General features: G+C 67.6%; 51 protein-coding genes, 9 tRNA genes and 1 other RNA gene (1 of these 61 only partly in view). 33 read left to right on the top strand and 28 right to left on the bottom strand.

All coding sequences use genetic code 11. The annotated features are described in order from the left end of the window. Positions 1-350, bottom strand: partial view of a DNA polymerase III subunit gamma/tau gene (dnaX, locus tag ACFOM9_RS07610; protein ID WP_386708487.1) — the 5' portion only. It extends 1,426 nt beyond the left edge of the window; only the first 350 of its 1,776 coding nucleotides appear in the window; it begins with the start codon at positions 348-350; its stop codon lies beyond the left edge, outside the window. Between the two features lie 161 nt (positions 351-511). On the opposite strand from dnaX, the gene ACFOM9_RS07615 reads away from it, so the two are divergent. Both ACFOM9_RS07615 and ffs read left to right on the top strand, forming a co-directional pair. Then, positions 512-604: transfer RNA gene (locus ACFOM9_RS07615), tRNA-Ser, on the top strand. Positions 605-843: 239 nt separating this feature from the next. Further along, positions 844-940: signal recognition particle sRNA small type (ffs, locus tag ACFOM9_RS07620), an RNA gene on the top strand. Between the two features lie 686 nt (positions 941-1,626). Here ffs and ACFOM9_RS07625 read toward each other — a convergent pair. The 6 genes from ACFOM9_RS07625 to ACFOM9_RS07650 form a co-directional block, all read right to left on the bottom strand. Continuing rightward, on the bottom strand, positions 1,627-2,052 hold the full coding sequence (locus tag ACFOM9_RS07625; protein WP_386708490.1) for a molybdenum cofactor biosynthesis protein MoaE: 426 nt from the start codon (positions 2,050-2,052) through the stop codon (positions 1,627-1,629). Next, positions 2,049-2,291 (bottom strand): MoaD/ThiS family protein, encoded by a 243-nt coding sequence (locus tag ACFOM9_RS07630; RefSeq protein WP_386708493.1) that lies wholly within the window; start codon positions 2,289-2,291, stop codon positions 2,049-2,051. Before ACFOM9_RS07630 ends, ACFOM9_RS07625 begins: the two co-directional genes overlap by 4 nt. Further along, a complete protein-coding gene (gene moaC, locus ACFOM9_RS07635; RefSeq protein ID WP_386708496.1) occupies positions 2,291-2,785 on the bottom strand; it encodes a cyclic pyranopterin monophosphate synthase MoaC in 495 nt (164 codons plus the stop codon). Before moaC ends, ACFOM9_RS07630 begins: the two co-directional genes overlap by 1 nt. 256 nt (positions 2,786-3,041) lie before the next feature. Beyond that, positions 3,042-4,064, bottom strand: a complete 1,023-nt coding sequence (gene moaA, locus ACFOM9_RS07640; RefSeq protein ID WP_386708500.1) for a GTP 3',8-cyclase MoaA — start codon at positions 4,062-4,064, stop codon at positions 3,042-3,044. Beyond that, positions 4,061-4,819 (bottom strand): MBL fold metallo-hydrolase, encoded by a 759-nt coding sequence (locus ACFOM9_RS07645; RefSeq protein ID WP_386708503.1) that lies wholly within the window; start codon positions 4,817-4,819, stop codon positions 4,061-4,063. Before ACFOM9_RS07645 ends, moaA begins: the two co-directional genes overlap by 4 nt. 25 nt (positions 4,820-4,844) lie before the next feature. After that, positions 4,845-5,603 carry a 3-deoxy-D-manno-octulosonic acid kinase gene (locus tag ACFOM9_RS07650; RefSeq protein ID WP_386708506.1) on the bottom strand — a complete coding sequence of 253 codons (759 nt, stop codon included), beginning with the start codon at positions 5,601-5,603 and terminating at the stop codon, positions 4,845-4,847. Between the two features lie 20 nt (positions 5,604-5,623). Between ACFOM9_RS07650 and ACFOM9_RS07655 the strand changes: the two genes are divergently transcribed. Then, positions 5,624-6,697 (top strand): glycosyltransferase family 9 protein, encoded by a 1,074-nt coding sequence (locus tag ACFOM9_RS07655; RefSeq protein ID WP_386708509.1) that lies wholly within the window; start codon positions 5,624-5,626, stop codon positions 6,695-6,697. A gap of 241 nt (positions 6,698-6,938) precedes the next feature. Beyond that, positions 6,939-7,289, top strand: a complete 351-nt coding sequence (locus ACFOM9_RS07660) for a hypothetical protein (protein WP_386708512.1) — start codon at positions 6,939-6,941, stop codon at positions 7,287-7,289. Positions 7,290-7,395: 106 nt separating this feature from the next. Here ACFOM9_RS07660 and ACFOM9_RS07665 read toward each other — a convergent pair whose 3' ends face one another. After that, complete coding sequence (locus ACFOM9_RS07665) at positions 7,396-7,803, bottom strand: DUF6165 family protein (protein ID WP_386708515.1); 408 nt, start codon at positions 7,801-7,803, stop codon at positions 7,396-7,398. Positions 7,804-7,918: 115 nt separating this feature from the next. On the opposite strand from ACFOM9_RS07665, the gene ACFOM9_RS07670 reads away from it, so the two are divergent. Continuing rightward, positions 7,919-8,009, top strand: a tRNA-Ser gene (locus tag ACFOM9_RS07670). A 341-nt stretch (positions 8,010-8,350) separates the two neighbouring features. Next, on the top strand, positions 8,351-9,055 hold the full coding sequence (locus tag ACFOM9_RS07675; RefSeq protein ID WP_386708518.1) for a PP2C family protein-serine/threonine phosphatase: 705 nt from the start codon (positions 8,351-8,353) through the stop codon (positions 9,053-9,055). Between the two features lie 168 nt (positions 9,056-9,223). On the opposite strand, the gene dnaQ is transcribed toward ACFOM9_RS07675, so the two are convergent. Genes dnaQ through ACFOM9_RS07690 form a run of 3 tightly spaced genes read right to left on the bottom strand, consistent with a single transcriptional unit; the run spans position 9,224 to position 11,085 of the window. Then, a complete protein-coding gene (gene dnaQ / locus ACFOM9_RS07680) occupies positions 9,224-9,922 on the bottom strand; it encodes a DNA polymerase III subunit epsilon (RefSeq protein ID WP_386708521.1) in 699 nt (232 codons plus the stop codon). A 57-nt stretch (positions 9,923-9,979) separates the two neighbouring features. Next, positions 9,980-10,435 (bottom strand): ribonuclease HI, encoded by a 456-nt coding sequence (rnhA, locus tag ACFOM9_RS07685; protein WP_386708524.1) that lies wholly within the window; start codon positions 10,433-10,435, stop codon positions 9,980-9,982. Next, complete coding sequence (locus ACFOM9_RS07690) at positions 10,432-11,085, bottom strand: methyltransferase domain-containing protein (protein ID WP_386708527.1); 654 nt, start codon at positions 11,083-11,085, stop codon at positions 10,432-10,434. Before ACFOM9_RS07690 ends, rnhA begins: the two co-directional genes overlap by 4 nt. A 35-nt stretch (positions 11,086-11,120) precedes the next feature. Between ACFOM9_RS07690 and gloB the strand changes: the two genes are divergently transcribed. From gloB to ACFOM9_RS07705, 3 genes are read left to right on the top strand one after another with little or no spacing between them, the layout of a single operon-like run. After that, the gene (gloB, locus tag ACFOM9_RS07695; RefSeq protein ID WP_386708530.1) at positions 11,121-11,882 is read left to right on the top strand and encodes a hydroxyacylglutathione hydrolase; all 762 of its coding nucleotides are present in this window, start codon (positions 11,121-11,123) and stop codon (positions 11,880-11,882) included. After that, the gene (locus ACFOM9_RS07700) at positions 11,879-13,159 is read left to right on the top strand and encodes a lytic transglycosylase domain-containing protein (protein ID WP_386708533.1); all 1,281 of its coding nucleotides are present in this window, start codon (positions 11,879-11,881) and stop codon (positions 13,157-13,159) included. The genes gloB and ACFOM9_RS07700 overlap by 4 nt, the downstream gene beginning before the upstream one ends. A gap of 27 nt (positions 13,160-13,186) precedes the next feature. Continuing rightward, on the top strand, positions 13,187-13,975 hold the full coding sequence (locus ACFOM9_RS07705) for an enoyl-ACP reductase FabI (protein ID WP_386708536.1): 789 nt from the start codon (positions 13,187-13,189) through the stop codon (positions 13,973-13,975). Positions 13,976-14,062: 87 nt separating this feature from the next. Here the strand turns inward: ACFOM9_RS07705 and ACFOM9_RS07710 are convergent, their stop codons facing one another. The 8 genes from ACFOM9_RS07710 to tig form a co-directional block, all read right to left on the bottom strand. Next, positions 14,063-16,042: a SurA N-terminal domain-containing protein gene (locus tag ACFOM9_RS07710; RefSeq protein ID WP_386708539.1), complete on the bottom strand. Its 1,980-nt coding sequence runs from the start codon at positions 16,040-16,042 to the stop codon at positions 14,063-14,065. Between the two features lie 116 nt (positions 16,043-16,158). Next, positions 16,159-16,235: transfer RNA gene (locus ACFOM9_RS07715), tRNA-Asp, on the bottom strand. A gap of 30 nt (positions 16,236-16,265) precedes the next feature. After that, a tRNA-Val gene (locus ACFOM9_RS07720) sits at positions 16,266-16,340 on the bottom strand. Positions 16,341-16,384: 44 nt separating this feature from the next. Then, entirely contained in the window at positions 16,385-16,657 is a 273-nt protein-coding gene (locus tag ACFOM9_RS07725; protein ID WP_386708542.1) for an HU family DNA-binding protein, read from the bottom strand. Positions 16,658-16,876: 219 nt separating this feature from the next. Next, complete coding sequence (lon, locus tag ACFOM9_RS07730; protein ID WP_386708545.1) at positions 16,877-19,342, bottom strand: endopeptidase La; 2,466 nt, start codon at positions 19,340-19,342, stop codon at positions 16,877-16,879. A gap of 171 nt (positions 19,343-19,513) precedes the next feature. Continuing rightward, entirely contained in the window at positions 19,514-20,800 is a 1,287-nt protein-coding gene (gene clpX / locus ACFOM9_RS07735) for an ATP-dependent Clp protease ATP-binding subunit ClpX (protein ID WP_386708548.1), read from the bottom strand. 101 nt (positions 20,801-20,901) lie between these two features. Next, on the bottom strand, positions 20,902-21,528 hold the full coding sequence (gene clpP / locus ACFOM9_RS07740; protein WP_386708551.1) for an ATP-dependent Clp endopeptidase proteolytic subunit ClpP: 627 nt from the start codon (positions 21,526-21,528) through the stop codon (positions 20,902-20,904). A 72-nt stretch (positions 21,529-21,600) separates the two neighbouring features. Continuing rightward, positions 21,601-22,917, bottom strand: coding sequence for a trigger factor (gene tig / locus ACFOM9_RS07745; RefSeq protein WP_386708554.1), 1,317 nt, complete (start codon positions 22,915-22,917; stop codon positions 21,601-21,603). Positions 22,918-23,153: 236 nt separating this feature from the next. On the opposite strand from tig, the gene ACFOM9_RS07750 reads away from it, so the two are divergent. From ACFOM9_RS07750 to ACFOM9_RS07775, 6 genes are all read left to right on the top strand, one after another. After that, positions 23,154-23,230 (top strand) — tRNA-Pro (locus ACFOM9_RS07750). Between the two features lie 40 nt (positions 23,231-23,270). Further along, a tRNA-Arg gene (locus ACFOM9_RS07755) sits at positions 23,271-23,347 on the top strand. Between the two features lie 71 nt (positions 23,348-23,418). Beyond that, positions 23,419-23,495: transfer RNA gene (locus ACFOM9_RS07760), tRNA-His, on the top strand. Positions 23,496-23,605: 110 nt separating this feature from the next. Beyond that, positions 23,606-23,681, top strand: a tRNA-Lys gene (locus tag ACFOM9_RS07765). 104 nt (positions 23,682-23,785) lie between these two features. Then, positions 23,786-23,870, top strand: a tRNA-Leu gene (locus ACFOM9_RS07770). A gap of 150 nt (positions 23,871-24,020) precedes the next feature. After that, positions 24,021-24,776 carry a Bax inhibitor-1/YccA family protein gene (locus tag ACFOM9_RS07775; RefSeq protein WP_386708557.1) on the top strand — a complete coding sequence of 252 codons (756 nt, stop codon included), beginning with the start codon at positions 24,021-24,023 and terminating at the stop codon, positions 24,774-24,776. Between the two features lie 184 nt (positions 24,777-24,960). Here ACFOM9_RS07775 and ACFOM9_RS07780 read toward each other — a convergent pair whose 3' ends face one another. The 4 genes from ACFOM9_RS07780 to grxC all read right to left on the bottom strand — a co-directional run bounded on the left by ACFOM9_RS07780 (position 24,961) and on the right by grxC (position 28,503). Beyond that, complete coding sequence (locus tag ACFOM9_RS07780) at positions 24,961-26,286, bottom strand: Na+/H+ antiporter NhaC family protein (RefSeq protein ID WP_386708560.1); 1,326 nt, start codon at positions 26,284-26,286, stop codon at positions 24,961-24,963. 311 nt (positions 26,287-26,597) lie between these two features. After that, positions 26,598-27,611 (bottom strand): isocitrate dehydrogenase, encoded by a 1,014-nt coding sequence (locus tag ACFOM9_RS07785; RefSeq protein ID WP_386708563.1) that lies wholly within the window; start codon positions 27,609-27,611, stop codon positions 26,598-26,600. Positions 27,612-27,757: 146 nt separating this feature from the next. Next, a complete protein-coding gene (locus tag ACFOM9_RS07790; RefSeq protein ID WP_386708566.1) occupies positions 27,758-28,147 on the bottom strand; it encodes a carboxymuconolactone decarboxylase family protein in 390 nt (129 codons plus the stop codon). Between the two features lie 77 nt (positions 28,148-28,224). Next, the gene (grxC, locus tag ACFOM9_RS07795) at positions 28,225-28,503 is read right to left on the bottom strand and encodes a glutaredoxin 3 (RefSeq protein ID WP_386708569.1); all 279 of its coding nucleotides are present in this window, start codon (positions 28,501-28,503) and stop codon (positions 28,225-28,227) included. A gap of 182 nt (positions 28,504-28,685) precedes the next feature. Here grxC and ACFOM9_RS07800 point away from each other — a divergent pair, with 182 nt between their 5' ends. The 7 genes from ACFOM9_RS07800 (at position 28,686) to ACFOM9_RS07830 (ending at position 38,192) form a co-directional block, all read left to right on the top strand. Next, complete coding sequence (locus ACFOM9_RS07800; protein ID WP_386708572.1) at positions 28,686-30,266, top strand: M48 family metalloprotease; 1,581 nt, start codon at positions 28,686-28,688, stop codon at positions 30,264-30,266. 106 nt (positions 30,267-30,372) lie between these two features. Beyond that, on the top strand, positions 30,373-31,062 hold the full coding sequence (gene phoB, locus ACFOM9_RS07805; protein WP_386708575.1) for a phosphate regulon transcriptional regulator PhoB: 690 nt from the start codon (positions 30,373-30,375) through the stop codon (positions 31,060-31,062). Positions 31,063-31,235: 173 nt separating this feature from the next. Then, entirely contained in the window at positions 31,236-32,594 is a 1,359-nt protein-coding gene (gene phoR, locus ACFOM9_RS07810) for a phosphate regulon sensor histidine kinase PhoR (protein ID WP_386708578.1), read from the top strand. Beyond that, complete coding sequence (gene ppk1 / locus ACFOM9_RS07815; protein ID WP_386708581.1) at positions 32,591-34,684, top strand: polyphosphate kinase 1; 2,094 nt, start codon at positions 32,591-32,593, stop codon at positions 34,682-34,684. Before phoR ends, ppk1 begins: the two co-directional genes overlap by 4 nt. Continuing rightward, positions 34,681-36,231: an exopolyphosphatase gene (ppx, locus tag ACFOM9_RS07820; RefSeq protein WP_386708584.1), complete on the top strand. Its 1,551-nt coding sequence runs from the start codon at positions 34,681-34,683 to the stop codon at positions 36,229-36,231. Before ppk1 ends, ppx begins: the two co-directional genes overlap by 4 nt. Positions 36,232-36,517: 286 nt before the next feature. Continuing rightward, entirely contained in the window at positions 36,518-37,663 is a 1,146-nt protein-coding gene (locus ACFOM9_RS07825; RefSeq protein WP_386708648.1) for a glycosyltransferase family 4 protein, read from the top strand. Then, complete coding sequence (locus ACFOM9_RS07830; protein ID WP_386708587.1) at positions 37,641-38,192, top strand: phosphatase PAP2 family protein; 552 nt, start codon at positions 37,641-37,643, stop codon at positions 38,190-38,192. The genes ACFOM9_RS07825 and ACFOM9_RS07830 overlap by 23 nt, the downstream gene beginning before the upstream one ends. Before the next feature lie 277 nt (positions 38,193-38,469). Here the strand turns inward: ACFOM9_RS07830 and creD are convergent, their stop codons facing one another. The 4 genes from creD to ACFOM9_RS07850 form a co-directional block, all read right to left on the bottom strand. Then, complete coding sequence (gene creD, locus ACFOM9_RS07835) at positions 38,470-39,804, bottom strand: cell envelope integrity protein CreD (protein WP_386708590.1); 1,335 nt, start codon at positions 39,802-39,804, stop codon at positions 38,470-38,472. Between the two features lie 267 nt (positions 39,805-40,071). Continuing rightward, the gene (creC, locus tag ACFOM9_RS07840) at positions 40,072-41,511 is read right to left on the bottom strand and encodes a two-component system sensor histidine kinase CreC (RefSeq protein ID WP_386708593.1); all 1,440 of its coding nucleotides are present in this window, start codon (positions 41,509-41,511) and stop codon (positions 40,072-40,074) included. Positions 41,512-41,538: 27 nt separating this feature from the next. Further along, a complete protein-coding gene (gene creB, locus ACFOM9_RS07845) occupies positions 41,539-42,225 on the bottom strand; it encodes a two-component system response regulator CreB (RefSeq protein ID WP_386708596.1) in 687 nt (228 codons plus the stop codon). A 104-nt stretch (positions 42,226-42,329) separates the two neighbouring features. Continuing rightward, entirely contained in the window at positions 42,330-42,803 is a 474-nt protein-coding gene (locus ACFOM9_RS07850) for a hypothetical protein (RefSeq protein ID WP_386708599.1), read from the bottom strand. A 129-nt stretch (positions 42,804-42,932) separates the two neighbouring features. Here ACFOM9_RS07850 and ACFOM9_RS07855 point away from each other — a divergent pair, with 129 nt between their 5' ends. The 8 genes from ACFOM9_RS07855 to ACFOM9_RS07890 all read left to right on the top strand — a co-directional run bounded on the left by ACFOM9_RS07855 (position 42,933) and on the right by ACFOM9_RS07890 (position 48,555). Beyond that, entirely contained in the window at positions 42,933-43,880 is a 948-nt protein-coding gene (locus ACFOM9_RS07855; RefSeq protein ID WP_386708602.1) for a hypothetical protein, read from the top strand. Between the two features lie 205 nt (positions 43,881-44,085). After that, the gene (locus tag ACFOM9_RS07860; protein ID WP_386708604.1) at positions 44,086-44,967 is read left to right on the top strand and encodes an SPFH domain-containing protein; all 882 of its coding nucleotides are present in this window, start codon (positions 44,086-44,088) and stop codon (positions 44,965-44,967) included. Between the two features lie 7 nt (positions 44,968-44,974). Continuing rightward, positions 44,975-45,307 (top strand): hypothetical protein, encoded by a 333-nt coding sequence (locus tag ACFOM9_RS07865; protein WP_386708607.1) that lies wholly within the window; start codon positions 44,975-44,977, stop codon positions 45,305-45,307. Beyond that, positions 45,304-45,498: an Arc family DNA binding domain-containing protein gene (locus ACFOM9_RS07870; protein WP_386708610.1), complete on the top strand. Its 195-nt coding sequence runs from the start codon at positions 45,304-45,306 to the stop codon at positions 45,496-45,498. The genes ACFOM9_RS07865 and ACFOM9_RS07870 overlap by 4 nt, the downstream gene beginning before the upstream one ends. Continuing rightward, positions 45,495-45,674, top strand: coding sequence for a DUF4177 domain-containing protein (locus tag ACFOM9_RS07875; RefSeq protein WP_386708613.1), 180 nt, complete (start codon positions 45,495-45,497; stop codon positions 45,672-45,674). Before ACFOM9_RS07870 ends, ACFOM9_RS07875 begins: the two co-directional genes overlap by 4 nt. Before the next feature lies 1 nt (position 45,675). Further along, positions 45,676-47,013, top strand: coding sequence for an alpha/beta hydrolase (locus ACFOM9_RS07880; protein WP_386708616.1), 1,338 nt, complete (start codon positions 45,676-45,678; stop codon positions 47,011-47,013). 120 nt (positions 47,014-47,133) lie between these two features. After that, positions 47,134-47,721, top strand: a complete 588-nt coding sequence (locus ACFOM9_RS07885; protein WP_386708619.1) for a hypothetical protein — start codon at positions 47,134-47,136, stop codon at positions 47,719-47,721. Positions 47,722-47,730: 9 nt separating this feature from the next. Then, positions 47,731-48,555 (top strand): M15 family metallopeptidase, encoded by an 825-nt coding sequence (locus ACFOM9_RS07890; protein WP_386708622.1) that lies wholly within the window; start codon positions 47,731-47,733, stop codon positions 48,553-48,555. Here the strand turns inward: ACFOM9_RS07890 and ACFOM9_RS07895 are convergent. After that, positions 48,552-49,550: an integron integrase gene (locus ACFOM9_RS07895; protein ID WP_386708651.1), complete on the bottom strand. Its 999-nt coding sequence runs from the start codon at positions 49,548-49,550 to the stop codon at positions 48,552-48,554. The two genes, ACFOM9_RS07890 and ACFOM9_RS07895, sit on opposite strands and share 4 nt — an antisense overlap. A gap of 1,776 nt (positions 49,551-51,326) precedes the next feature. Between ACFOM9_RS07895 and ACFOM9_RS07900 the strand changes: the two genes are divergently transcribed. The 3 genes from ACFOM9_RS07900 to ACFOM9_RS07910 all read left to right on the top strand — a co-directional run bounded on the left by ACFOM9_RS07900 (position 51,327) and on the right by ACFOM9_RS07910 (position 54,163). Beyond that, positions 51,327-51,641, top strand: a complete 315-nt coding sequence (locus tag ACFOM9_RS07900) for a DUF5076 domain-containing protein (protein WP_386708624.1) — start codon at positions 51,327-51,329, stop codon at positions 51,639-51,641. Between the two features lie 111 nt (positions 51,642-51,752). Further along, a complete protein-coding gene (locus ACFOM9_RS07905) occupies positions 51,753-52,064 on the top strand; it encodes a DUF5076 domain-containing protein (protein ID WP_386708627.1) in 312 nt (103 codons plus the stop codon). Between the two features lie 1,469 nt (positions 52,065-53,533). Then, complete coding sequence (locus ACFOM9_RS07910; RefSeq protein ID WP_386708630.1) at positions 53,534-54,163, top strand: CPBP family intramembrane glutamic endopeptidase; 630 nt, start codon at positions 53,534-53,536, stop codon at positions 54,161-54,163. Positions 54,164-55,431: the final 1,268 nt, after the last annotated feature.

Consider the following 55,431-nt stretch of genomic DNA (forward strand, 5'->3'; position numbering starts at 1 on the left):
CGCGACGGCATGTACTGCGCGTTCTCGATCAGCTCGCGGACGTTGTCGACGCCGGTATTGGAGGCCGCGTCGATCTCCAGCAAGTCGATGTAGCGCCCGGCATCGATCGCCTGGCAGGTCTCGCACTCGCCGCAGGGATCGGCTCCCGTGCCGCGCTCGCAGTTCAGGCTCTTGGCGAAGATGCGCGCGATGGTGGTCTTGCCCACGCCGCGCGTGCCGGTGAACAGGTAGGCGTGGTGCACGCGGCCCGAATCGAGCGCGTTGGACAGCGCGCGGACCACGTGCTCCTGCCCGACCAGTTCGGCGAAACGCTTGGGGCGCCACTTGCGGGCGAGGACGAGGTAGGACATGGCGCCATTCTGCCGCGCCCCGGCGAACCTTGCCTACCCTGATGTCGACGCGCCGCGGCGCGCCCGGAGATGTGGCGACGGGTCTTTGTTGTGATACCCGCGGGTCAAGGCTAGAATCTGCGCCCCTGAGCGTGGCCGGAATGCCGTCTTCAGGTTCCAGCGGAGAGGTGTCCGAGTGGTTGAAGGAGCACGCCTGGAAAGTGTGTAAGCGTCTAAACCGCGCTTCGGGGGTTCGAATCCCCCTCTCTCCGCCACATCCGTCAAGCGCCCCGCAAGGGGCGTTTTGCGTATGTGGCGGGGAGAGGGGATCTGGTGCGAATCCCTGCGGGTTCGACAAATCGGCAGGACTGCCGATTTGCACGGCGAAGCCGCCCGAAGGGCGAGGCACATGGATGCGGCGAGTGCATCCCCCGGCCGGACATCAGCGCTCGCGATGCTGGTAGAATCCCGCGCTCGCTCACGCAGTTCCCGCGCGCAGCCATCTATGGTGGCCCCGTCGGCCCCTCGCGACGCTAGATCGAAAACCCCGCCAGGGCCGGAAGGCAGCAACGGTATCGATCGACGCGGGCGCCGAGGTCAGCCGGCGGGGCCATCGCCTTTTTCTTCTCTGGAACTCCTGCGCTGACAGGCGGCTGTTCATTTTCGCAAGCCGTGGCGACGGCATTTGTCCGCATCGCACCGGACACATTCGTCCGGCGCGGCAGCAACGGTATCGATCGACGCGGGCGCCGAGGTCAGCCGGCGGGGTCATCGCCTTTTTCTTCTCTGGAACTCCTGGGCGGACAGGCGGCTGTTCATTTTCGCAAGCCGAGGCGACGGCATTTGTCCGCATCGCACCGGACACATTCGTCCGGCGCGGCAACAACGGTATCGATCGACGCGGGCGCCGAGGTCAGCCGGCGGGGTCATCGCCCTTTCAATGCTTCGCATTGAAGTCCCAGGATTTGCTGCGCAAACCTTGGGGACCGGCATGTGCTTCCGATCCCTGCCCCTTACCGAGGGGCTCTTCTTCGATCGACCTCCGGGCAGTCGCACAGTCGGCGGGTCCCAGCCATTTTCCGACCACTAGGCGTTCACACGAAAACCCGTCGGGTCCGCGCAGCGCGGGATTACACCCTCGAGGGCTCTCGATCTGGCGAACTCCCTCGCGACATCCCGGTCAGGGGCGTTCGGGGGTGCAGCCTCGACGTGGAAGATTCCAAGCCATGCATGCCATGACCGTAGCCGCTGGAAGCGACGTTGACGTTGACGTTGGCGTCGTGGGTGTAGCCCCGACCTACGGGTGCCGCCAGTCCTCGTCGCCCTCGGCGTAGCGCTCGCGCTTCCAGATCGGGACGCGCGCCTTGACCTCGTCGATGACGTAGCGACAGGCGGCGAAGGCGGCGTCGCGATGGGCGGCGGTGACACCCACCCAGACGGCAAGGTCACCGATCGCGAGGTCGCCGGTGCGATGCACGCAGCGCGCATCGAGGATGTCGAACCGTTCGATCGCCTCGGCAAGCACGCGTTCGCCTTCGGTTTCGGCCAGTGCCACGTAGGCTTCGTAATGCAGGCCATCCACCGATCGACCGTCATTGTGGTTGCGCACGCGGCCCTCGAACGCCGCGAACGCGCCCGCCCGGGCATCGCCCAGGGCGTCGCGCAACGGTGCGATCTCGAAGGCTTCGGGCGACAGCGAAAAGCGCGGCATGCCGGTGTTCATCCGCCGCTCACCGGCGGAATGAAGGCGACCTCGCTGCCCTCCGACAGCGCGTCGTCCCATGCAGCGAAAGCGCCTCCCACCGCGACGCGCATCCGCTCGGCCGGCAACGCGAACCCGTGGCGCTCGCGCAGTTCGCCGTACAGCGCGCGCAGATTGGCTGCGCCGGAATCGACTGGTTCGCCGGCCACGCCCGCCGCGTCGCGCAGGCTGGCGAAGTACAGCACGGTGACCCGCGTCATCAGCCGGTCCTGCCGAAATCATGTCGGCCACCGCGCTTGCCCAGCAGCTTCGCCGGGCCGATCACGATCGCGTGCGACAGCGCCTTGCACATGTCGTAGACGGTGAGCGCGGCGACCGTGGCGCCGGTCAGCGCCTCCATCTCCACGCCGGTGCGGTGGGCGGTCTTCACCGAGCATTCGATGCGCAGCTCGCGTTCGCCGTGCCAGTCGATGCCGATGCGCACGCCGTCGATCGGCAGCGGGTGGCAGAACGGGATCAGATCAAAGGTGCGCTTGACCGCCAGGGTACCGGCGATGATCGCGGTTTCGACGATGCCGCCCTTGGCGCTCCTGAGCCCCTGCGCGCGCAGCTGCGCGGCGACGGCGGGGGGGAATTTCACCCGGCATTCGGCGACGGCCTCGCGCGCGGTGACGGCCTTGTCCGAGACGTCGACCATCGCGGGGCGACCGCTGTCGTCGAGGTGGCTGAGTTTGCGTGCGGGTTTCAGTGGCATGGTCACGGAAGGCAAAGATCGGGCATGGCGATTGTAAGTCGTTGTCCAGGGTGCCCACGTTGGTGCCAGCAGTGCAGCCGCGGGCTTGCATGACAACCCGTGCGTCGACTTCCGAAGCATTCGCGATCACCGGATGCCGGATCCGCGGCTCCAAACGCTCGCGGCTGAAGCCGCTCCCACAAAAAGCTTGGCTCGCCATGCCGATGCTGGACACTGTTTCAGGGCGCCTTTCACGGCGCGGCAGCCAGGTCGGCAGCTATCCGCCGATCAGGAACATCTCCACATGCCGCCGCGACGCGCTGGCGCGTCCGCGCAGCTCGCTGTAGCGGTCACTGCGCTGCGTCCACAGGCCGGCCACGTGGTCGGCCAGCGCAGCATCGCCGTCTCGCAGCCAAGGCCGCAGGTCGGCACCTTCGGCCGCGAACAGACAGGTGTACAGACGCCCGTCGGCGGAGACGCGGGCGCGGTGGCAGTCGCCGCAGAACGGCGCGCTGATCGAACCGACGAAGCCGACTTCGCCGGCGCCGTCGTCGAAACCGTAGCGCGACGCGACTTCGCCGCGGTAGTTCGCGTCGAGCGCATGCAGCGGCCAGCGGGCATGGATGCGGTCCCGCAGCTGCGCCGACGGCACGACGCGTGCGGCATCCCAGCCGTTGCAGGTGCCCACGTCCATGTATTCGATGAAGCGCACGATGTGGCCGCTGCCTCGGAAGCGCTCGACCAAAAGCAGCACCTGGTCGTCGTTGACGCCACGCTGCACGACGCAGTTGAACTTGATGCGCTCGAAGCCGGCGTCCTGGGCGGCGGCGATGCCCGCCAGCACGACAGACAGCTCGCCGCGGTCGCCTGAGAGCCGGCGGAACAGCGCCGGATCGAGTGCGTCGAGGCTGATCGTGATCCGCCGCAGCCCGGCCTCGCGCAGCGCGCGCGCCCGCCTGGCCAGCAGCGCCCCGTTAGTGGTCAGGGCCAGGTCGTCGATGCCGTCGATGGCAGCCAGCCGCGCCACCAGTTCCGGCAGGCGCTTGCGCAGCAGCGGCTCGCCGCCGGTCAGGCGCAGCTTGTGCACGCCCAGCCGCGCGAAACCACGCACCAGCGTCTCGACCTCGTCGAACGACAGGCGTGATGCCGCGTCCATGCCGTGATCTTCGGGGACGCGATCGGCGGGCATGCAGTAGCCGCAGCGGAAGTTGCAGGCTTCGATCACCGACAGGCGCAGGTCGCGCAGCGGCCGGCCGAGGCGGTCGAGCGGCAGCGCGGGCGCGTCCAGCACGGCATTCATGCCGGCTGTTCCCGCTCGGCCGTGGGCACGGCCAGCGCGACCACTTCGCCCGGGGTTGCCACACGGTGCCCGCGCCCGGCCAGCGCCTGGCCGTCGGCGACGCCGGCGTAGTGGTAGAAGAGGCAGCGTTCGAGCAGTTCGTGGGGATACTCGCGCTCGAGGTCGTCGATACCGCTGTGCGAAGGATTGCCGTGCAGCGCGCAGTCGTGCGCGACCAGTTCGCCGGCGTCGGCGTGCCTGGCCAGCATTTCCGGGATCGGACGGGTGTCCCCGCTCCACACCAGGCTGCCGCGCAGGCGCAGGCCGTAAGCGGTCTCGGGCCAGTGGTGGCGCACCGGGAAGACCTCCAGCCGCACGCCGTGATGCCAGAACGCATCGCCGACCGGCACCAGCTGGAACGCATCCCAGAAATTGGCGCCGCCTTCGGCCAGCACGTTCGGGTAATCACCCACGCGCCGGTGCAGCAGCGGCACCACCGTCGCGGGCACGTAGAGCCGGGTCTTGCCGCGGCGCGCCGAATCGAAATAGTCGGCCACGAACAGCCGCTCGAAGCCGGCGACATGGTCCAGGTGCACGTGGGTCACGAACAGCGCGCGCGGCGCTTCGCCGTAGTGTTCGAGATACGCGGTGAGGCCCTCGGCGCCGCAATCGATGGCCAGCCACGGCGCGCCATCGCGCTCGATGGTGGCCATCGGCGACCCCAGCGCCACCGCCGAGGCATTGCCCACGCCCTGGAAGCGCAGCGACCAGGCCATCAGCGCGCGTCCATCCCGATGTCCATCAGATGCCGCGATCCCAGTGCTCGTCGTAGCCTTTGCGCAGGCGGGCGAAATCCTCCTCCACCTCGGCCACGGTGCGATGCCCGCGCTGCTTGAGCAGGGAACGCTTGAGCCGCGACAGGTTGCCTTCGCGCCAGCGGGTGGCGGGGATCCGCAGCGTGCTGCGATCGAAGTCGATCATCCAGCCCTTCCCGTCCGCGTCGAACAGCAGGTTGTGGGCGTTGAGATCTGCGTGGTCGAGCCCGACGCGATGGAAGCGCGCGACCAGGCGCCCGGCCTGGTCCCAGGGTGCACTGTGGCCGTCGAGGGTGGCCAGGTCGGCCAGCGAACGCACGTCGAGCAGGCGTTCCATCAGGATCGAGGCGCGATACAACGGCCCCTCGCGCGTGTAGCTGGCCGCGATCGGTCGCGGCACGGGCAGGTCCTGCTTGAGCAGGTCGCGCAGCAGCCTGAACTCGGCGAAGCTGCGCACCCGGTCTGCGTCGCGCCACAGGTACCGGTCGCGGCTGATTTTCGCAGCCAGGCCACCGCGCAGGTACTGGCGCAGCACGCACGGGCCGTGCGAGGCATCGATGTACCACGCCCCGCCGCGGCCGCCGTCGCCGACCGGCTGCGCGCGCTCGCCCCAGGCCTCGGGGTCGAACCAGCGCGGATCGGCTTGCCGCAGCTGCGTCGCGTCGAACAGAATCGACCCCACACCGCGATCTCCGCGGCCGGCGCGGAACGGCGTCAGGCTTTCGGTAGCATCGAACGCGGCCATCCGGTGAGTCTAACAAGCGCATGCCTTCCGATCCCGTTATCCACGCCGTTCCGGCCGCGGCCGCCCCCCGCACGATCTGCCTGCTGCGCCTGTCGGCGCTCGGTGATGCCACGCACGTGGTTCCTCTGGTGCGCACCCTGCGCCGCGCCTGGCCGGACGCAGCGCTGAGCTGGGTGATCGGCAAGGCCGAGTACAGGTTGCTGGAAGGGCTGGAGGGCGTGGACTTCGTCGTCTACGACAAGAACACCGGCCTGGCAGGCATGCGCGCGCTGCGCCGGCACTTCGGCGGCCAGCGCTTCGACGCGCTGTTGCAGATGCAGGTCGCCGCGCGCGCCAACCTGCTGTCGGCGTTCGTGCCGGCGGTGCGCCGCATCGGCTACGACGGCGCGCGTTCCAAGGACCTGCACGGGCTGTTCGTCAACGAACGGATCCCCGCCCGCGCGGGAGTCCACGTGCTCGATGCGATCGGCAGCTTCTGCGAGCCATTGGGGCTGGCGCAGACCGAAGTGGCCTGGAACCTGCCGGTACCCGACGACGCCCGCGCCTGGGCGCGCGCGCAGTGGCCGGAAGACGGCGCGCCCACGCTGCTGATTTCGCCATGCTCCAGCCACGCCCTTCGCAACTGGCGCAGCGACCGCTACGCCGCCGTCGCCGACCATGCCGCGACGCGAGGCTGGCGCGTCGTGCTGTGCGGCGGACGCAGCGAGCTGGAGCGTACGACCGCCGACGCGATCTTGTCCGCGATGCAGGCGCCGGCGCTGGACCTGGTCGGCAAGGACACGCTCAAGCAGCTGCCCGCCCTGCTCGAGCGCGCCGACCTTGTGATGACGCCCGATTCGGGGCCGATGCACATCGCCAACGCGATGGGGACCAAGGTGCTCGGCCTGCACGCGGCCAGCAACCCGGCGCGCAGCGGCCCCTATTCCGACCGCCGCTACTGCGTCGATCGCTACGACGATGCCGCCTGCAAGTACCTGGGCAAGCCGGCGCGCGAGCTCAAGTGGGGCACGAAGATCGAACGCGAAGGCGTGATGGACCTGGTGACGGTGCAGGACGCCGTGGCGGCGTTCGAACGCTTCGCAGCGGAACGTTAACCAGTTCCCCGCCCGTCGCGGGAGCGGGGCCCGCCGCGAGCTTCTGGCCGGCGACGCGGGCGACGCGGAAATGCAGTGGGCGCGAAGAGGTTCGCGGCTTCGGCCGCTCCTGCGGACATCCTCTCGATGCGGATGCGATTCGGTGCCGCACCCCGAGGGCCGCTCCAGGCCATCCCGCAAGGACCTTCCAGGCGCACTGGCATACTCGCGCCCTCGTTCAACGCCCAAGGAGTGCCGCCCGATGGCAGCCTGGTTCACGGTCGTCGCGCCGTTCCTGCCGGACATCATCCAGATGGCCAAGCCGATGTTCACGCGCGACAAGGGCGCCGACAAGATCCCGCAGCAGATCAAGGAGCTGCAGGACGCGGCGACGCAAAACGCGGATGCGGTCAAGCAGCTGGCAGGCGAAATGCAGCGCACGCTGGCGTCCCTGCAGCAGGGGGCGAACCAGCTGGAAACCACGCTCGCGGCGCTGCAGCAGCGCAATGGCGAGCTGGAAACGGAGTTGCGGCGCACACACCGGTTGTCGCTGGTCGCGATGACGGCGGCATTGCTGGCTTTCGCGCTGTCCGCCTACGCTCTGGCGGCGTGACGCTGCGCGCCACGCCTGACGCCCCGCACAGAGTTCGAGTCCTGACCTGAAGGCCCGCGCGCCTGACCCCGTGAAGGCGCGGCCTCGAGCCGCGCCCGTCCATCCTTCAGGCGGCGCCGCCAGCCCCGTAGTCCTCGTAGGACTTTTCTTCGACGTAGCTGGAGCCGAGCGCGAGGTTGATCTCCTTCTTGATCCGCGCGCGGGTGTCGTTCTCGACATAGACGCTGCGGGCCAGGCGAATGAACTCGTCGTCGAAGGCCTGCGCCTTCTCCTTGATGCGGATGTCGTCCTCGATCACCCACAGACGTTCGTTGACCGCCTTGAGATCGGCGCGCATCCGGGCGATGTCGCCGCTGGCCGCGGGGTGCGCCATCCAGGTCTTTTCGAGGGCATCGAGCTCGTTGCGGACGTTGGCCAGCTTGGCCGGATCGGACATGCGCTCGGACTTGATCTGCAGGATGGCGATCTTGTCCAGCAGCTCGCCGAACGACACGGGGACGGAAATCTCGGACATGGGCCCTTCGCGGCTGGGAGAACGGCGTCCAGTGTACCGTTCTCGCCTTGTCCGCCACGGCGGCGGCCCGTATCATTGCGCCCCCGGTAGCAGCCACTGCCGTCGGGGAAGTTCCGGAGAGGTGGCAGAGCGGTTGAATGTACCTGACTCGAAATCAGGCAGGCGTTTATAGCGCCTCGGGGGTTCGAATCCCCCCCTCTCCGCCAGATTCGCACAGCGCCCCGAAAGGGGCGTTTTGCGTATCCGGGGACAGGGATTGGATGGATTCGGCCTGGTTCGGCCGACCATCAGGAAGCCGGGGCGTTTTCCGTTCCCTGCAATCCCCGGAATGACCCGCACCGAGGATTTTTCGCATGCCGGTGAAGCGAAGCCGGACCTTCGGCCCTGTAACCTTCGTGGCCATCGGCCCCAGGCGCCGCCTCCACGCCAGCGTCATGCACGTCTTCCTACTTTGCCGACCGGAGCCCCGCCTCCGTCCTGTTCAGCCCCGTTTTCGCGTTGTCCGGGACGAGAAGGTTCCCGCCCGCCGCTGCCACCAGAGTTGCCCATGATCGAATTCGGACACCTGACCCATGTCGGCCTGCGGCGCGAGCTGAACGAGGACACCTACTACGGCGACAGCGAGCTGGGCCTGTGGCTGGTGGCCGATGGCATGGGCGGGCACGAGTACGGCGAGGTGGCCAGCGCGCTGGCGCGCGAGGCGATCGTGCGCGAGATCCGCCAGGGCACGCCGCTGTCGCAGGCGATCCGGATCGCCGACGAGGAGATCATCCGCGCCTCGCGCAAGCGCAGCGACTCGTTGCCCATGGGCACCACCGTGGTGGCCGTGCGCATCGCCGGCAACCACTTCGAGGTGGCCTGGGTCGGCGACAGTCGCGTCTACCTGTGGCACGAGCGCACGCTGGCGCAGCTGTCGCAGGACCACAGCTACGTGCAGGAGCTGATCTCGCAGGGCACGATCACCGTCGACCAGGCACGCACCCACCCGCACCGCAACGTGGTGACCCAGGCGCTGGGCGTGACCGATCCGCAGAACCTCAACGTCGAAACCCTGTCCGGCGAGCTGCTGCCGGGCATGCAGCTGCTGCTATGCAGCGACGGCCTGACCGAGGAGGTCGACGACCGCGGCATCTCTCAGGTGCTGTCCCACACCGAATGCAGCGCCCAGGAGTGCGTCGACGGCCTGGTGGCCGCCGCGCTGGACGGCGGCGGCTCCGACAACGTCACCGTCGTGCTGGTGCGCCGCCACTGACCTGTCGTGCGCATGCGGTAGCGGCCATGGCCGTGATGGCCTGATTCGCGAACGCGTAGCCGTATGGCGGCTGCCACGCATCCCACGGGACGCGAACTTTTGCGACGTGACCACTTGCCGTGGGTGTTTGCCGCCACGGACCCCGAACGCACTGGCGACAGATTCCCGCTACAGGTCCCAGACCGCGCTGCCGGCTTTCCTGCGGATCGCTTCCAGCCGCGCCGCGTGTGCGACCAGGTCGGCCTCGTCGACCACGATCCTCGGCCGCGGCGCGAGCGCGGCGGCGCTGACGAACACCGTGGTCGTGCGCGTTTCCGCCACCTCGATGCTGCCGAATCCGATTTCACTCTGGCCGGCGGTCAGCGCGAGGTAGACCTCGGCCAGCAGCTGCGCGTCGAGCAGCGCGCCGTGCAGTTGCCGATGGGCATTGTCCACCCCCAGCCGCCGGCACAGTGCGTCGAGTGAGTTGCGCTGGCCCGGATAGCGGTGGCGCGCGAGTTCCAGCGAATCGAGGACCTGGGCGTGGTCGCGCAGGCGGCCGTAGTGGTCGCCCAGCCGCGACAGTTCGTGGTCGAGGAAGCCGACGTCGAACGCGGCGTTGTGGATCACCAGCTCGGCGCCGTCGATGAAGGCCAGGAACTCGTCGGCGATCGCGGCGAACTTCGGCTTGTCGGCAAGGAATTCCAGCGTCAGGCCGGTGACTTCCTGCGCGCCGGGCTCGAACTCGCGTTCGGGGTGGATGTACTGGTGGTACGTGCGCCCCGTCGGGCGGCGTTCGACCATCTCCACGCAGCCGATCTCGACGACGCGATTGCCCTTCTTCCATTCCAGGCCGGTGGTTTCGGTGTCGAGGATGATCTGGCGCATGGTCGGGGCAGGGAAAGGATCGGGGATCGGGGATTGGGGATCGGGGATCGGGAGAAGCTACAGCATCCCGCTCGCGACGGCCCTGAGCCTGATCGCCTCGTCGCGGGCAAGCACGTCGACGCGTTCGTTGTCGGGATCGCCGGAATGACCCTTCACCCAGCGCCAATCGATGCGATGGCGCGCGGTCGCGGCATGCAGTCGCTCCCAGAGATCGCGGTTCTTGACCGGCGCGCCGCCGGAAGTCTTCCAGTTGCGGCGCACCCAGTTCGGCATCCATTCGGTGATGCCCTGCCGCACGTACTGCGAATCGGTGTGCAGGACCACGCCGCACGGCTCGGTCAGCGTTTCCAGCGCCATGATCGCGGCCATCAGCTCCATGCGATTGTTGGTGGTCTGGGCTTCGCCGCCGGCCAGTTCGCGTTCGCGCGCGCCGTAGCGCAGCAGCGCCGCCCAGCCGCCGGGGCCGGGATTGCCCAGGCAGGCCCCGTCGGTGTGGATTTCGATCTGTTTCATGCAGCGGGAATTCCTTCGGGCAGCGGCAAGCGGAGGCGCTGGCGCACCGGCGTCAGCGGCCATGCGCGCTTCTCGGCGCAGATCGCATAGGCCGCGCGTACGCCGGGGCCGTCCTGCGGTTCGTGGGCGACGCGGACCTGCCAGCGGGGCCCCAGGCCCCGCGACACCGGCTCCGGCGTCAGCCCGGCCTCGCGCATCCGGCGGCGCCAGGTCAGGGGCTCGGCGGCGCCCAGCCCGGCGCCGCGCCAATACCAGCGATACGGCGCCAGGGGATTGAGCGCGAAAATCCACAGCCGCCCTCCGGGCGCGAGTACGCGGGCGCATTCGGCGAACAGCCCGCGTCCCTCCCGGCCGCGCGCCGCCACGTGCTGCAGCACGACCACGCCGATCGACTCGCTGGCCAGCGGCAGCGGCAGGCCGCACCGGGCGTCGCCGGACCAGCCATCGGCCGAGGCGACCAGATGCAGGCCGCTGCCGTCCACCGGGGTCACCTGCTCGACCGGGCCCAGCCACAGCCAGGGCAGCGCGGGGCGTTCGGCCAGGGCCCGCTCGACGGCCGGCCGCTCGCTTTCGAGCACGGCAAGCCCGGCGTCGGTGCGGAACCAGTCACGGGGGCTCGCGGGTTGACCGGTGGCGGAAAGGGGGGGCATGGTCGCCATTCTAACGATCCCGGGAACCACCCCCGATGCACCTGCTGCCGCTGCCGGCGTTCGAGGACAACTACATCTGGACGCTGCGCGACGGAGCCGGGCGCGCCCTGGTCGTCGATCCGGGCCAGGCCGACCCGGTCTTCGCCGCCGCCGACGGCCTGCAGCCGGCGGGGATCCTGCTGACCCACCACCACCCGGACCACATCGGCGGGGTGCAGGAACTGCTCGAGCGATGGCCGTCGCTGCCGGTGATCGGACCGCAGGACGACCGGATCCACATGGCGACACGGCGGGTTGGCGATGGCGACCGGGTCGAGCTGGCCGACTGGCGCTTCGAGGTTCTCGCCGTGCCGGGCCATACCGTGAGCCACATCGCATTCCACGGCGATGGGCTCTTGTTTTGCGGGGACACGCTGTTCAGTCTCGGTTGCGGGCGCCTGTTCGAGGGTACGCCGGCGCAGATGCTGGCCTCGCTCGACAAGCTGGCTGCCCTGCCCGGCGATACCCGCGTCTGCTGCGGTCACGAATACACCCTGTCCAACGCCGCGTTCGCGCGCGTGGTCGAACCCGAAAACCCGGCGCTCCTGCGCCGCATCGAGGAAGCCCAGGCGATGCGCCAATCCGGTCGTCCCACCCTCCCCAGCCACCTCGCGTCCGAACGCGAGACCAATCCGTTCCTTCGCGTCGACGTGCCCGCGGTTCACGCGGCGATCGTGAGCCACGCCGGGCATCCGATCGATGGCCGGGTCGACGCATTCGCCGCGCTTCGGCGCTGGAAAGACGGATTCCGCGCATGACGCGGTCCGCCGCGCGACGGCTGGCGTTGACGCTGGCTGGAGCGTTCGTGCTGTGCGGACCCTTGGTCGCCGGATCCCGGACCACGCCCGCGGCCGCGACTGCCGCGGTGCCCGCCTCCCCTGCCTCCCAAGCCACCTCGCCCGCCACGCGCAACGGCCGGGACATCTACGCCAGCTTCCGCGCAGGCCTGGCGGACCCTTCGTGTGGGCCTGAAACCAGCCAGCGCTGGCAGCGCCACTTCGCCGGCGCCCCGAAACGGCTGGCCGCCCATGACGACGACGTGCTGCCGCTGTTCGGCTACGTGGTCGACGCATTGCGCCAGGCCCACCTGCCGACCGAATACGCGCTGATCCCGTTTGTCGAGAGCGGCTACAAGCCGGGCGCCCGCAGCGGCTCGGGGCCGGCCGGGCTGTGGCAGTTCATCGCCTTGACCGCGCGCAACCACAAGATCGCGATCCGCCCCGGCTACGACGGCCGGCTGTCGCCGGTCGAATCCACGCAAGCCGCGGTCCGCTATCTCAAGACCCTGCACGGCATGTTCGCCGGCGACTGGCGGCTGGCGGTGATGGCCTACAACGCGGGCGAGTACCGAGTGCTCGGCGCACTCAAGCAAAGCGGCCAGCGTGCAATGGACGCCGATCCGGAAAAGCTTGTCGGGCTGTCCGGGATCACCCGGGCCTACGTGCGCAAGCTCCACGCGCTCTCCTGCGTGCTCGACCAGGCCGACGACCGCGGCGAATGGCTGCAGTCCCTGGATCGGCCGGTGGCAGTGCTCGCGCCCGAGCGACTGCCCGCCGGCACCACCAGCCTCGAAGCCTGGGCGCGCCAGCACGCGCTCGACCCGGCCAAGGTCAGGCGCATCAACCCGGCGTTCGCCAGCGGGCGCGTCGCCAAGGGTGGCCGCGTGATGCAGGTGCTGGTACCAGTGGCGGCGACCCGCATGGCCGCCGTGGACCCGGCGACGCCACCGGAGCGCGTCACCACGCTTGCCGACGCATCCGATGCCGTGGTCATCGAACCGTCGCCGGATGCCGCTGCGAAGGGCGGCACCGTGTCCCCGCCATCGGCGCGCACCCACACCGTCCAGCGCGGCGACTCGATCTGGCGCCTGGCCAAACGCTACGGCGTGGGTCGCGCCGAGTTGCTCGAACGCAACGGCCTGTCGGCCGCCGAGGTGCTGCGGCCCGGCGATGTCCTGCAGATCGACGCACCCGTCGCGGCCGCAGCCGCCGCCGGCGCTGCCGCTGCCGCGAACTTGTCGGCCGTGCCAGAATAGAGCGGTAGCTCAACCAGCGAGAACACCATGGGTTTCCTGCAAGGCAAACGCGCCCTGATCACGGGCATCGCCAGCCAGCGCTCGATCGCCACCGGCATCGCCGAGGCCATGCACCGCCAGGGCGCCGAACTGGCCCTCACCTACCAGACCGACAAGCTGCGCTCGCGCGTGGAAGACGCCGCGAAGGAGTACGGCTCCAACCTCGTGCTGCCGCTGGACGTGGCGTCCGACGAGCAGATCGACACCTGTTTCGCCGAGCTCGGCAAGCACTGGCCCGACGGTTTCGACATCCTCGTCCACTGCATCGCCTACGCCCCACGCGAGGCGATCGGCGGCGATTTCCTCGACGGCCTGACCCGCGAGAACTTCGCCATCGCCCAGGATATTTCAGCCTATTCGCTGGCGGCGCTGGCGAAAGCCGCGCGGCCCCAGATGAAGGGCCGCAACGGCGCGATCCTGACCCTGAGCTATCTGGGCTCGATCCGCGCGCTGCAGAACTACAACGTCATGGGCGTGGCCAAGGCCAGCCTGGAATCGACGGTGCGCTACCTGGCGCTCAACCTTGGCCCGGAGGGCACCCGCGTCAACGCGATCTCCGCCGGACCGATCAAGACCCTGGCCGCGTCGGGTGTCGGCAACTTCCGCAAGATGCTGAGCACGTTTGAAGCCACGGCGCCGCTGCGCCGCAACGTCACCATCGAGGACGTGGGCAACGCCGCCGCGTTCCTGTGTTCCGACCTGGCGGCCGGCATCACCGGCGAAGTCACCTATGTCGACGCCGGCTTCAGCGTCGTGGGCATGGGCGGGATCGACTAGGCACACTTGCTCCCGGCGCCGCCACGACGCCAGTCATGCAAAGAAAAAGCCCGGCAATGCCGGGCTTTTTTGTTGATCGCGCCGGCCTCAGAGCCGTGATTCGGCGACCGTGATCTTCATCCGCTTGCGCAGCGCCTTGAGCATGCCGGAGGCATCCTCGTTGCCGGCAATCTGCGCGAGCTGCTGCCGCAGCGCGGTGCGTTCCTGTTCCGACGCTTCCTTCGGATCGCCCGGCGTGACCTTGGTCACCGCGAACACCACCGCGCTGCCGTTGTCCAGCATGACCCGGCCGGGCGACACCTTGCCGGTCGCGGGGACGGGCACCTCGAAATATGCCTCCGTCGCCGCCGGATCCGGCACCGGCACGCCCCGCGGTACGTTGGGAACGTCCTGCGCGGCCAAGCCCTGCGCCGACGCCAGGGCAGACAGCGCCTCGCCGGCCTTGAGCTTGGCGACCATCGCATCGGCCGCCGCCTGCGTCGCCTTGCGCATGCGGTCGCCGCGGATCTCGGCGGCCACCCGGTCCTTCACCTCGGACAGCGCCAGCGCGCGCTCCGGCGTATGCGCGGTGACGCGGAGCACGACACTGTGCCCGGGAGCGATCTCGATCGGATCGCTCACCGTGCCGTCCTGGACCAGCGATTCGGAGAATGCCGCGCGCACCACCGCCTGGTTGGCGGCGATCCCCGTGCCCTGCCCGCGCGCGAACGGCCCAAGCTTCTGCACCGGCAGGTTCACCGCGCGCGCGGCGGGTGCGAGCGCACTGGGATTCTTCAATACCTGGTCGATCAGCTTGCCGGTGAGTTCGTTGAACGCGCGCTCGCGGTCGACGTCGCCCTGCTCACGCGCGAGCTGCTCGCGCGCGTCCTCGAACGAGGTCTGCTTGCCGCTCTTGACCTCGCGCAGCTGGATCACGTGCCAGCCGAAATCACTCTTGACCGGCGCACTCACCTCGCCCGCCTCCATCGCGAACAGCGCGTCCTCGAACGGCTTGACCATGCCGCCATCGTGCGCGATCCAGCCCAGGTCGCCGCCATTTTCCTTCGAGCCGGCGTCATCGGACTCCGCGCGGGCGAGCGCCGCGAAATCCGCACCGGGCTTGCGCGCCTCGGCGGCAATCCTGGCGGCCTTTTCTTCGGCCGCCTTCCGCGCCCCGGCGTCCGCTCCGGGTGCCACGTTGACCAGGATGTGCGAGGCAAGGCGCTGCTCGGGGTCGACGAAGCGCGCCTTCTCCTGGTCATAGCGCGCGCGCAAGGCCGCCTCGTCGGCGGCCGCCGGCGCGGGCAGCGCGGCGGAGTCGATGTCCACGTACTCGATCGACACGGTTTCCGGCGCGCGGTATTCAGCCTTGTGGGCGTCGTACCAGCGGCTGGCTTCGGCATCGGTGACCGGCGCGGTGTCCGCTGCCGGGGGCGGCAGCACAACGAACGACACGTCGCGGCGCTCGCCGATCAGCTTCATCAGCCGATCCATTTCCGACGGGGTCACGAACGCCGAAGCGGCGACCTGGCTGGCAACGAGCGCCTGCTGCAGGCCCTCGCGGATGCGCTGCTCGAAGCTGCGCGGCGACATCGCCGGCACCTGCGACGCAAGGGCGAGCTGGTAGCGCTGCGGATCGAACTTGCCGTCGACCTGGAACGCGGGGATCGACTGGATCACGTCACGCACCTGCGCATCGCTCACCGCGATGCCGGCGCGCTTGGCGGACATCCGCATCACCAACTGGTCGACCAGCCCGTCGAGCACCTTGCGCTTGTTGTCGATGCTTTCGAACTCGCGTGGATCGAAATTGTCGCCCAGCGCCTGGCGCTGCTGCTGGCGCGCCTGCTCGAATGCGTCGCGGAACTCGTTCTGGTCGATCTCGTCGCGCTGCCACAGCATCGTCACCGGCCACCAGGACGGCGCCGACTGCCACCACTTCGGCGGCGCCTCGACCTTGGCGGTGAACGTCTGGTTGTTCTGGAAGAGGTACTGCTCCATGCCGAAGAAGGCAAACGGGATGCACAGCAGCCCAAGGACCACCATGGCGATCCAGCCGGAGGTTTTTTCGCGGAGTTTCTGCAGCATCGGTCGGCAATGTCGGGACGAAGCGGGCCAGTTTACCTGCAATGGACCCGACCGGCCCCACCTGGGCAGCGGCACAAAAAAAGAGGGCACCGTGTCCGGTGCCCTCTTTGGATGATTGGCGGAGTGGACGGGACTCGAACCCGCGACCTCCGGCGTGACAGGCCAGCATTCTAACCAACTGAACTACCACTCCGCTTCTCTTGAACTTCGCGCCTCGCCCGACTGGTGGGTGCTGAGGGTTTCGAACCCCCGACCCTCTCCGTGTAAAGGAGACGCTCTACCGCTGAGCTAAGCACCCGGTGCCTGGCTTGACCGGTAAGACTCACCCGGCCGGCGGGCTGATCAGTTTACGGCATCCTTGAGCGCCTTGCCAGCCTTGAATGCAGGATTTTTCGCGGCCGCGATCTGGATCTCCTCGCCGGTGCGCGGATTGCGCCCGGTGCGGGCCGCACGGTCGCGCACGTCGAAGGTGCCGAAACCGACGAGGTTGACGCTTTCGCCCGCCTTCAGCGCGCCGGTGATCGAGCCGACAACGGCGTCGACCGCACGGCCGGCATCGACCTTGGACAGGCCGGAGTGGGCGGAAACAGCGTCGATCAATTCGTTCTTGTTCATTGGACTGGAAACTCCCTGTGCGGACAATCGCCCGCTCGATGGTGGTGGCCGGATCGTCCTGCGCGCAGCGCAGGTCTACCGGACCTTGGTGACCCGATGCACGTGTGTGGACTGCTTCGTGGTTGTGGCCGTTATACCAGTGGGGTATAGGGGGTGCAATACGAAAAAACCGCGGAAAACGCCGGGCTTCCGTGCATTTTCATGGCAAACGGAAAAACGTCAATGCTTGACATCCGCGGGTGCCGACGCCTTGCCTGATTCCCGCCTCACCTCTTCCACGCCTTCGGCGACCACCTTGGGCGCAAGCGGCCGCTCCAGCGCGAGGTCGAGCACCTCGTCGATCCATTTCACCGGCACGATCTTCATCGTCTCGGTGACGCTCTTCGGGATGTCGGCCAGGTCCTTTCGGTTTTCATCCGGGATGATCACCGTGCGGATGCCGCCACGCAGCGCAGCGAGCAGCTTTTCCTTCAGGCCGCCGATTGCGGTGACCTTGCCACGCAGCGTGATTTCGCCAGTCATCGCCACGTCGGCGCGCACCGGTATCTTGGTCAGGGTCGAGACCAGCGACGTCGCCATCGCGATGCCCGCGCTCGGTCCGTCCTTTGGCGTCGCGCCGTCGGGCACGTGCACGTGCACGTCGAGCTTCTGCAGGAAGTCCAGTTCAATTCCCAGCCGGTCGGTGCGCGCGCGCACCACCGACAGCGCCGCCGATGCCGATTCCTTCATCACGTCGCCGAGCTGGCCGGTGAGGATCAGGTTGCCCTTGCCCGGCACAAGCGTCGACTCGATCTGCAGCAGGTCGCCGCCCACCTCGGTCCACGCCAGGCCGGTGACCAGGCCGATCTCGTTGTCCTGCTCCGCGCGACCGTAGTCGAACCGCTGCACGCCCAGATATTTCTCGAGGTTCTTCGACGCCACGCCGAGCGCGCGCGGCTTCCTCTTGCGAGCGCTCGCGGGCGGCGGGCCCTGCAGCGCGATCTCCTTGACCACCTTGCGGCAGATCTTGGCGATTTCGCGTTCAAGGTTGCGCACGCCAGACTCGCGCGTGTAGTAGCGCACGATGTCCTGGATCGCACTCTCGGCGATCTTCAACTCGCCTTCGCGCAGGCCGTTCGCCTTCATCTGCTTGGGCACGAGATAGCGCATCGCGATGTTGATCTTCTCGTCCTCGGTGTAGCCGGGGATGCGAATGACCTCCATGCGATCCAGCAGCGGGCCGGGGATGTTGAGCGAGTTGGACGTCGCCACGAACATCACCTCCGACAGGTCGAGGTCGACTTCGAGGTAATGGTCGTTGAACGAATTGTTCTGCTCGGGGTCGAGCACCTCCAGCAGCGCCGACGACGGATCGCCGCGGAAGTCCATCGACATCTTGTCGATTTCGTCGAGCATGAAAAGAGGATTCCGCGTGCCGACCTTGGTGAGGTTCTGCACGATGCGCCCCGGCATGGAACCGACGTAGGTCCGCCGATGCCCGCGGATCTCGGCCTCGTCGCGCACGCCGCCCAGCGACATGCGCACGAACTTGCGATTGGTCGCCTTGGCGATCGACTGCCCGAGCGAGGTCTTGCCGACGCCGGGCGGACCGACCAGGCACAGGATTGCGCCCTTCATCTGCTTCACCCGGGTCTGCACCGCGAGGTACTCGAGGATCCTTTCCTTGACCTTGTCCAGGCCGTAGTGGTCGGCGTCGAGCACTTCCTGCGCGGCCGCCAGGTCCTTGCGCACCTTGCTGCGCTTCTTCCACGGAACGCCCAACACCCATTCGAGGTAGTTGCGCACCACCGCGGCTTCGGCCGACATCGGCGACATTTGCTTGAGCTTGTTGAACTCGGCGCGAGCCTTGGCTTCGACTGCCTTGGGCATGCCCGCCCCCGCGATCTTGCGCGCGATCTCCTCGATGTCGTTCGGCGCGTCGTCGATCTCGCCAAGCTCCTTCTGGATCGCCTTCATCTGCTCGTTGAGGTAGTACTCGCGCTGGCTTTTCTCCATCTGCGACTTCACCCGGCCGCGGATGCGCTTCTCCATCTGCTGCACGTCGATCTCGCCGTCGACGAAGCCGACCAGCAGCTCGAGGCGATCAGCGACATCGATGGTGTCCAATAGGCGCTGCTTGTCCGCCAGCCGCACGCCCAGGTGCGCCGCGATGGTGTCCGCGAGGCGGCCGGGCTCGTCGATGCCCGACAGCGTCTGCAGCAGTTCCGGCGGCAGCTTGCGATTGGTCTTGACGTACTGCTCGAACAAGCTCATCAGCGAACGCGCCACGGCCTCGACCTCGCGCGGATCGCGCGTGCCCGGCGATTCCACCGCGGTGCCGTTGCCCACCAGGCAGCCGTCGCGCTCGGCGATGGCGTCCACGCGCACGCGCGACACGCCTTCGACCAGCACCTTGATCGTGCCGTCGGGGAGCTTGAGCAGCTGCAGCACCTGGGCGAGCGTGCCGATCTCGTACAGGTCGCCAGCGTCGGGGTCGTCGGTTTCGGCGGACTTCTGCGCGACCAGGAGGATGCGCTTGTCGGCTTCCATCGCCAGATCAAGGGCCCGGATGGACTTCTCGCGACCCACGAACAGCGGGATCACCATGTGCGGGAACACGACCACGTCGCGCAGCGGCAGGACCGGCAGGTCCCGGGCCGGACCGGGTCCGGAATCGAGCGTTTCACGTGGGGCGGAACTGGTCATGGGAACTCCGAAAAGGACCGCGCGCGGCGGTTGCGGCGGCGATGGCTTCGTTATGGGGCGCGCGGGCTGGCGATGCAAGCAGGAAGGGCCGCTGGATCGCAGCGGCCCTTCATGATCACCATGGAATCAACGGCTTGGCGGCAATTCGCCGCCGTGACTCGCCGTGGCCGGCTACTCGGCCGCGGCCACTTTGGGCGCCGCCGGCGGCGTCTGGTAGATCAGGTACGGATCGGACTTGTGTTCGATGACCGATTCGTCCACGACCACCTTGCTGACGTTCTCCAGCGAGGGCAGGTCGTACATCGTGTCCAGCAGCACCGACTCCACGATGGTCCGCAGGCCGCGGGCGCCGGTCTTGCGCTTGAGCGCCTTGCGGGCGATCGCGGCGAGTGCGTCCTGGCGGAACTCCAGTTCCACGCCTTCCATGTCGAACAGCTTGCGGAACTGCTTGGTGATCGCGTTCTTCGGCTCGGTCAGGATCTTGACCAGCGCCGCCTCATCGAGCTCCTCGAGCGTGGCGACCACCGGCAGGCGACCGACGAACTCGGGGATCAGGCCGAACTTGATCAGGTCCTCGGGCTCGACGTCGGCCAGCACCTTGCCCACCTCGACCTTGCGCTCGGCGCTCTTGAGCTTGGCGCCGAAACCGATGCCGCTCGAATCGGTGCTGCGCTGCTGGATGATCTTGTCCAGCCCCGCGAACGCGCCGCCGACGATGAACAGGATGTTGCGGGTGTCGACCTGCAGGAATTCCTGCTGCGGATGCTTGCGCCCGCCCTGCGGCGGCACGCTGGCCACGGTGCCCTCGATCAGCTTGAGCAGGGCCTGCTGCACGCCTTCGCCGGACACGTCGCGGGTGATCGAGGGGTTCTCGCTCTTGCGCGAGATCTTGTCGATCTCGTCGATGTAGACGATGCCCTGCTGCGCCTTGTCGACGTCGTAGTCGCATTTCTGCAGCAGCTTCTGGATGATGTTCTCCACGTCCTCGCCGACGTAGCCGGCTTCGGTCAGCGTGGTGGCATCGGCCATGGTGAACGGCACGTTGAGCATCCGCGCCAGCGTTTCGGCCAGCAGCGTCTTGCCCGAACCGGTCGGGCCGACCAGCAGGATGTTGGACTTCGCCAGTTCGACGTCGTCGTTCTTCTGCCGGCTCTCGATGCGCTTGTAATGGTTGTACACGGCGACCGCGAGCGTGCGCTTGGCGCGCGCCTGGCCGATCACGTACTGGTCGAGGACTTCCAGGATCTCCTTGGGCTTGGGCAGCGAGCTGCGCGCAGACTGCGCCTTCTCCTCGAGTTCCTCGCGGATGATGTCGTTGCACAGCTCGACGCATTCGTCGCAGATGAACACGCTCGGGCCCGCAATCAGCTTGCGAACCTCGTGCTGGCTCTTCCCGCAAAACGAGCAATACAGGATCTTGCTGTTGTCGCCGGAACGGCCTTGTCTGTCTTCGGTCATGCCTTTGGTCGATCTTTGCGGATTACGGTTCGAGAATAGCATAGCGTCCGCTCCCGCAAACGCGGGGGCGGGACGCCGGATGCCTCAATGAAATCAGTCAGTTACGAAGGCTGGATGGACTCTTCCGGACGCCGCTCCAGGACCTCGTCGACCAGCCCGTATTCCTTGGCCGCCTCGGCGCTCTTGAAGTTGTCGCGCTCGGTGTCGTTGGCGATCGTCTCGAACGACTGCCCGGTGTGGCGGGCAAGGATCTCGTTCAGGCGCTGGCGCAGGGTCAGGATCTCGCGCGCCTGGATCTCGATGTCGGTCGCCTGGCCCTGCGAACCGCCGGACGGCTGGTGGATCATCACCCGCGAGTTGGGCAGCGCGTAGCGCTTGCCCTTGGCGCCGGACGCCAGCAGCAACGCGCCCATGCTGGCCGCTTGGCCGATGCAGATCGTGCTGACATCGGGCTTGATGAACTGCATGGTGTCGTAGATCGACATGCCGGCCGTGACGACGCCGCCGGGCGAGTTGATGTACAGGCTGATGTCCTTCTCGGGGTTCTCGGCCTCGAGGAACAGCATCTGCGCGACGATCACGTTCGCCATGTGGTCATCGATGGCGCCGACGAGGAAGATCACCCGCTCCTTGAGCAGGCGCGAATAGATGTCGTAGGCGCGTTCGCCGCGGCTGGTCTGTTCGACCACCATGGGAACGAGGTTCAACGCTGTTTCGGGCTTGTGCACTGTCTACCTGCCTGGGTGTTGCTGGAAAACCCGCGCATGGATGCGCAGGCCTAGCGGGGGACCCGCACCGCGTCAGCTTCCGATCGCTTCCTGGAAGGACATGGCCTGCTCCGTGTGCTGGGCGCGCTCGGCGATCCAGTCGATCACCTGCTCTTCCATCACCCGGTTCTGCAGTCCCGACATGAGTTGGGGATCGTTGCGGTACAACTCAACGACCTGGTCTGGCTCCTCGTAGGTCGAGGCGATCAGGCGCAGCGTCTCGTTCAGACGCTTGGGATCCAGGCGCAGCTCGTTGCGGCGGGCGACCTCGCCCACCACCAGGCCGACCAGGACCCGCTTGCGGGCCGCGTCCATGAAACCCTCGTGGGCATTGTCCGGCACTTCGGCCTGCTGACCCTGACGGCGCGCCTGCTCGACCGCCTGCTGGAGCATCGCCCTGGCTTCGTTCTCGACCAGCTTCGGCGGCATTTCCACTTCCGCGTATGCGCTGGCAAGGTTCTCGCCGACCTGGCGGCGAAGCCGGTTCATCAGCGCGCCCTTGAGCTCGCGCTCGAGATTGGCGCGGATGTCCGACCGGAACTGGTCCAGCTCGCCGCTCTTGACGCCGAAGCTGCGAATGAACGCCGCATCGACTTCCGGCAGCACCTGCTCGGACACCTGTTCGATCTTCACGTGCACCTGCGCGGTCTTGCCGGCCAGCTGCGGGACGCGCCAGTCCGCGGGGAAGGTCACTTCCACGGTCTTCTCGTCGCCCTTGGCCATGCCGACCAGCGCGTTCTCGATCTCCGGATACATGCCGCCGGTGCCGATCACGGTCACGCCGCGCTCGGCGCCCTCGGCCGGCAGGCGCTCGTCGCCGACCTGCGACCAGGTTTCCACGTCGACGGCGTCCTCGGCCTGGGCCGGGCGCGTCACCGCGGTCCAGCTGCGGCGCTGCATGCGCAGGTTCTCGATCATGCGGTCGATGTCGGCTTCGGCCACCTCGGCCGTGTGGCGGGTGATGCTGAGCCTGGACACGTCGATCTCGCCGAAGTCCGGCACCACTTCGAACGTGGCCACGTAGGCCAACTCCTTGTCGCCGGCGTCCTCGCTGCGCTCGATCCTCGGGCTGCCGGCCAGGCGCAACGCGTTGTCGCGCACCGCCTCGTCGAAGCCTTCGCGGAGCAAGCCGTCGAGGATCTCGCCGCGCACCTGCTCGCCGTAGCGCTGCTCGATGACCTTGGCGGGGACCTTGCCGGGGCGGAAGCCCTTGATCCGGGCGGTGCGCGCGATGTCCCGCAGGCGACTGCCCACCTGGTCCTCGAAGCGCTCTGTCGGAAGGCGGAACGTCATCCGGCGTTCGAGATTGCCCACGGACTCCACCGATACACGTGCATCTACAGCTGGCATACCCTCTCCTGCGATCCGCGAGGCCTTCGCGGGATGATGTTGGAAACTGGCGCCGGGCGGCGAAGGCGCGCAAGCGCGGCCTGCACGGCGGAACGGACTAGTTTCGCCGATTCCGGGCCCGGCCGCCAGCCGGACCGGCACGCGCGCGTTGACAGCGCGCAGCCCGCTCCGGACAATGGCCGGCCTTCCGCGGCGGTGGCATTGCCGCGGAACCCGAGCCAACCGTGCGGCACCGGCGGGGTATAGCGCAGTCTGGTAGCGCGCCTGCTTTGGGAGCAGGATGTCGGGGGTTCGAATCCCTCTACCCCGACCATCCGCCGACGGCCCTGTCCGGCCCGCTATCATGCGCCTACGCGCCCGTAGCTCAACCGGATAGAGCACCGGCCTTCTAAGCCGGTGGTTGCAGGTTCGAGTCCTGCCGGGCGCGCCACGCATCAGATCCAACCGGCGCCGATGGCGTCGGCGGAACGCCCGGGACGGGCTCTCCGGAATGCTTCAATGGTGGCTGTAGCTCAGTTGGTTAGAGTCCTGGATTGTGATTCCAGATGTCGGGGGTTCGAGTCCCCTCAGCCACCCCACCCTACCGCGAGCCGGGCGCAGGACGCACCGGGACCGCGATCGGCCGCGAGCACCGCGGCCTGCAAAAAGATTGTCGCGCCATGCGCGGCTGCGTTATTATTCGAGTTCGGGGCCGTTAGCTCAGTTGGTAGAGCAGTTGACTCTTAATCAATAGGTCCAAGGTTCGAATCCTTGACGGCCCACCAAACTTCAGGCGCCCGGGTAACCGGGCGCTTTTTTTTTGGTTTCCCGGCACTTGCCGGCCGGCGCCGGCGCGTAAGATGCGCCTGCGCCGCCGGGCGCTTGCATCGCGAAAGTGGCGGAATTGGTAGACGCCCTGGTTTTAGGTACCAGTGCCGCAAGGCGTGCGGGTTCGAGTCCCGCCTTTCGCACCAGCCCGGACCGATCGGACTTCCGTGATCGACGCTGTGTCCGACGGCATTCCTCCGCCCGCATTCCTCCGTGGCGTTCAGTTCGTGGCCACTTGAACAGGTAGCCCTGTATCCTCACATCTGGCCCGAACAGACACTCCTTGCGAGGACTCAATGCGTAGCGGCAACCCGGCTTTGAAGGAATCCACTTTCCTCGATCTTGGCAGCGGCACCGTCGTGTCTCGCGCCAGCGGCGCGATGACCCTCAACGGCACGGTCAACAAGACCGGCCTGCTGCTCGTCCTGGCCGTGATCACGGCGGCGTTCGCCTGGAACCAGGTCGAGGTCACCGCCGAAGGCATGACCGGCGGCGGCTATCTCTGGGGCGGCCTGATCGGCGGCTTCGTCCTGGCGATGGTCACGATCTTCAAGAAGGAATGGGCGCCGGTCACCGCGCCCATGTACGCGCTGGTGGAAGGCCTCTTCCTCGGCAGCATCTCGGCGGTCTTCGAAGCCAAGTATCCCGGCATCGCGTTCCAGGCCGTGCTGCTGACGTTCGGCACCCTGTTCGCGCTGCTGATGGCCTACCGCTCGGGCCTGATCAAGGCGACCGAGAACTTCAAGATGGGCGTGGTCGCAGCCACCGGCGGGATCGCGCTGGTGTACCTGGCGACCATTGTGCTGGGCTTCTTCGGGGTCGAGATCCCGATGATCCACGGCAACGGCATCGTCGGCATCGGCTTCAGCCTGTTCGTGGTGGTGATCGCGGCGCTGAACCTGGTGCTGGACTTCGACTTCATCGAGACCGGCGTCGAGCGCGGCGCGCCGAAGTACATGGAATGGTACGGCGCGTTCGGCCTGATGATCACGCTGGTGTGGCTGTACATCGAGTTCCTGCGACTGCTGTCGAAGCTGCAGTCGCGCAACTGACATTGCAGGCTGTGACGGAAGAAGGCGCTTCGGCGCCTTTTTTCGTTCTTGGCCTGCCGACCGGTGTCACGCGGCGGAACGGACCCCGGTGGGAGCGGCTTCAGCCGCGAGCTTTCATGCGGATGGCATCGCCGATCGGAAAGCTCGCGGCTGAAGCCGCTCCTACAAGGGCATTGCCTTGCGGCTACGCGGCGTCGGGCACTTTTCCGAGCGCCGCCCGGCGCGCAGGCCAGAGCATGAAGCCGACAGCCACCGCGGCCAGGATCCAGCAGTAGTACACCTTGCCGGCCAGCGCCAGCGGCGACACGGCGGCCAGCGAACCGGCCAGCAGGATCTGCGCGCCATAGGGCAGTACGCCCTGGACCACGCAGGCGAAGATATCGAGCAGGCTGGCCGAGCGGCGCGGCGTGATGCCGTGGCGCTGCGCGATGTCCTTCGCCACGCCGCCGCCGACCAGGATCGCGACGGTGTTGTTGGCGGTGAAGGCGTCGCCCAGCGCGGAAAGCGCGGCGATGCTGAACTCGCCCGCCCGCCGCCCGGTATGCCCACGGGCGAAGCGGGCGATCGCATCGGCCAGCCACTGCAGGCCGCCTTGCGCCTTGGCCAGCGCCGCGAGCCCGCCGATCAGCAGCGACAGCAGGGTGATCTCGACCATGCTTTCGTAGCCGAGGTAGATGTCGCCGGCGAGGGCCTGCCAGTCGTAGCCCGGCGACAGCACGAACCCGAACGCGCCCGCCAGCGCGATGCCGATGCCCAGCACCACGATCACGTTGAGGCCGCTCAGCGCCAGGCCCAGCACCGCCAGGTACGGCACCACCAGCCACTTCGAAACCGGGTCCGGCGCCTCGACCGGCGCCGCGTCGCCGAGGAAGCCAAGCAGCACGACGGTGGCCAGCGCGGCGGGCAGCGCGATCCTGAAGTTCTCGCGGAACTTGTCGCGCATCTCGCAACCCTGGCTGCGGGTGGCGGCGATGGTGGTGTCGGAGATCACGGACAGGTTGTCGCCGAACATGGCCCCGCCGATCACCGCGCCGACGACCAGCGCACGGTCCAGCCCGGCGGCGTCGGCAACGCCCAGCGCGATGGGCACTACCGCCGCGATCGTGCCCATCGAGGTACCGATCGACAGCGACACGAAGCCGGCGACCACGAACAGCCCGGGCAGGATGAGCGCCGGGGGCAGCGCGCCCAGGCCCAGCGCGACCACCGCATCGACCGAGCCGATCGCCTTGGAGACCATCGCGAACGCGCCGGCGAGCAGGAAGATCAGGCACATCAGCACCACGTTGCTGTCGCCCATGCCCGCGAGCAGCGTGTCGAGCGCCTTGAGACCGCGGCGGTGCGCAAGCCAGGCCGCGAGGGCCAGCGCCGGCAGGATCGCCACCGGGGCACGGAGCTGGTAGAAGCCCATCGCCTCGCCCTGGGCCGTGAACCAGAGCCCCGCGCCGAAGAACAGCGCCAGGAACAGCAGCAACGGCGTCAGCGCGATGGCACTGGGGCGGGCTTGCATCGCTTTATCCGGATAGAAGGATCAGAGATTGTGCGGCGCAGCGCCGATGCTGTCGATTGCCGGGAATGGAAAGTCAGCGTTCCAGCCGCGGGTGGAATGGGGTGACCGCACGGTTTCCGGCGCGATTGCACCGTCCGGATCGCAAACCACGATCGTCAGCCCCCGCGAGCGGGACCCGGGGGGACGCTCCCTGCCCGGTGTGCACAAATCGCTCGCCCTTTTTGGACGCCCCTTGGACACTCGGGCTCGGACCACCTTGGAAAACAAAACGGGGCGCCGAAGCGCCCCGTCCGGAATCCGCACAGTCTGGATCAGGCAGCCGCGCGGCTCGCGATCGCCTTGGCGAAAGACATCGTGGTGCCGGTTCCGCCCAGGTCCGGGGTCAGCGAATCCTTGGCTTCGAGCGTGGCGACGATCGCCGTGCGCAGCTTGGTCGCCTGTGCTGGCATGCCCAGGTGGTCGAGCATCTGCGCCGCGCCGAGCAGCAGCGCGCACGGATTGGCGACGCCCTTGCCGGCGATGTCGGGGGCCGAGCCGTGCACGGCTTCGAACACGGCGACGTCGGTGCCGATGTTGGCTCCCGGAGCCAGCCCGAGGCCACCAACCAAGCCGGCACACAGGTCGGAGATGATGTCGCCGAACAGGTTGGTGGTGACGATGATGTCGAACTGCTCGGGGCGCATCACCAGCTGCATGCAGGTGTTGTCGACGATCAACTCGTTGCACTCGATATCCGGGTACTGCGCGGCCACTTCGCGCGCGACCTTCAGGAACAGGCCCGACGTCGACTTCAGGATGTTGGCCTTGTGCACCACCGTTACCTTCTTGCGGCCAGTGCGGCGCGCGAGTTCGAAGGCGTAGCGGACGATTCGCTCGGAGCCCTTGCGCGTGGTGCGGGTGATCGAAGTGGCGGTATCGCCGTCGGCGGACACCTCCTGGCCTTCGGCGCTGTACGCGCCTTCGGTGTTCTCTCGCACGGTGATCAGGTCGACGCCGCTGGAGAAGCGCGATTTGGTGTTCGGGAACGAGATCGCCGGACGCACGTTGGCGTACAGGTCGAAGCGCTTGCGCAGCTCGACGTTGATCGACGAGAAACCTTCGCCGACCGGCGTGGTCAGCGGGCTCTTGAGCGCGACCTTGTTGGCGCGGATCGAATCCATGGTCGCCTGCGGCAGCAGTTCACCATGCTTGTCGAGCGCGGCCATGCCCGCGTCGGCCTCCTCGTAGGCCAGGCCGAGGCCCATGGCGTCGAGCACGTGGAGGGTGGCGTCCATGATTTCCGGGCCGATGCCATCGCCGCGGATGACGGTGATCGTATGGGACATGCGTGTGGGGTCCATGCAAAAAGGACGCAAGGCAGGGTGCCGGGCGTCGGAGGCGTAAAGCAGCCTCTTATTATGCCGGACGGGCTGCCACCGCGCCCGCGCTCGCCGTCCACACAAGATCGCATCCGCCGCGCGGATGCGGCGATTCAGCCGTGGTCGTGCGCGACCGGCGCGGCAGCGCCCTGCTCCAGCTGGTCGAGGAAATCCACGGCCCGGCGCAGGTGGGGGATCACGATGCTGCCGCCGACCACCAATCCCACCGAGAACGCCTCGAGCATCTCGTCGCGGTTGACCCCCGCGTCGCGGCACTGGGCCACGTGGTAACTGATGCAGTCGTCGCAGCGCAGCACCATCGAAGCCACCAGGCCCAGCAGCTCCTTGGTCTTCACGTCGAGCGCGCCGGCCTGGTAGGCCTGGGTGTCGAGCGCGAAGAAGCGGCGCACGACCTGGTTGGGCTCGGCCAGGATGCGTTCGTTCATGCGCTGGCGGAATGCGGTGAACTCGCCCATGCGGTCGCCGGAACTGTCGTTGCTCATTCAATCTGTCCGTTGGTGGATGTTGGGGATCGCCCTGCCCGGCTGGCTGCCGCCGGGTCCGCGACAGACAGTGTCGCCTAAGGCGCCTGCCCTTCCAACAACGGCTCGAGCTTGCCGGCGCGGTGCAGCGCCATCATGTCGTCGTAGCCGCCGACGTGGGTGTCGCCGATGAAGATCTGCGGCACGCTGGTGCGGAGGGCGCGGGCCACCATCTTTTCGCGTTCGGCCGGATCGGTGTCGATCCGCACTTCGTTCCAGCTCAGGCCGCGGCTCTTGAGGAAATTCTTGGCCGCGACGCAGTAGCCGCAGATGGCGCTGGTGTAGAGGGTGATCTGCGGTGCAGGCGAGGCATTCACGGCGGGGCTCCTGAACTTGGCGAGCGGTACATGGTCGAAGGATGCGGCTGTCCGGCCGGTGTTCAAGCTTCGCCCATGGAACGCTGATGATCGCGCACAGCGGATTAACCGCGGATTCACGCCGCTCGACGCGGCCCTCGCCATCCTGCACGCTGCCCCTCTGCTCCACCGAAGAGATCTCCATGCGCCTGACCGTTGCCGTCGCCGCCCTGATGTTCGCCGTCGCCAGCATGTGCGCGCCCGCGCAGGAGGGCGCGCGCCTGCCGGACATCGGCTCTTCCGCCGGGACGGTGCTCAGTCCCGCGGACCAGAAGGCGTATGGCCAGATGATGCTGAGCCAGTTGCGCAACTACGACTACATCCTCGAGGATCCGCTGGTCGACGCCTGGCTGCGCGGGCTGGGCAACCGGCTCGCCGCCGCCAGCGACGACCCCAGGCAGGACTTCACCTTCTTCATGATGAAGGACCGCCAGGTCAACGCCTTTGCCACCGTGGGCGGCTACGTCGGCGTCAATGCCGGACTGGTGCTGGTGGCGGACACCGAGGACGAGGTGGCCGGCGTGCTGGGACACGAGATCGCGCACGTGACCCAGTCGCACGTGCTGCGCAGCGTCGAACGCGCGCAGCGCGACAGCGTGCCGATCCTGCTGGCCATGCTGGGCGCGATCGCGATCGCCCAGTCGGGCAGCAGCTCCTCCGGCGATGCGGCAATGGCGGCCATGGCCAGCGCCCAAGGCATCGCCGCGCAGCGCCAGATCAACTACACCCGCAGCAACGAATCGGAAGCGGACCGGATCGGCATCCGCACCATGGCGCGCAGCGGATACGACCCGCTGGCGATGGCGCAGATGTTCGAGCGCATGCAGGCGCTGGAACGCAGCAACCAGGGTGGCGAAAAGGAACGCACCCCGGACTACCTGCGCAGCCATCCCGTGAACACCACCCGCATCGCCGAGGCCAAGCAGCGCGCCGCCAAGATGGAAGAAAGCGGCGACACCCGCTTCACGCCTGCGTATACGACCAGCGACAACCCGCTGCTGCCGTCCTCGCTCCAGATCAGCACCGCGCCATCGGGCAGCGATAGCGTCCAGTTTGGCTGGGTGCGCGAGCGCCTGCGCGTGCTCAGCGCCAACACGCCCACCGCGGCGATCAACGAGTACGAGCGCATGCGCCGCAGCGGCGAGCTCACCGCCGCGCAACGCTACGGCCTGGCCCACGCGCACCTGCTCGCAGGCCACGGCGCCGAGGCGGCGAAGGAACTGGTGCCGCTGCTGGCAAAGTATCCCGGTGACAGCTGGCTGCTGCTCGCGATGGCGCAATCCAGGGCCCGCGCAGGGGACCCTGCGGCCGCCGACGCGATCTTCGAGGACCTGCTGGCACGGATGCCCCGTAACCGGGCGGTCGCGCTGACCTACGCCGGCGTGCTCGCCGAACGCAACAACGCCGCCGCGGGCAAGCGCGCGCAGGACGTCCTGCGTCCGCAGCTCGCCAGCGCCAGCGACGACCCGCTGTTCCAGAGCACCTTCGCCCGGGTGAACGAGATCGCCGGGGATTCGATCCGTGCCGGCGAGGCCTGGGCCGAAGCGGCTTACCTCAACGGCCGCCCGGAACGGGCGCTGGTGCAGCTCAACAACCTGAAGAAACGCAGCGACCTGGACTACTACGCCCGCGCCCGCATCGATGCGCGGATCGCCGCGATCACGCCGTCGGTGCTGGAACTCCGGCGGCAGGGCGTCCGCGACCCGGACCTGGATCGGCAATAGCGTCGGCGGCGAATAGCCCCCGTCGGGCAGCTGTCACGCGTCCGTCATAAAAACGTAGTCTACTGGCCGCATCGAAAGAACCACGGGGCGGCAGCCGCGACACGCCATGCAGAAGCGCATCCTGATCGTCGATGACGAACCCGCGATCCGCGACATGGTCGCTTTCGCCCTGCGCAAGGGCGAATACGAACCCGCCCACGCCGGCGACGCGCGCGAGGCGCAGGAATCGATCGCCGATCGCGTCCCGGACCTGATCCTGCTCGACTGGATGCTCCCCGGCACCAGCGGCATCGAGCTGGCGCGCCGCTGGCGCCGCGACGAGCTGACCCGCGAGATCCCGATCATCATGCTCACCGCGCGCGGCGAGGAGAACGATCGAGTCGGAGGCCTGGAAGCCGGGGTCGACGACTACGTGGTCAAGCCGTTCTCGGCGCGCGAACTGCTGGCGCGCATCCGCGCGGTGATGCGCCGGTCGCGCGACGACGACGAGGACGGCAGCGTCGTGGTCGGCGCGCTGCGCATCGACGGCACCGCGCACCGGGTGTTCGCGCACGGCGAACCGGTCCAGATCGGCCCCACCGAATACCGCCTGCTGCATTTCTTCATGACCCACTCCGAGCGCGTCTACACGCGCACCCAGCTGCTCGACCACGTCTGGGGCGGCAACGTCTACGTCGAGGAGCGAACGGTCGACGTCCACATCCGGCGCCTGCGCAAGACGCTGGAACCCTCAGCGCTGGACGGCATGGTGCAGACGGTGCGCGGCTCCGGGTACCGGTTCTCGGCCTCGGTCTGAGGGCCCGGATGCCGGATTGGGACGACCGGCCTGCGGCGATCGAGAGAACGCCGGATCGTGGATTGGCCGGCGCGCGCGCCGGCACGGTTACCATCAGTCCGAAGAGTCCCGCTTCCGCGTTTCCTCGATCCCCAATCCGAAATCCCGAAATCCCCAATCCCGGCTTCCCACCCATGCTTCCCCGTATCCATTCCGCCTGGATCAGGACGCTCGGCCTGCTCGCCCTGGTGCTGGTCACGGCATTGCTGGCCGGTCTGCTGGCCGGCCGGCCGTGGATGGCACTGGCCATTGCCGCACTCGGGGTCGTCGCCTGGCACTACTGGAAGCTGCGCAGCGTGCTGCTGCGGCTGACCGCGCGCCAGCGCGTAGAACCGTCCGGCGGCGATGGCGTCTGGGACGAGCTCGACCGGCTGCTCTACCGCACCCAGGAGGAAATGCGCGGCCGCAAGCGACGACTGGTCGAGATGCTGCGCGCCTACAGCGCCGCCGCCGCCGCGCTGCCCGACGCGGTGGTGGTGATCGAACGCAACAGCCAGCGGGTGCGCTGGTTCAACGATGCCGCCACCGGGCTGCTGGGCCTGCGCTATCCCGACGATGTCGACAGCGCGCTGGGCGAGCGCCTGCAGCCGCTGCCGGTCTCACGCTGGCTGGCCGCCGGTCGCCACGCCGAACCGATGCTCGACGCGGCATCGCCGGTCGACCCGTCATTGCGCCTGAGCCTGCGCCTGATCCCGTATTCCGATGAGCTCTGGCTGCTGGTCGCGCGCGACGTGAGCAAGATGATGCGACTGGAACAGATGCGCCGCGACTTCGTGGCCAACGTCTCGCACGAGTTGCGCACGCCGCTGACGGTGGTGCACGGCTACCTCGACATGCTCGACCCCGGCGACCAGCCCGAATGGGCGCCGATCCTGGAGGAGATGCGCCACCAGTCGCAGCGCATGACCCAGCTGGTGGAGGACCTGCTGACGCTGTCGCGGCTCGAAGCCCAGGACAGCGTGGTCGACGAGGAAGTGGCGATGGATTCGATGCTGGTCACGCTGCGGCGCGAGGCCGAGGCGCTGAGCCAGCGCCGGCACGACATCAGCGTCGAGGACCGCGCCGGCATCGACCTGCTGGGCTCGACGCGCGAACTGCACAGCGCTTTTTCCAACCTGGTCGGCAATGCGGTGCGCTACACGCCCGCCGGCGGGAGCATCGCCATCACCTTCGCGCGCACCGCCGACGGCGGCGCCGAGCTGTCGGTGCGCGACAGCGGCTATGGCATCCCGGCCGCGCACCTGCCACGCATCACCGAACGCTTCTACCGCGTCTCCACCAGCCGCTCGCGCGAATCGGGCGGCACCGGCCTGGGCCTGGCGATCGTCAAGCACATCCTGCAACTGCACCAGGCGCGGCTCGGGATCCAGAGCGAGGTCGGCAGCGGCAGTACCTTCGCCTGCCGCTTCGGGCCCGAACGCGTCCATGCGCGCGACCGCGCGTTCACGCCGGTACCCGCCGCGTCCCCCTCGACTCCCGCATCCATTCCATGAACCCTCCCGTTCCCGCCGTCGAGGCTCCGGCCGACAACGACCCGCTGCGCGACCCGTCGCTGTACTTCAACCGCGAACTGTCGCAGCTGGATTTCAACTTCCGCGTGCTGGCCCAGGCGCAGGACGAGTCGGTGCCGCTGCTCGAGCGCCTGCGTTTCCTGTGCATCTCCTGCACCAACCTCGACGAGTTCTTCGAGATCCGCGCCGCGACCGTGCGCCATGCGCAGGATTTCGCGGTGCCGGTCGCCGCCGACGGCATGTCGCCGGCGACGCTGTTGCGGCGCATCCACGACCGGGCCGCCGAGCTGGTCGAGGCGCAGTACCGGTGCTGGAGCGAGGAACTGCGCCCGGCGCTGTCGGCCAGCGGCGTGCGCGTGCTCGGCCGCGAGACGTGGAACGCGCGCCAGCGGCGCTGGCTGCGGGCCTATTTCCGCGAGGAGATCATGCCGGTGCTGTCGCCGCTTGGCCTCGACCCGGCGCACCCGTTCCCGAAGATCCTCAACAAGTCGCTCAACATCGTCGTCGTGCTCAAGGGCAAGGATGCGTTCGGGCGCACAGGGCACCTCGCCATCGTGCGCGCCCCGCGCTCGCTGCCTCGCATCATCCAGATGCCGCACAAGGTGTCGGGCGGCGAGTACGACTTCGTGTTCCTGTCCTCGGTGCTGTCGGAGTTCGTCGCCGAGATGTTTCCGGGGATGGAGGTCAAGGGCGCGTACCAGTTCCGCGTCACCCGCAACTCCGAGCTGATCGTCGACGAAGACGAGGTCGAGAACCTCGCGCTTGCGCTGCGCGACGAGCTGGTCGGCCGCGGCTACCTGCGGGCGATGCGGCTGGAGATCGCGGCCAACTGCCCGAAGCCCATCGTGCAGACCCTGCTCGAGAACTTCGAGCTGCCGGCCAATGCCGTCTACCGCATCCATGGCGCAGTCAACCTCAACCGCATCATTCAGATCTACGACCAGGTTGACCGCCCCGACCTGAAGTACCCGGTGTTCGTGCCGCGGCAGCTGGCCGAGAGCGACGCGATGTTCGAACGCGTGGCCGCCGGTGACGTGCTGCTGCACCACCCGTTCGATGCGTTCACGCCCGTGCTGGAGCTGATCCGCCAGGCCGCCGACGACCCGAACGTGCTGGCGATCAAGCAGACCCTGTACCGTACCGCCAAGGACTCGGCGATCATCGAGCACCTGGTGCAGGCGGCGCGCAACGGCAAGGACGTGACCGCGGTGGTGGAGCTGCGCGCGCGCTTCGACGAGGAAGCCAACCTCGCCTTCGCCGACCGCCTGCAGGAGGCCGGCGTGCAGGTCGTCTACGGCGTGGTCGGCTACAAGACCCACGCCAAGATGCTGTTGGTGGTGCGCCGCGAGGGCCGCAAGCTGCGCCGCTACGTGCACCTGGGCACCGGCAACTACCACGCCGGCACCGCGCGCGCCTACACCGACCTGGGACTGATCACCGCCGACCCCGCGATCGGCAATGACGTGCACCTCATCTTTCAGCAGCTGTCTGGGCTCGCGCCGGCGATCCGGCTCGAACGCCTGCTGCAGTCGCCGTTCACCCTGCATGCCGGCGTGCTCGCGCGGATCGAGCGCGAGGCCATGCATGCGCGCGCCGGCCGCGCCGGCCGCATCGTCGCCAAGATGAACGCCCTCAACGAGCCGCAAGTGATGCGGGCACTGTATGCGGCCTCACGCGATGGCGTGCAGATCGACCTGGTGGTGCGCGGCGCCTGCACCCTGCGCCCCGGCGTGCCCGGCGTGTCGGACAACATCCGCGTGCGTTCGATCGTCGGCCGCTTCCTCGAGCACAGCCGGGTGTACTGGTTCGGCAACGACGGCGACCCGGACCTGTTCTGCACCAGCGCCGACTGGCTCGAGCGCAACCTGCTGCGGCGCGTGGAGACCGGCTTCCCGATCCTCGACCCGGCGATCGCCGCCCGCATCCAGGACGAGGTGCTCGACAACTACCTGGCCGACAACCTCAACGCCTGGGAGCTGCAGGCCGACGGCAGCTACCGCAAGGTCGAACCGCGGGAAGGCGACATGCCACACTCCGCGCAGGCCGCACTGCTGGCGAAGATCTGCGCATGAGTCCGAACACCGCCACGCTACCGGCCTTCGTCCCCACCACCGCCGAACCACTGCGCGACGGCGACATGCTCGCCGCCATCGACCTGGGCTCCAACAGCTTCCACATGGTCGTGGCGCGCTACACGCTCGGGCAACTGCGCGTGGTCGACCGGCTGCGCGAAACCGTGCGCCTGGCCGAGGGCCTGGACGGCAAGGGCGGGCTGACGTTGGAAGTGAGGCAGCGCGCGCTCGAATGCCTGTCGCGCTTCGGCCAGCGCATCCGCGACATCCCGCGGCAGCACGTGCGCGCGGTCGCTACCAACACCGTGCGCGCGCTGTCGGCGCCGCAGGCATTCCTGATGCCGGCGGAAACGGCGCTCGGCCACGCGATCGAAGTCATCGCCGGCCGCGAGGAAGCGCGCCTGGTGTATCTCGGCGTCGCCCACGCGCAGCCGCCGAAGAACGGCCACCTGCGGCTGGTGATCGACATCGGCGGCGGCTCCACCGAATGCATCATCGGCGCCGGCTTCGACGCGATCGAGCGCGAGAGCCTGCAGGTGGGCTGCGTGGCCAGCACCCGCCGCTTCTTCGACAGCGGCAAGCTCACGCGCCGGAAGTGGAACGACGCGCTGGTGGAGGTCACTGCCGAGTTCCAGCAGTTCGCAGGCACCTACCGCGCATTGGGTTGGCAGGAGGTCTTGGGCTCCTCGGGCACCAACAAGGCGATCGGCGAGATCTGCGCGGCGATGGACCTCACCAAGGGCTCGGTGACGGCCGAAGCGCTGCCACAGGTGCGCGAGCGGCTGCTGCGCGCCGGCCACATCGACGCCATCGACCTGCCCGGGCTCTCGGACGAGCGCCGGCCGATCATCGCTGGCGGCGTGCTGGTGCTCGAGGCGGCGTTCGCCGCGCTGGGCCTGGATCGGATGGCGGTGAGCAAGGCGGCGCTGCGCGAGGGCGTGCTGCACGACATGCTGGGCAGGAACCGCGACGAGGATCCGCGCGACGCTTCGGTGGCCGCGCTGATGCTGCGCTATGGCATCGACGCCGACCAGGCGCTGCGGGTGGAAGGCACCGCGCTGCAGCTTTTCGACCAGGTCGCAGCGGCGTGGCGGCTCGGCCCCGACGACCGCCTGATGCTCGGCTGGGCGGCGCGCCTGCACGAGCTTGGCCTGGCGATCGCTCATAGCCAGTACCACGTACACGGCGCCTACGTGCTGGAACATTCGGACATCGCCGGCTTCTCGCGCCAGGAGCAGCAGTTCATCGCCGCGCTGGTGCGCACCCACCGCCGCAAGATACCCAAAGCCGCGTTCAACGTCCTGCCCGAACGCCTGCTCGCGCCGGCGCGGCGCACCGCGGCGCTGTTGCGCATCGCCGTGCTGCTCCACCGCGGTTACGACGCACGCGAGATCCCGCGCCTGGACGCCGCGGCCGAGGGCCGTTCGCTGGCGATCGCGCTGGCGCGCAACTGGCTCGAGCCACGTCCGCTGCTGCGTGCGGACCTCGCCGGCGAACCGGCGCACATGGTGCCGCTGGACATCGCGCTGGCGTTCGACCTGCTGTAGCAGGGCCGCGGTAGTGCGCGGAGGCGACCCCGCTCCCATCAAGGGCAAGTCACTGGATCCCCGCCTGCGCGGAGATGACGTCGAATCGATTCTCGCTTCGTGCGGAGAGTGGTAGCTCCGGAAAATTCCCGGAGTTTCGTCAACCTCGCACAGCCGGGGATCCAGCGACCGTGGGACCAGCAGATGAATGCCCGCCGGTCTGTCACCGAACCGCCACCGCGCTGCAACACGTGTTTCATCGGCTGTCGCGACCATGCCTGCATCCACCGCCTCCGCGAGGCCAGCGATGCACCATGCGATCGTCACCGAAACCTGGCCGCCCGAGGTCAACGGCGTCGCTTTGACGGTGCAGGCCCTGGAACAGGGTCTGAAGGCCCGCGGCCACGAGGTCTCGCGCGTACGGCCCAAGCAGTGGCCGGCGCAGGCCGCGGAAACGGGTGAAACGCTGGTGCGCGGCGCCGGCCTTCCGCGCTATCCGGGGTTGAAGTACGGCCTGCCGGCCACCGCGCAACTGCAGCGGCTGTGGCGAGAGTCGCGCCCCGACGCGATCTACGTCGCCACCGAGGGTCCGCTGGGGTGGTCCGCGCTGCGCGCCGCACGACGGCTGGGCATCCCGGCGGCCAGCGGTTTCCACACCCGCTTCGACCGCTACATGCGCGACTACGGCGCGGCCTTCCTGCAGCCGGTCGCGCTGGGCTGGATGCGCCATTTCCACAACCTCGCCGACGCAACCCTGGTGCCGACGCGCGAGCTGCGCGACTTCCTGGGCAACCGTGGCTTCGACAACGTGGTGCTGCTGCCGCGCGCGGTCGATACGCGACAGTTCCAGCCGGCGTTCCGCGACGCCGCCCTGCGGCAATCGTGGGGCGTGAGCGACGACGCGCCGGTGGCGATCCACGTCGGTCGCATTGCGGTGGAAAAGAACCTCGCGCTCGCGGTGCGCGCCTTTCGCGAACTGCAGCGGCTGCGCCCGGACGCGCGCTTCGTCTGGGTCGGCGACGGCCCGGCGCGCGCGCAGCTGCAGCGCGAGCACCCGGACTTCATCTTTTGCGGCGTGCAGCGCGGCGAGGCGCTCGCGCGGCATTTCGCCAGCGGCGACCTGTTCCTGTTCCCGAGCCTGTCGGAGACGTTCGGCAACGTCACCCTCGAAGCGATGGCCAGCGGCGTGCCGACCATCGCCTACGACTACGGCGCCACCCACGAACACCTGCGCGACGGGTCGCACGGCGCGGCGGTTTCACCCGGAGACGAAAACGGATTCATCGCCGCGGCGCGCCACATCGGTGGCGACGCCGACCTGCGCTTCGTGATGGGCGCCGCGGCGCGCGAAGCGGTGTCGCGGCTGCGTCCCGAGGACGTGGCGGCCGCGTTCGACGAGCTTCTCGCCGGCCTGGCGCAGGGCAAGCCGCATGCCCGCCTCGCCGCCGCGTAACCGCATGCTGGCCAGCGACGCCGGCTGGTGCCTGCGTGCGAACCGGATCGGCGCCCGGAGCGGCGTGCGGCAGGCTTTCGCCGTCGTCAGCCGGCTCGGCGACGGCGCGTTCTGGTATGCGCTGATGGCGATGCTGGTGGCGTTCGACGGCTACGCCGGCCTGCTGGCATCGCTGCACATGGCCGTGACGGGGATCGTCGCGCTGCTGATGTACAAGCGGCTCAAGCGCTGGACGCGCCGGCCCCGGCCGTTCGCCGCCGACGGGCGCATCCGCGCCTGGGTCGCGCCGCTGGACGAGTTCAGCTTCCCCTCCGGACACACGTTGCACGCGGTCGCCTTCAGCCTTGTGGCCGTGGCGCACTATCCGCTGCTTGCATGGCTGCTGCTGCCGTTTGCCGCCGGCGTCGCCGCGTCGCGCGTGGTGCTCGGCCTGCACTATCCCAGCGACGTGCTGGCGGCGACCGCGATCGGCTGCGCGCTGGCGGGCGCGTCGCTGTGGCTGGTGCCGGGCGTGAGCCTGTTCTCCTGAGCGCTGCAGGAGAGCGGCGGAAGCCGCGAGCGGCACGCGGCATCGTTGGCCGCAAACGAACCGCGTAGGAGCGGCTTCAGCCGCGAGCTCTTGATGGGTGGCCGGGGAAGTCCGACCCAGAAGCTCGCGGCTGAAGCCGCTCCTACGAGTGCATCGCTTACATCACGGCTGGCAGGAACACCGACGGGCGACGGTGCTCCGACACGCGTTGCGCATCGCCGCGGTGCGGCGAGGCGTCCTGCCCCGCCGCATCCGCATGACGTCGAGCAAGATGGCGTCACTGCGTTGCCGACAGCCGGTACCAGTCGACCTTGCGCGTCAGCACCATGATCGCCGCCAGGATCACGAACAGCAGGCCGGCGCCGAGCACCAGCGCGTTGTCCTCCGACACCAGCAGTCCGTAGAGCGCCGCGTACAGCGTGGCCAGCATCGTCGCGAAACCCAGGCCGCGCAGCACGCTGCGCAGCACTGCGCTCAGGTAGAAGCCGAGCAGACCGATGCACGCGGCGCTCGCCACCAGGTACGCCCAGCCGAAGGCGATGTGCTCGGACAGGCTGACCAGCAGCAGGAAGAAGATCGCCAGCGCCAGGCCGACCAGGCCGTACTGGATCGGGTGGATCCGCAGCTGCTTGATCAGTTCGAACATGAAGAAGCCGACGAAAGTCAGCGCCACGAACAGCAGTCCGTACTTGGTGGCGCGGTCGGCCTTGGTGTACACGTCGACCGGATCGATCAGCGCCAGGCCGATGCCATCGATTCCGGCCAGCGCGCCCGGCTCGGGGAATCCCTTGCCGCGCTGCATCCCGCGCAGGTACAGCGCCTGGGTGTTCGCCGCCAGCGCGGGCAGCTCCCATTGCGCGCGGAACCCGTCATCGCCGACCTCCAGCGTCCCCGGCGACAGGGTGCCGACCGAGCTCGGGTGCGGCCAGGACGAATCGAGCACGACGCGGTTGGTGTCGCCCAGCGGCACCACGTCCAGCGCTTGGGTGCCGGCGAGGTTGAAGTCGAAGCGGCTCTGCAGCTTCAGTTGCTGGCCCGCACGCGGCGCGGGCAACAGCGCGTGCACGCCACCGCCGCCCTGCTCGTCCAGCCCCTGCAGCACCTGGAGCTCGCGGCCATCCACCCGCAGCCGCGGCTTGCCGCGCAAGCCGCGCACGTCGCCGATGGCGTAGCCCAGGCGTGGCTGGCCGATGCTGCGCACGCGCGCGGCGTCGGGGTCGTTTGGAATGCGCACGTCGAAGCCCGCCTGCGCCTGGCCGTGCCAGGCGTAAGCCCGCACTTCGTATAGCCCGCTGCGCCGGGTCTCCGGCTTGAGCGTGCCGCCGATGTCCAGCCACTTGGGGAAGAACACCCACTGGCGTTCCTCCACGCGCTGCACGGTCTGTTCGACGCCATACTTGTCGCGTTCAACCACGGCAACCTGTTCGCGGTACGGCACCACCAGCACCGGCCCGGCGAACGACTGCCGCCCCGCGATGCTGCGCGCCACGTTCGCCACCGCCTGCGCACGATAGCCCTCGCGCTCCTGGATGACACCACGGATCATCGTCAGCGGCACCAGGATGGCCAGGGTCAGGCCCAGCACCATCAGGATCTTCATGCCCAGTCGCATCGTGCTTCCCCTCGTCGTTGTGAGGCCGGCACGATGGGCGCCGCGCGCGGCGGGACGATGGCGCGATGATGAAGTGGCGGTGAAGCGTCCCCGCGAATGCCCCGCCCTCTCGTAGGAGCGGCTTCAGCCGCCAGCTTTTGATTCGCCCTCGGGATGCGGGGGTCGGCTGGACCGGACGTCGCCGCTCCGGTGAGCCGGGACACACCCCCTCCCAACCCTCTCCTGCCTCGCAAGGAAGGGATCTGAAGCTCGCGGCTGAAGCCGCTCCTACGAGGCAGTGGCGCTCGGCAGGTCCAGCGTGGCGACGGCGCCGCCACCGTCGCGGTTGGCCAGCGCCGCGTGGCCGTCGTGCAGCTCGGCGACCTGGGCAACGAAGCACAGCCCGAGGCCGCTGCTGCGGCTGCCACCCTGCGGGCGCGGCAGCGAATAGAACCGTTCGAACACGCGGCCGATGGCGTAATCGGGCACGCCTGGACCGCGATCGGCTACGCACACCTGTACCGCCTTGTCCCCTTGCCGCAGGGCAATTTCGATCGCGCTGCCCCGTGGGGCAAAGTCGATCGCGTTGTCGAGCAGGTTGGCGATCGCCTGCCGCAGCAGGAACGGGTCGCCTTCGACCACCGCGGCGCGATCGACTTCGTCGCGGACCAGCGACACGCCCGCTGCCGCGGCTTCGGTCTCGACCTGCGCCACGGCTTCTTCGACCAGCACCGCCAGCGCGACCGGTTCGGGCTGCTCGAGGCGCTGGCGATGCTCGACCGCCGCCAGCGCCAGCAGCTTGTCGATCATCTGCGCCATCCGCTCGCCCTGCGCGCGGATGGTGGCGACGAAGCGCAGGCGGTCGGCTTCGGGCAGCGGCGACTCGAGCAGCTCCGCGCTGCCGCGGATCGCCGACAGCGGGCTCTTGAGCTCGTGCGTGAGCGCGTGCACGTACTGCTCGACGTACTGCTTGCCCTCGAGCCGGTCGCGCATGGTTTCCAGCGCGCGGCCGAGGTCGCCGAACTCCCCGGCGGCTTTCGGCGCCTGGACGCGTTCGCCCGCGGTCACCGCCTGCGCATAGCGCTGCAGCCGCCCGACCTGCCGCGACAGCCACCAGGCCGCCAGCACGCCGACCAGCAGGGCCGTGCCCAGCAGCACCAGGCCCCAGCGCAGCACCGCCTGCTGGCTGCGATCGATGAACGGCGCGATCGCCTGGTTCGGCTTGGCCACGGTCAGCACGCCGACGATGCGGCCGTCGGCATCGCGGATCGGCGCGGCCACGTGCATCACGGTGGAGTCCTCGTCGTCGGGATCGCTGCGGGTGGATCGCGCGCCGTACTCCCCGCGCAGGGTCAGGTAGACGTCGTTCCAGCGCGAGTAGTCACGGCCGACGTCGCGCCCGGTCGAGTCGAACACCACGACGCCGCGCGCGTCGGTCACGTACACGCGATAGTCGGCCGACTGCTTGCGGAATCCCCAGATACGCGCGTCGATGTCGCGGCCGGCCAGCCCGCGCACGCGGCTGGCGAACTGCCCGTCGTCGATGCGACCGGCGAGGACATCGTCGGTCGCCAGTTCCGCCAGCACGTTGGCGGTGTCGGCCAGGGTGTCCTCCATCGCCTGGCGCACGCCGGGCTTGACCTGCTGCACGAACACGTTGCCCAGCAGCCACGCGGCCAGCGCCACGATGACGAAGTACCCCAGCAGGATGCGCAGGCCGATCTTCATCCGCGCGCACGCCGGCTGGCCATGCGGTCAGCGCTCCGCCGTGTCGAGCGAGTAGCCCAGGCCACGATGGGTGTGGATCGGATCGGCGTCCGGGGCCAGCGCGCGCAGCTTCGCCCGCAGCGTCTTGACGTGGGTGTCGACGGTGCGGTCGCCGCTGTCCAGCGCATCGCCCCAGACCCGATCCATCAGCTGCGCGCGCGACAGCACCGCGCCAGGGCGCGCCAGCAGCGCGGCGAGCAGGCCGTACTCGTAGCGGGTCAGGTCGAGCGCGTGGCCGCGGTAGCGGATGCGCAGCCCTTCGGCATCGTGCTCGAACACGCCCGTCGCCCGCGGCGAAGACGGCTCCGCATGTCCCTGCGTGCGTCGCAGCAGCGCCCGCACGCGGGCCACCAGTTCGCGCGGCGAGAACGGCTTGACCACGTAGTCGTCGGCGCCCAGCTCCAGGCCCAGCACGCGGTCGGCCTCGGCATCACGCGCGGTGAGGAAGATCACCGGCAGGTCGCGTTCGCGCCGCAGTTCGCGACACAGCGCAAAGCCGCCGATGTCCGGCAGGCCGACATCGAGGATCGCCAGGTCGTGGTGCTGTCCGCGCGCCGCGCGCAGCGCGTCCTGCCCGGTGAGGCAGTGCTGCGCATCGAAGCCCTCGGCGCGCAGCGCATAGAGCACGGTGTCAGCGATGGCGGCTTCGTCTTCGACGAGGAGGATGGTGGGCATCGGAGCGAGAGACCCTGGACTGGGACTGGGGCTGGAGATTCGGAATCGCGATTCGGCGCCTGGAGACCGTTACCGGCAGCGCCGGCTGGCGGGCAGTCGTCGGATCAGGAGGGATTCCCGCTTTTGGATTCCTCTGATGTTCCGGGCGCGCCGGGGTTCTGCGGCGCCTCGGTCGGCCGCGGCGTTTCGGATGCGGCAGGCGCCTGGGGCGCCGGCGGCGCTCCGGATGCCGCCGGAGAAGTGGCTGTCGGAGCGGTGGTTTCAGCGACGTTTGCCGGCACCACCGGCTCGGGCCTGGCAGCGACCACCTGCGGGCCGAAGCCGAAGCTCTCGTCGCTGCGGGTCGACACCACCATGCGCACCATGTTCACCGGCACCATCAGCTCCAGCGCCAGCTCGCGGTTTTCCGTGTCGCGCCCGCGAAGCGTCATCTCCACCAGCGAGCCGCCGGTATCGATCTCGTTGCACAGCACGTGGGCCCCGGCCGGGCCGTCCTGCAGGTAGGGCTTGACCGCTTCGCCCAGCACTTCCAGTGCCTGCGGGAAGAAAAAGACGGCGTAGCCATTGGAGTCGTTCATTGCGCGTGGATTCCCTGTCGTGTCGTGGCGATCGGCGCCGCCACGGGGCATTGTCACTGCATTCTAGCGGCCGCGCTCGCACCGGCTGCGACGCTTCGCGCCGGTGCCGCGCCATGCGATGCTGGCGCCATGAGGTTCCGTTCCCTCCGCCGCCTGTGCGTGCCGCTGCTCGCGTCGACACTGCTGCTGGCCTGCACCGCGCAGCCGCCGCCGTTCGCCCAGCTGTCGGGGATGCTGCTCGACGTGCGGCTCGACGAAGTCAGCGGCCTGGCCGCCTCGCGCGTGCACGAGGACGTGCTGTGGATGCTCGACGATGGCGGCAACGATGGCCGCCTGTTCGCGGTCGGCAGCCGCGGCGGACTGCGGGCGACGTTCCGGGTCGCCGGCGTCGCCAAGACCGACTGGGAAGACATCGCCGCGTTCGAACTCGACGGCCGCCGCTACCTGCTGGTGGCGGACACCGGCGACAACGGCGGCCTGCGCCGCAGCCTGCAGCTGCACGTGATCGAGGAACCCGCATCGCTGGACGAGGCCGCGCAACGCGCGCCGCTGCGGCCTGCGTGGTCGATCGTCTTCCGCTGGCCAGACGGCGCGCGCGACTGCGAAGCGGTGGCGGTCGACGCGCAGCGCGGCGAAATCCTGCTGGTCTCCAAGAAGCGCACGCCGCCGGAACTGTTCGCGCTGCCGCTGCGGCCGCGCGACAACGACGTCCAGGTCGCGCGCAGGCTGGGGGTGCTGGCCGGCGTGCCGGTGCCGGACGCCGAAGCGCTGCGCGCCAACCCGCGCATGGCGCGCATCCGCCACCAGGTCACCGCCGCCGACATCGCCCCGGACGGGCGGCGCCTGGCGGTGATGACCTACAACGAAGTCCTGCTGTACCGGCGCCGGGGAGAAGAATCCTGGGACCGCGCGGTGGCACGCAAGCCGGTCGTTCACGACCTGCCCTGGCTGCCGCAGGCCGAGGCGCTGGGCTGGGATGCGGCCGGACGCGGGCTCTTCGCCACCGGCGAATTCGCGCCGGCGCCGCTGCTCTATCTCAACCCGGGTCCGGGCACGTCCGCAGCGGTCGGCGACTGATCCCGAAGTCACATGCCCAAGCGGCGCTGCACTGCCAGACGGTTGCGGGGGCATCGAAACGAAATCCTGGCAGGACCACGCCCCGTGCCCGGAAAGACCTGCGCGGAGGGTTAAAGCTCCGCCAGCCGTCCGCGGCGGACCGCTTGCACTTCTGATATCAATTTGATATCAATTGATCGTCCATTGGGGACGACGAGAAACCACGATGAAAGAGAACCCGATCCGCTCCCTGCCCGGCATTCCGTTCCTGCTCGGTGTCCTGCTGTTGGCGATCCTCGGCGCCTGCATGGTCATCACCGGCATCGGTCCAGATCCCGACAACGGCGTGGTTTCCGGCTGGCGGGCGCTGGGCGGCGTGCTGCTGGGCCTGATCGCCTTGCTGAGCCTGATCGGCCTGTACAAGGTCGAACCCAACCAGGCGGCGGTGCTGAGCCTGTTCGGCAAGTACGTCGGCACGGTCAAGGACAACGGCCTGCGTTGGAGCAACCCGTTCTACGGCAAGCGCAAGGTGTCGATGCGCGTGCGCAACTTCGAGAGCGGCAAGCTCAAGGTCAACGAACTCGACGGCAGCCCGATCGAGATCGCCGCGGTGATCGTGTGGCAGGTGGTGGATTCGGCCGAAGCGGTCTACAACGTCGACGACTACGAAAGCTTCGTGCACATCCAGTCCGAATCGGCGCTGCGCACGATGGCCACCAGCTATCCCTACGACCAGCACGACGATGGGCAGGTCGCGCTGCGCAGCCACGCCACCGAGATCAGCCAGCACCTGCGCGACGAGCTATCCGAGCGCCTGGCCGACGCCGGCGTGCAGGTGCTCGACGCGCGCATCAGCCACCTGGCATATGCGCCCGAGATCGCCCAGGCGATGCTGCAGCGGCAGCAGGCCAACGCGATCATCTCCGCGCGCACGCGGATCGTCGCCGGCGCGGTGGGCATGGTCGAGATGGCGCTCGCCGAGCTGCAGAAGAACGGCGTGGTCGAACTCGACGAGGAACGCAAGGCGAACATGGTGAGCAACTTGCTGGTCGTGCTGTGCAGCGATCGCGCCACCCAGCCGGTGCTCAACGCCGGTTCGCTGTACTGAGGCCGGCTTGGACACCGTCAACCTCGCCGCTGTCGTGTTCGCGCTCTCCAGCCTGCCGGCGTTCGGCATCGCATGGATGCTGCGCCGCGTCCGGACGCGGGGAGACGGTGCATCCGCGGTTTCCCCGGCCAAGGCCATGCTCGATCGCAGGCTGGCCCGGCTGATGGACGCCGTGGGCTCCGTGGGCCTGGTCGCTGCCGCCGGCCTGTGGTGGGCCGGCGACGACCGCGGTCGCGCGACGCTGGTGGTGGTGGCGATGGTGGTGCTGGTCAACGCGATGGTCGTGGCGGTGCTGCTGTCGTTCTTCGCGGCCCGGCGCAAGGCGCGCGGCCGGCCGTGAGCGAAAAGAAGGCCTATCCGCTGCGCATCAGCGCCGACGTGCTCGCCGCCGCGCAGCGCTGGGCCGACGACGAGCTGCGCAGCCTCAACGCCCAGATCGAATACGTGCTGCGCGAGTCATTGCGCAAGGCCGGCCGCCTGCCGAAGGGCAAGGGCGGTCCCGCGAACGGAAAACAGGAGACGGAGCAATGAGTACGCGTTGGCAATACAAGGTCGTGGACCTGCCCTACCGGCTGTTCGGCGACAAGCTCGCGGATCGGGCGCAGGCCGAACTGGAAAAGCTGGGTGCGCTGGGCTGGGAACTGGTGTCGGTCGTGCAGTCCAGCCCGGCCGATACCCTGCGGATGTTCCTCAAGAAGGAGAGCTGAGATGCGCTACCTGCAATCGATGTTGCTGGCATTGTTGCTGTGCCTGCCGGGGCTTCCGGCGTTCGCCGCCATGGACGACGCCGACGCCGTGGCGATCGCCACCCGCCTGCTGGACCACGTGGAGGCCGGCGAGTACGAGGCCGCCACGGCCGAATTCTCGCCGCAGATGAAGGCGGCCCTGGGAGCGGACAAGCTCGCCGCCGTGCAGCAGCAACTCGCCGCGGCCGGCAGGCAGACCAGCCGCGATGCACCGAAGGTGTCGACGCAGTCGGGCATGACGGTGGTCGTGGTCCGCATCCATCGCGAGCAGGCCAGCGTCGACGCCACCATCGCCATTGACGGTGACGGCAAGGTGGCCGGCCTGCACTACGCGCCCGCTGCCCAGCCGCCCACCGAAGCACCGGCCGCGGCCATCGACACCACTTACAGCGAACGCGATTTCGCGGTGGGCGACGGCGAGCGCGCCCTGCCCGGCACGCTGGCAATGCCGAAAGCCGCGGGCGCCGACGCCGCCGTGCCGGCGGTCGTGCTCGTGCACGGTTCGGGCCCGCAGGACCGCGACGAGACCGTTGGCCCCAACCGTCCCTTCCTCGACATCGCCCGCGGCCTGGCGGCACAGGGCATCGCGGTGCTGCGCTACGACAAGCGCAGCAAGGCGCGTCCGCAGGACTACGCCGGCGGCCAGGTCACCGTCGACAGCGAGACCACCGAAGACGCCGTCGTCGCGGTCGCCGCATTGCGCAATGTTCCGGGCGTCGACCCGGCGCGCGTGTTCGTGCTCGGCCACAGCCTGGGCGCGATGATGGCGCCACGGATCGCCGCACAATCGGGTCACGTCGCCGGGCTGGTGCTGCTCGCGGCGCCGGCCCGGCCGCTGCTCGACATCCTGGTCGAACAGAACATCCGCCTGGCCGTGCTCGACGATGCGAAGACCAGCGACGAGGAAGCCGCGGCCATCGCCAGGCTCAAGGGCCAGGTGGCCGCGATCCGCGCCGGCGACGAGATCGCGCCGGGCGATACCCCGCTTGGCCAGCCTGTCGCATACTGGCGCAGCACCGAGACCGTGGACCCGGTCGCGGAAGCCAAGGCCATTGCGGTGCCGATGCTGGTCCTGCAGGGTGCGCAGGACATCCAGGTCGTCGACGCCGACTGGCAGCGCTGGAAAGGCGGCTTCCACGACACCCCGGACGTCGCGTTCAAGCTGTACCCCACGCTCAACCACTTCGGCATCGCGGTCGAAAGCGAGCAGGGGTTGGCGCAATACCAGCAGCCCGGCCACGTCGACCCGGGGCTGATCGCCGACGTCGCACGCTGGATCCAGGCGCGCAGCACCGACTGAGCCGCCGCGCCCGATGTGAAGCAACGCTCCGCGCGACAGCTCAGCTGGCCGAACAGCCGCGGACCCCTCGCGTCGAACCCCACGCCCGCCCTCCTCTGCTTCCCCGACCGGAGGTCCTCGATGGAAACGACCTCTGCCTGGCAACTCCAGCCCGCTTCCTCCCGGACGCGACTGTGGCTGTTCCTGTTGGTGGTGGTCCTGCCGGTCGCGATCACGGTGGCTGCGCTGGCTTTTGTCGCCAACGATTCCGGCACCGGGCAGCTGATCGCCAACAGTGCGTGGCTGACCAACGTCGCGATCGTGATGGGCCTCCTCGTCCTGTGCCTGGCGATCCATTGGGTCATCGCCCGCGCCCTGCGCCGGCATCATGTCGGGCTCGATGGCGCAGGGTTTGAGATCGCGACGACGTTCTACACGCGCAAGCTCGAATGGAGCGCGCTGCAGCTGCAGCAGGCGCGCGTCATCGACCTCGACGAGCACCCCGAGTGCAAGCCGATGCTCAAGACCAACGGCACCGGCTTGCCGGGCTTCCGCAGCGGCTGGTTCCTTCTGCGCAACCGCCGCAAGGCCCTGCTGGCGATGGCCGGCGGCCCACGCGTGTTGTACCTGCCCACTACCCAGGGCTACGACCTGATGCTGCAGCCGCGCCAGCCCCAGGCCCTGCTGCTGCGCCTGCAGGAACTGGCACCGCCGCACGCACGCCGCTAACCTGCCCGCATGCGCGGACAGGCCCAGGTGCTGGTCAATACGCCGGAGATCGAACTCTGGCCCGGCGGCCTGCTGCGCGCACGCAGCAATTGCGATGCGCGGTACCTGGCCCGCGCGCGCCACGTGCTGCGGCGCAAGCGCGATGGCCGGTATCTCGCGGCCGCCCTGCCTGAAGGCCTGCAGCCGCTGGTTCCGCGCCTGATGCGCGAGCCCGGCATCCGCGCCGCACTCGACGTGCTCACCCCACGGCCCGCGCGCGCCCGCCCGGGAATCGAGCGCGTCCCGGTGCTGCCCCTGCGCCGGCTCGAGGCGCGCCTCGAACGCCTTGGGATCGATTCGGGTGCCTATGCCGAGCGCACAGCGCTGGGCCTGGTCGCGGAGCCCGCATGGCTGGCATTCGCCGGGTTCGACCGTTTCCGCCGGCCGCTCTGGCTGCACGTCGACGCCGCGCGCGCCTGGCAGCGCCTGCGCGACGCCGCGTTGCGCGACGGCATCGTGCTCGAAGCGATTTCCGGCTATCGCAGCCACGACTACCAGCTGGGCATCTTCGAACGCAAGCTCGCGCTTGGGCAGGAGGTGCAACAGATCCTCACCGTCAACGCGGCGCCGGGTTATTCCGAGCACCACTCCGGCCACGCCTTGGACATCGGCACGCCGGGCGAGCCTCCGGCCGAGCCGTCGTTCGAACGCACGGCCGCCTTCGACTGGCTTGGCCGCCATGCCGGCGCGCATGGGCTCGCCATGAGCTATCCGCGCGACAACCCCCATGGCATCGTCTACGAGCCATGGCACTGGCGCTTCGATCGCCAGCAACACGTGGATCTCCGGGACTAGCGATCCAGCGGGCTGAGCACCGCACCGGCGCCGCGCCCCAGCACGTGGGTGTAGATCTGCGTCGTGGCCACGTCCTTGTGGCCGAGCAGCTCCTGCACCGTGCGGATGTCATGACCTGCCTCCAGCAGGTGGGTGGCGAATGAATGCCGCAGGGTGTGGCAGGTGGCCGGCTTGTCGATCATGGCCAACTTGCGCGCGCCGCGCACCGCCCGCTGCAACACGCTGTCGTCGACGTGATGGCGGCGCATCTTCCCCGAACGCGGATCGACCGAGCGTTGCGGCGACGGGAAGACATACTGCCAGCCCGTTTCCCGCGCCGCATTCGAATACTTGCGCGCCAGCGCATGCGGCAACCAGGCTTCACCGAGCCCTTCGGCCAGATCCGATGCGTGCACCAGGCAGGCGTGCTCGATCGCCGCCTGCAGGGGTTCACGCAGCCGCAGCGGCAGCGGCACGCGGCGGTCCTTGCCGCCCTTGCCGTCGCGCACCACGATCTCGCCCCGACCAAAGTCGACGTCCTTCACCCGCAGGCGGATGCATTCCATCAACCGCATCCCGGTGCCGTAGAGCAACGCCGCCATCAGCCAGGCAGGGCCTTCCATCGCCGAGAGCAGACGTGTGACCTCCTCGCGCGACAGCACTACCGGAATCCGCCGCGGCCGCTTGGCACGGACCACCGACTCCATCCACGGCAACTCCAATTTGAGGACTTCGCGATAAAGGAACAGCAACGCCGACAGCGCCTGGTTCTGGGTGCCCGCCGCCACGTTGCCCTTCGTGGCCAGGAGGGTCAGGAACGCCTCCACCTCGCGCTCGCCCATCTCGCGCGGATGGCGCTTGCCGTTGGCCAGGATGAAACGCCGGATCCAGCCCACATACGCCTGCTCCGTCCGCACGCTGTAATGCTTCACCCGCAACCGCTGTCGCACCTGGTCCAGCAGCATCGGCGGTCCGATTTTCCCCGTTACACCGTCTTGATCCGCCCCGTAACTCATACGCCCGCTCCATGGACTGATAGCGTTGCAACTCTGGCTCCCGAAATGCGAGGCGTCCATCATCCAAAGCACTGATCTCCGGTAGGATTTTCCCGATTGGCAACCGTGGACTCCAGAGGCATACTCCGCGCAACGCCTCGTCCAAGAGGCCGAATAGTTGTTAGGCTGCTGCGTCCAACAGCTTCACCACCGGTGAGAAAGGCCCGGGTGGCATCGGGGCTTTCTGACACGACGTCGCGGCATCGACCGACTTCCCGGCACTCGAAATTTCTGCTAGAAAAGCGGTGCGACGCAGGCGCCGCAAAGCGTGCTTTGCGGTCCGGCGTTCACCGCTTTTCGGGAAGGTTGTGGGCGCGGATGATGGGCAGCTGATCCAACGCTGGACGTCTGCAGCTCTTCCGCATGGGATACGCGCAGGCTCGCACGCATGGTCAGCTGCACCCTAACAAGTCGTTCAAGCCGACACCCCAATCGCTGCGCGATTGGCGTTCCCTCCGCGCTGCGCGCTCCGGTGCGGCTTAACTCCAGGTGTTAGGCCGCTCGGGCAAGTGCTATGCCGTGATCGGTCGTGCAGCTGGCACGTCCTGGCGCAAGCCTGTCGCTCCAGTCGCCAGCGCAGTCAACTCACTCGCGACGGCTCTTCGCGCAAGCCGCTGGCTCAACGGATGGGGTGGCAATTGCTTCCTCCCGATCGCATCCGGCGCAGGCGCGTCTTCCGGCCAGTTCTGTCGTAAAGTTCGCCTCGATGGGGCGTCGTCTCTTCGGCCGGCGGCCTAACAAATCGTTCAACCCGAACCCGCTTCGTTGCTTCGTTCAATCATGTTGCAGCTGTTCCAATGCAGGATCACGGTTGTCGTGGCGGCGGGTCGGGTTAACTCAGGTGTTAGGCCGCTCGGGACACATCAAAGGCTGTGCGGTTTTGGTGCGCCTGACAGTGCACGGCGCAAGCCTGTCACTCCAGACACGATCGCAGTCGGTCTGTCCTCGATAGCCCATGGCGCAAGCCGCTGGCTCACGGACGGGCTTGCCATTGCTGCCTCCAGATCGCGTCCGGCGCAAGCGCGTCCTTCGGCCAAATCTGTCGTAAAGTTCGCCGCGGTGGGGCGTCGTTTCTTCGGCCGGCGGCCTAACAGTTCAATCAAGCCGAACCCGCTTCGCGGGTCGGCTTATTTCAAGGTGTTAGGCGGCAATGGAGAGATCGGTTGAACATTGAAGAAGTCACCGCCGCGGGTGTAGAGATCTTGCATCTTTTGCAGGATTATCACCGCCCGCCTGCTCACCGAGAGATGCTGATCGATCCGATCCTATACGCTTTCATGAAAGGCAGATTCGGGGCCGTCACACGTCAACATCACGTCTCGGTATACGGCTCGCAAAAGCCGAAGCGCATTGATTTTAGAGTTGGCGGGACGAATCCTTCTGTGATGGAGTTAGCCGTCAGATCTCCACTAGGCTCCGGGAGCCTATTGGGCGGCCCGAACACATCAGAGTTGCGTAAGTTGTGCAAGGTCAGTACCACCCAGGCAAAGCTTCGCGTACTGCTGCTAATCGACCTATACACCAACCACTACACCAAGGGCGACCTTCAGGCTAGCTACGACGTAGTCCACGCTGGCCCCGGGAAGTTCAAGAGGTGTCCAGTTCGCGTTGTGTACGTACACATGAACAACCGCTTCAACTTTTGTTGGAGCCCGTACAAGTGAGTCGGTTGCCGCCTAACAATTCATTCAAGCCGAACCCGCTTCGCGGCTCGGCTTAATTCAAGCGTTAGGTGCCATGGAACGAGAACTGCCTTTACCAGACGATGCAGCCGATGACTCGGATGCTGTTGAGGTGGCTCGGGTCTGGGTTACGAGACAAGACCTCCTCGTGTCACTCAACATGGGGCTCTACCCACCGGGTGAGAGTGCGGGAGAGGCCGCGGCCTGGGGAGAAATCCTTGCGGACACAGCCAAGCATGTCGCAAAGGCTATTGCTCTCCGCTACGACCTATCACCACGCGCTGTTGAGCGGGAGATCATGGCCCGCTGCAATGACACATTGGGCCACTACCGCAAAGGTTTCTTCGGAGGACTCAAAGGTGGCACCTAACATTGCGTTCAAGCCGAAATTGCATCGCTACGCCGTCAACATGGCAGAAAGAGCTTGCCATGTTGCCGGCTACGCGCTGCAATTCGGCTTAACTTGAGCGTTAGGCCCCTCATGAAGACTCTCGTCATTCCACCTGCCGCACAGCGAGATGACAAAGCCATCCAGATGATTAGCGGATGGATTGCTGAGCAAGGACTTCACTGCACCCTCAATGTGGGCATGTGGGATTCTCAAGGGCGCAATGAGCCGGCTGCGTGGGGCATCATGCTCGCGGACGTAATCCGTCATGTCGCCAATGCCCTTCAAGAGTCCAATGGTTCAGATGCAACTGAAACGGCGTTGCAGATCGTCGAGTCCTTGCGGGTTGAGTTCAATGATCCTACGTCCGGTGTACAAGGCGGGTTCCATCCAGGTCACTCGTGAGTGGCCTAACAATTCGTTCAAGCCGAAACTACTTCGTTACACCAAAGGCATGGCAGGAGAAGCTTGCCATGCCTTTGGCTCCACTACGCAGTTCGGCTTAACTCAGGCGTTAGGCCGCTCGGGACACATCAAAGGCTGTGCGGTTTTGGTGCGCCTGACAGTGCACGGCGCAAGCCTGTCACTCCAGACACGATCGCAGTCGGTCTGTCCTCGATAGCCCATGGCGCAAGCCGCTGGCTCACGGACGGGCTTGCCATTGCTCCCTCCAGATCGCGTCCGGCGCAAGCGCGTCCTTCGGCCAATCTGTCGTAAAGTTCGCCGCGGTGGGGCGTCGTCTCTTCGGCCGGCGGCCTAACAGTTCAATCAAGCCGAACCCGCTTCGCGGGTCGGCTTATTTCAAGGTGTTAGGGCCCATGTCGAGCAATCGCGCACTCATAGTTCTGATTGCCGTATTTCTCATGTGCGGTTGCAGTTCTTGGCGCGATTGGCACATGCAAAGAAGCGTGGAGCGCTCTCGCGCCGCGGCTCTTGCCAAGATCGATCAGGAGAAATGCAAGGCTGAGGGTGGTTCCGTCCGGGGCGTCGGTATGTTTAGCACTCCCGCATGCGTCAAGCCTTTCCCAGATGCGGGCAGGGTCTGCTCGGATAACTCGGAGTGCCAAGGACTGTGCAAGGCACCAGAGAGCAGTGTGGTTGGCTCCCGCTCGACTGGCACCTGCCAAAGAGACACCCATGACATTTATGGCTGCTACGACAAAATAGAGGTGGGCACAGTAGTCGCGGGCATGTGCCTTGACTAGTCTGGGCCCTAACAATTCATTCAAGCCGAACCCGCTTCGCGGGTCGGCTTAATTCAGGCGTTAGGCCGCTCGGGCAAGTGCCAATGCCGTGCTCGTTCGTGCAGCTGGCACTTCTTGGCGCAAGCCTGTCCCTCCAGGCGCTAGCGCAGCCATTCACTCCCGACGGCTTCTCGCGCAAGCCGCTGGCTCGCGGATGGGGTCGCAATTGCTCCCTCCCGATCGCAGCCGGCGCAAGCGCGCCCTCCGGCAAGATCTGTCGTAAAGTTCGCCTCGGTGGGGCGTCGCCTCTTCGGCCGGCGGCCTAACAATTCGTTCAAGCCGAAGCCACTTCGTGGCTCGGCTTAACTCAAGGCGTTAGGCCGCTCGGGACACATCAAAGGCTGTGCGGTTTTCGTGCGCCTGACAGCTCACGGCGCAAGCCTGTCACTCCAGGCACGATCGCAGTCCGCCGAGCCTCGACAGTCCATGGCGCAAGCCGCTGGCTCACAGACACACTTGCCATTGCTCCCTCCAGATCGCGTCCGGCGCAAGCGCGTCCTTCGGCCAAATCTGTCGTAAAGTTCGCCTCGGTGGGGCATCGTCTCTTCGGCCGGCGGCCTAACAGTTCAATCAAGCCGAACCCGCTTCGCGGGTCGGCTTATTTCAAGGTGTTAGGCATCAGGGGACACCATGTCGGCAAGTGAGATATCTGAGAAGAAGGTCGGGCTTTGCCGCCAATGGTCGCTGTGTGCGCTCATGGTCTTGGCGGCATTCCTGCTCTGCGCCGCCACCGGAACGAGCTTTTCCTCTCTATTCCTTTCCCGCCTTTCCTTTGCCCAGGAAGCGATCGTTGCACTTGGCCTAAGTGCTCTCGCGTGCCTCAATGCTTGGCTGGGCTACAAGCTAGCGTCGAAGCGCCCCGTCGCCAAACACACGATCGAGAGCTATAGCCGCTTGGACCTTCGCGGCTGGAATCCTCTCCTCCTCGCTCCTGCCGCCGGAATCGGAGAAGAGATTCTGTTTCGCGGCGCTTTGCAGACATTACTCGGGGTGTGGCTATCCTCGGCCCTCTTTGTTCTGGCTCACACCAAGGCGTATCGCTTTAACGGCTTGAGCCGTCGCGTTCTGCTCCAAGCGGCGGGCTTGTTCGCCGTCAGTCTCGTGCTCGCGGCAATTGCCCACTTCGCCGGTCTCGTCCCTGCCATCATCGTGCACACAGTGATCGATATCACCGGGCTTTACACGGTGCGGCATGTGATTGCACAAGGCCTGATGCCTAACAATTCGTCCAAGCCGACGCCGCTTCGCGGCGCGGCTTAACTCAGGTGTTAGGCCGCAGAACAAGAGGGCCGCAATCTTTGAAGATCACGGACTTCCTGATATTGGATGCAGAGGGTGATGAGATTGCCGCTGATCCGCATGGCAACAACGTGGCTTTCTGCTGTCCATCCTGTGGTCATCCTGTCCTTGCAGTGGTCCTCGCAAATCAGCGAGGCAGCGATGAGGACCACCCTGCCGTATGCAGGGGCTGCAAGACCGCATACTTTCTTGATGTCAGGCAGGGCACAGAGAAGCTTTACATTCAAGTGGCACACTCTGCGGCCTAACAATTCATTCAAGCCGACGCCGCTTCGCGGCGCGGCTTAATTCAGGCGTTAGGGCGCACATATGACAGGACATCGACATATCGCCTTCTGGAAGCTGGTTGCGGCTGAACTATCTGCAGCCGTGATTTGTGCGGGTGTCATGTTCTATTTCCGGACTAGATCTCTGCTTGCTGACGCGGCAAGTGGTGATCTGTACGCAAACAATTGGGGCTTTCAGCTTGTGGTCTTTGCGGCTGTCTGGCTGCCCGCTACGCTCTTGATCGTAGGAGTGGTCTTGGCAATTCAGCGCAACTGGCTTTTACATGGGCGCAACTCCGGGACTAACGGTAGTGCGCCCTAACAATTCGTCCAAGCCGACGCCGCTTCGCGGCGCGGCTTAACTCAGGTGTTAGGCCGCTATGGATAGACCCTAGTGAACCAAATACTCGCCAATGAAATTATCCGGCTCGGTGGCGACCCGACAGATGAGATTTGGCTTTGGTTGGTAACACGCGGGCCACATGGCCCGTCCTTCACGTGGGCCCAGACACGCAGCGCGCCTGCCGGTTACGTCGGCGTCTCTCACCTTCAAGACATCGTCGGTGAGTTGGCCTCATCAATTCCGTCATTTCAAGAGCGTGCTGTTCTTGCGGTCAACGTCGCCATGCAATCGGAACTGCCTGAGCTGACCAGGCGCGCTATCCAAGTCGCAGCGGTGATCGGTGGCAACCGTGAGTTACAGCGCGTCAGAGATCTTGCGTCCAGCCAAGACACAGCAGTAGCCTCTGACGCAAGGGCTTGTGCCTTCTATCTCAAGGGTCGGTGCTAGCGGCCTAACAATTCGTTCAAGCCGAACTTGCTTCGCTACACCAAACACATGGCAGAAAAATCTTGCCATGTGTTTGGCTCCGCTACGCAAGTCGGCTTAACTCAGGCGTTAGGGCGCTAAACGGATTTATGGCAACCCTTAAGATCACTGCAGTACCTCCCGGTGAAGCACCG

It is taken from the genome of Luteimonas notoginsengisoli, from assembly GCF_042648885.1.
In the GTDB taxonomy this organism is placed as follows: domain Bacteria; phylum Pseudomonadota; class Gammaproteobacteria; order Xanthomonadales; family Xanthomonadaceae; genus Luteimonas; species Luteimonas notoginsengisoli.

Coding starts and splice junctions, on each gene's coding strand:
- ACFOM9_RS07625 (WP_386708490.1), bottom strand. CDS start 2,052: ATGAACACCGGCATGCCGCGCTTTTCGCTGTCGCCCGAAGCCTTCGAG.
- ACFOM9_RS07630 (WP_386708493.1), bottom strand. CDS start 2,291: ATGACGCGGGTCACCGTGCTGTACTTCGCCAGCCTGCGCGACGCGGCG.
- moaC (WP_386708496.1), bottom strand. CDS start 2,785: ATGCCACTGAAACCCGCACGCAAACTCAGCCACCTCGACGACAGCGGT.
- moaA (WP_386708500.1), bottom strand. CDS start 4,064: ATGAATGCCGTGCTGGACGCGCCCGCGCTGCCGCTCGACCGCCTCGGC.
- ACFOM9_RS07645 (WP_386708503.1), bottom strand. CDS start 4,819: ATGGCCTGGTCGCTGCGCTTCCAGGGCGTGGGCAATGCCTCGGCGGTG.
- ACFOM9_RS07650 (WP_386708506.1), bottom strand. CDS start 5,603: ATGGCCGCGTTCGATGCTACCGAAAGCCTGACGCCGTTCCGCGCCGGC.
- ACFOM9_RS07655 (WP_386708509.1), top strand. CDS start 5,624: ATGCCTTCCGATCCCGTTATCCACGCCGTTCCGGCCGCGGCCGCCCCC.
- ACFOM9_RS07660 (WP_386708512.1), top strand. CDS start 6,939: ATGGCAGCCTGGTTCACGGTCGTCGCGCCGTTCCTGCCGGACATCATC.
- ACFOM9_RS07665 (WP_386708515.1), bottom strand. CDS start 7,803: ATGTCCGAGATTTCCGTCCCCGTGTCGTTCGGCGAGCTGCTGGACAAG.
- ACFOM9_RS07675 (WP_386708518.1), top strand. CDS start 8,351: ATGATCGAATTCGGACACCTGACCCATGTCGGCCTGCGGCGCGAGCTG.
- dnaQ (WP_386708521.1), bottom strand. CDS start 9,922: ATGCGCCAGATCATCCTCGACACCGAAACCACCGGCCTGGAATGGAAG.
- rnhA (WP_386708524.1), bottom strand. CDS start 10,435: ATGAAACAGATCGAAATCCACACCGACGGGGCCTGCCTGGGCAATCCC.
- ACFOM9_RS07690 (WP_386708527.1), bottom strand. CDS start 11,085: ATGCCCCCCCTTTCCGCCACCGGTCAACCCGCGAGCCCCCGTGACTGG.
- gloB (WP_386708530.1), top strand. CDS start 11,121: ATGCACCTGCTGCCGCTGCCGGCGTTCGAGGACAACTACATCTGGACG.
- ACFOM9_RS07700 (WP_386708533.1), top strand. CDS start 11,879: ATGACGCGGTCCGCCGCGCGACGGCTGGCGTTGACGCTGGCTGGAGCG.
- ACFOM9_RS07705 (WP_386708536.1), top strand. CDS start 13,187: ATGGGTTTCCTGCAAGGCAAACGCGCCCTGATCACGGGCATCGCCAGC.
- ACFOM9_RS07710 (WP_386708539.1), bottom strand. CDS start 16,042: ATGCTGCAGAAACTCCGCGAAAAAACCTCCGGCTGGATCGCCATGGTG.
- ACFOM9_RS07725 (WP_386708542.1), bottom strand. CDS start 16,657: ATGAACAAGAACGAATTGATCGACGCTGTTTCCGCCCACTCCGGCCTG.
- lon (WP_386708545.1), bottom strand. CDS start 19,342: ATGACCAGTTCCGCCCCACGTGAAACGCTCGATTCCGGACCCGGTCCG.
- clpX (WP_386708548.1), bottom strand. CDS start 20,800: ATGACCGAAGACAGACAAGGCCGTTCCGGCGACAACAGCAAGATCCTG.
- tig (WP_386708554.1), bottom strand. CDS start 22,917: ATGCCAGCTGTAGATGCACGTGTATCGGTGGAGTCCGTGGGCAATCTC.
- ACFOM9_RS07775 (WP_386708557.1), top strand. CDS start 24,021: ATGCGTAGCGGCAACCCGGCTTTGAAGGAATCCACTTTCCTCGATCTT.
- ACFOM9_RS07780 (WP_386708560.1), bottom strand. CDS start 26,286: ATGCAAGCCCGCCCCAGTGCCATCGCGCTGACGCCGTTGCTGCTGTTC.
- ACFOM9_RS07785 (WP_386708563.1), bottom strand. CDS start 27,611: ATGTCCCATACGATCACCGTCATCCGCGGCGATGGCATCGGCCCGGAA.
- ACFOM9_RS07790 (WP_386708566.1), bottom strand. CDS start 28,147: ATGAGCAACGACAGTTCCGGCGACCGCATGGGCGAGTTCACCGCATTC.
- ACFOM9_RS07800 (WP_386708572.1), top strand. CDS start 28,686: ATGCGCCTGACCGTTGCCGTCGCCGCCCTGATGTTCGCCGTCGCCAGC.
- phoB (WP_386708575.1), top strand. CDS start 30,373: ATGCAGAAGCGCATCCTGATCGTCGATGACGAACCCGCGATCCGCGAC.
- phoR (WP_386708578.1), top strand. CDS start 31,236: ATGCTTCCCCGTATCCATTCCGCCTGGATCAGGACGCTCGGCCTGCTC.
- ppk1 (WP_386708581.1), top strand. CDS start 32,591: ATGAACCCTCCCGTTCCCGCCGTCGAGGCTCCGGCCGACAACGACCCG.
- ppx (WP_386708584.1), top strand. CDS start 34,681: ATGAGTCCGAACACCGCCACGCTACCGGCCTTCGTCCCCACCACCGCC.
- ACFOM9_RS07825 (WP_386708648.1), top strand. CDS start 36,518: ATGCACCATGCGATCGTCACCGAAACCTGGCCGCCCGAGGTCAACGGC.
- ACFOM9_RS07830 (WP_386708587.1), top strand. CDS start 37,641: ATGCCCGCCTCGCCGCCGCGTAACCGCATGCTGGCCAGCGACGCCGGC.
- creD (WP_386708590.1), bottom strand. CDS start 39,804: ATGCGACTGGGCATGAAGATCCTGATGGTGCTGGGCCTGACCCTGGCC.
- creC (WP_386708593.1), bottom strand. CDS start 41,511: ATGAAGATCGGCCTGCGCATCCTGCTGGGGTACTTCGTCATCGTGGCG.
- creB (WP_386708596.1), bottom strand. CDS start 42,225: ATGCCCACCATCCTCCTCGTCGAAGACGAAGCCGCCATCGCTGACACC.
- ACFOM9_RS07850 (WP_386708599.1), bottom strand. CDS start 42,803: ATGAACGACTCCAATGGCTACGCCGTCTTTTTCTTCCCGCAGGCACTG.
- ACFOM9_RS07855 (WP_386708602.1), top strand. CDS start 42,933: ATGAGGTTCCGTTCCCTCCGCCGCCTGTGCGTGCCGCTGCTCGCGTCG.
- ACFOM9_RS07860 (WP_386708604.1), top strand. CDS start 44,086: ATGAAAGAGAACCCGATCCGCTCCCTGCCCGGCATTCCGTTCCTGCTC.
- ACFOM9_RS07875 (WP_386708613.1), top strand. CDS start 45,495: ATGAGTACGCGTTGGCAATACAAGGTCGTGGACCTGCCCTACCGGCTG.
- ACFOM9_RS07880 (WP_386708616.1), top strand. CDS start 45,676: ATGCGCTACCTGCAATCGATGTTGCTGGCATTGTTGCTGTGCCTGCCG.
- ACFOM9_RS07885 (WP_386708619.1), top strand. CDS start 47,134: ATGGAAACGACCTCTGCCTGGCAACTCCAGCCCGCTTCCTCCCGGACG.
- ACFOM9_RS07890 (WP_386708622.1), top strand. CDS start 47,731: ATGCGCGGACAGGCCCAGGTGCTGGTCAATACGCCGGAGATCGAACTC.
- ACFOM9_RS07895 (WP_386708651.1), bottom strand. CDS start 49,550: ATGAGTTACGGGGCGGATCAAGACGGTGTAACGGGGAAAATCGGACCG.
- ACFOM9_RS07900 (WP_386708624.1), top strand. CDS start 51,327: ATGGAACGAGAACTGCCTTTACCAGACGATGCAGCCGATGACTCGGAT.
- ACFOM9_RS07905 (WP_386708627.1), top strand. CDS start 51,753: ATGAAGACTCTCGTCATTCCACCTGCCGCACAGCGAGATGACAAAGCC.
- ACFOM9_RS07910 (WP_386708630.1), top strand. CDS start 53,534: ATGTCGGCAAGTGAGATATCTGAGAAGAAGGTCGGGCTTTGCCGCCAA.